45 protein-coding genes are annotated in these 46262 nt (G+C 61.5%); 32 read left to right on the top strand and 13 right to left on the bottom strand.

The window, feature by feature from the left end; genetic code table 11:
• Positions 1-559: 559 nt before the first annotated feature.
• From ACQRBT_RS24770 to ACQRBT_RS24760, 3 genes are all read right to left on the bottom strand, one after another.
• The gene (locus tag ACQRBT_RS24770; RefSeq protein WP_412046783.1) at positions 560-1060 is read right to left on the bottom strand and encodes a signal peptidase II; all 501 of its coding nucleotides are present in this window, start codon (positions 1058-1060) and stop codon (positions 560-562) included.
• 464 nt (positions 1061-1524) lie between these two features.
• Positions 1525-2769, bottom strand: a complete 1245-nt coding sequence (locus tag ACQRBT_RS24765; protein ID WP_060757203.1) for a saccharopine dehydrogenase family protein — start codon at positions 2767-2769, stop codon at positions 1525-1527.
• A gap of 28 nt (positions 2770-2797) precedes the next feature.
• Positions 2798-3895 (bottom strand): carboxynorspermidine decarboxylase, encoded by a 1098-nt coding sequence (locus tag ACQRBT_RS24760; RefSeq protein ID WP_060757202.1) that lies wholly within the window; start codon positions 3893-3895, stop codon positions 2798-2800.
• A 186-nt stretch (positions 3896-4081) separates the two neighbouring features.
• Between ACQRBT_RS24760 and ACQRBT_RS24755 the strand changes: the two genes are divergently transcribed.
• The 11 genes from ACQRBT_RS24755 to ACQRBT_RS24705 all read left to right on the top strand — a co-directional run bounded on the left by ACQRBT_RS24755 (position 4082) and on the right by ACQRBT_RS24705 (position 14437).
• Complete coding sequence (locus tag ACQRBT_RS24755; RefSeq protein WP_411985569.1) at positions 4082-4756, top strand: DUF2268 domain-containing putative Zn-dependent protease; 675 nt, start codon at positions 4082-4084, stop codon at positions 4754-4756.
• A 100-nt stretch (positions 4757-4856) separates the two neighbouring features.
• Positions 4857-5693 (top strand): LysR family transcriptional regulator, encoded by an 837-nt coding sequence (locus tag ACQRBT_RS24750; RefSeq protein WP_411985568.1) that lies wholly within the window; start codon positions 4857-4859, stop codon positions 5691-5693.
• 318 nt (positions 5694-6011) lie between these two features.
• Positions 6012-7034, top strand: coding sequence for a LacI family DNA-binding transcriptional regulator (locus ACQRBT_RS24745; protein WP_244698514.1), 1023 nt, complete (start codon positions 6012-6014; stop codon positions 7032-7034).
• Entirely contained in the window at positions 7018-8022 is a 1005-nt protein-coding gene (locus tag ACQRBT_RS24740) for an ABC transporter substrate-binding protein (protein ID WP_060757198.1), read from the top strand. Before ACQRBT_RS24745 ends, ACQRBT_RS24740 begins: the two co-directional genes overlap by 17 nt.
• Before the next feature lie 15 nt (positions 8023-8037).
• The gene (locus ACQRBT_RS24735; RefSeq protein ID WP_161549519.1) at positions 8038-8835 is read left to right on the top strand and encodes an ABC transporter permease; all 798 of its coding nucleotides are present in this window, start codon (positions 8038-8040) and stop codon (positions 8833-8835) included.
• On the top strand, positions 8832-9626 hold the full coding sequence (locus ACQRBT_RS24730; protein WP_412046784.1) for an ABC transporter permease: 795 nt from the start codon (positions 8832-8834) through the stop codon (positions 9624-9626). Before ACQRBT_RS24735 ends, ACQRBT_RS24730 begins: the two co-directional genes overlap by 4 nt.
• Positions 9623-10654 (top strand): ABC transporter ATP-binding protein, encoded by a 1032-nt coding sequence (locus tag ACQRBT_RS24725; RefSeq protein ID WP_412046785.1) that lies wholly within the window; start codon positions 9623-9625, stop codon positions 10652-10654. Before ACQRBT_RS24730 ends, ACQRBT_RS24725 begins: the two co-directional genes overlap by 4 nt.
• Before the next feature lie 9 nt (positions 10655-10663).
• Entirely contained in the window at positions 10664-11497 is an 834-nt protein-coding gene (locus ACQRBT_RS24720) for a phosphodiesterase (protein ID WP_090372435.1), read from the top strand.
• Positions 11498-11634: 137 nt separating this feature from the next.
• Entirely contained in the window at positions 11635-12954 is a 1320-nt protein-coding gene (locus ACQRBT_RS24715; protein ID WP_090371606.1) for an OprD family porin, read from the top strand.
• 216 nt (positions 12955-13170) lie between these two features.
• The gene (locus tag ACQRBT_RS24710) at positions 13171-13779 is read left to right on the top strand and encodes a LysE family translocator (RefSeq protein ID WP_244698519.1); all 609 of its coding nucleotides are present in this window, start codon (positions 13171-13173) and stop codon (positions 13777-13779) included.
• Between the two features lie 115 nt (positions 13780-13894).
• Positions 13895-14437 carry a DUF924 family protein gene (locus tag ACQRBT_RS24705; protein ID WP_412046860.1) on the top strand — a complete coding sequence of 181 codons (543 nt, stop codon included), beginning with the start codon at positions 13895-13897 and terminating at the stop codon, positions 14435-14437.
• On the opposite strand, the gene ACQRBT_RS24700 is transcribed toward ACQRBT_RS24705, so the two are convergent.
• The gene (locus ACQRBT_RS24700; RefSeq protein WP_412046786.1) at positions 14434-15873 is read right to left on the bottom strand and encodes a hypothetical protein; all 1440 of its coding nucleotides are present in this window, start codon (positions 15871-15873) and stop codon (positions 14434-14436) included. The two genes, ACQRBT_RS24705 and ACQRBT_RS24700, sit on opposite strands and share 4 nt — an antisense overlap.
• A 173-nt stretch (positions 15874-16046) precedes the next feature.
• On the opposite strand from ACQRBT_RS24700, the gene yfcF reads away from it, so the two are divergent.
• A complete protein-coding gene (gene yfcF, locus ACQRBT_RS24695; RefSeq protein ID WP_411985563.1) occupies positions 16047-16673 on the top strand; it encodes a glutathione transferase in 627 nt (208 codons plus the stop codon).
• Here yfcF and ACQRBT_RS24690 read toward each other — a convergent pair.
• Positions 16648-16923 (bottom strand): hypothetical protein, encoded by a 276-nt coding sequence (locus ACQRBT_RS24690; RefSeq protein ID WP_411985562.1) that lies wholly within the window; start codon positions 16921-16923, stop codon positions 16648-16650. The two genes, yfcF and ACQRBT_RS24690, sit on opposite strands and share 26 nt — an antisense overlap.
• A 144-nt stretch (positions 16924-17067) precedes the next feature.
• On the opposite strand from ACQRBT_RS24690, the gene ACQRBT_RS24685 reads away from it, so the two are divergent.
• Both ACQRBT_RS24685 and ACQRBT_RS24680 read left to right on the top strand, forming a co-directional pair.
• Positions 17068-17712 (top strand): hypothetical protein, encoded by a 645-nt coding sequence (locus tag ACQRBT_RS24685; RefSeq protein ID WP_060757188.1) that lies wholly within the window; start codon positions 17068-17070, stop codon positions 17710-17712.
• A 34-nt stretch (positions 17713-17746) separates the two neighbouring features.
• Positions 17747-18088 (top strand): hypothetical protein, encoded by a 342-nt coding sequence (locus ACQRBT_RS24680; protein ID WP_090371598.1) that lies wholly within the window; start codon positions 17747-17749, stop codon positions 18086-18088.
• 156 nt (positions 18089-18244) lie between these two features.
• On the opposite strand, the gene ACQRBT_RS24675 is transcribed toward ACQRBT_RS24680, so the two are convergent.
• Positions 18245-18991 carry a creatininase family protein gene (locus ACQRBT_RS24675; RefSeq protein WP_060757186.1) on the bottom strand — a complete coding sequence of 249 codons (747 nt, stop codon included), beginning with the start codon at positions 18989-18991 and terminating at the stop codon, positions 18245-18247.
• A 30-nt stretch (positions 18992-19021) separates the two neighbouring features.
• The gene (locus tag ACQRBT_RS24670) at positions 19022-19735 is read right to left on the bottom strand and encodes a murein L,D-transpeptidase catalytic domain family protein (protein WP_060757185.1); all 714 of its coding nucleotides are present in this window, start codon (positions 19733-19735) and stop codon (positions 19022-19024) included.
• Positions 19736-19774: 39 nt separating this feature from the next.
• Between ACQRBT_RS24670 and ACQRBT_RS24665 the strand changes: the two genes are divergently transcribed.
• Positions 19775-21361: a L,D-transpeptidase family protein gene (locus ACQRBT_RS24665; protein ID WP_161549458.1), complete on the top strand. Its 1587-nt coding sequence runs from the start codon at positions 19775-19777 to the stop codon at positions 21359-21361.
• 27 nt (positions 21362-21388) lie between these two features.
• Here ACQRBT_RS24665 and ACQRBT_RS24660 read toward each other — a convergent pair whose 3' ends face one another.
• Both ACQRBT_RS24660 and ACQRBT_RS24655 read right to left on the bottom strand, forming a co-directional pair.
• Entirely contained in the window at positions 21389-22780 is a 1392-nt protein-coding gene (locus ACQRBT_RS24660; protein ID WP_060757183.1) for a sensor histidine kinase, read from the bottom strand.
• Positions 22758-23441, bottom strand: a complete 684-nt coding sequence (locus tag ACQRBT_RS24655) for a response regulator transcription factor (protein WP_060757182.1) — start codon at positions 23439-23441, stop codon at positions 22758-22760. The genes ACQRBT_RS24660 and ACQRBT_RS24655 overlap by 23 nt, the downstream gene beginning before the upstream one ends.
• A 289-nt stretch (positions 23442-23730) precedes the next feature.
• On the opposite strand from ACQRBT_RS24655, the gene ACQRBT_RS24650 reads away from it, so the two are divergent.
• Positions 23731-24636, top strand: a complete 906-nt coding sequence (locus ACQRBT_RS24650; protein WP_060757181.1) for a hypothetical protein — start codon at positions 23731-23733, stop codon at positions 24634-24636.
• A 157-nt stretch (positions 24637-24793) separates the two neighbouring features.
• Here the strand turns inward: ACQRBT_RS24650 and ACQRBT_RS24645 are convergent, their stop codons facing one another.
• Entirely contained in the window at positions 24794-26020 is a 1227-nt protein-coding gene (locus ACQRBT_RS24645; RefSeq protein WP_412046787.1) for a multidrug effflux MFS transporter, read from the bottom strand.
• 94 nt (positions 26021-26114) lie between these two features.
• On the opposite strand from ACQRBT_RS24645, the gene ACQRBT_RS24640 reads away from it, so the two are divergent.
• On the top strand, positions 26115-27536 hold the full coding sequence (locus tag ACQRBT_RS24640; RefSeq protein WP_412046788.1) for a PLP-dependent aminotransferase family protein: 1422 nt from the start codon (positions 26115-26117) through the stop codon (positions 27534-27536).
• Positions 27537-27551: 15 nt separating this feature from the next.
• Here the strand turns inward: ACQRBT_RS24640 and ACQRBT_RS24635 are convergent, their stop codons facing one another.
• Complete coding sequence (locus ACQRBT_RS24635) at positions 27552-28460, bottom strand: MurR/RpiR family transcriptional regulator (protein ID WP_060757178.1); 909 nt, start codon at positions 28458-28460, stop codon at positions 27552-27554.
• 284 nt (positions 28461-28744) lie between these two features.
• Here ACQRBT_RS24635 and ACQRBT_RS24630 point away from each other — a divergent pair, with 284 nt between their 5' ends.
• The 13 genes from ACQRBT_RS24630 (at position 28745) to ACQRBT_RS24570 (ending at position 43461) form a co-directional block, all read left to right on the top strand.
• Positions 28745-30682 (top strand): bifunctional 5-dehydro-2-deoxygluconokinase/5-dehydro-2-deoxyphosphogluconate aldolase, encoded by a 1938-nt coding sequence (locus tag ACQRBT_RS24630; protein WP_412046789.1) that lies wholly within the window; start codon positions 28745-28747, stop codon positions 30680-30682.
• A gap of 164 nt (positions 30683-30846) precedes the next feature.
• Positions 30847-31734, top strand: a complete 888-nt coding sequence (gene iolE / locus ACQRBT_RS24625) for a myo-inosose-2 dehydratase (RefSeq protein WP_060757176.1) — start codon at positions 30847-30849, stop codon at positions 31732-31734.
• A 3-nt stretch (positions 31735-31737) separates the two neighbouring features.
• Positions 31738-32526 carry a 5-deoxy-glucuronate isomerase gene (gene iolB / locus ACQRBT_RS24620; protein WP_060757175.1) on the top strand — a complete coding sequence of 263 codons (789 nt, stop codon included), beginning with the start codon at positions 31738-31740 and terminating at the stop codon, positions 32524-32526.
• A gap of 10 nt (positions 32527-32536) precedes the next feature.
• Entirely contained in the window at positions 32537-34468 is a 1932-nt protein-coding gene (iolD, locus tag ACQRBT_RS24615; RefSeq protein ID WP_412046790.1) for a 3D-(3,5/4)-trihydroxycyclohexane-1,2-dione acylhydrolase (decyclizing), read from the top strand.
• A 19-nt stretch (positions 34469-34487) separates the two neighbouring features.
• Positions 34488-35498: a Gfo/Idh/MocA family protein gene (locus ACQRBT_RS24610; protein WP_412046791.1), complete on the top strand. Its 1011-nt coding sequence runs from the start codon at positions 34488-34490 to the stop codon at positions 35496-35498.
• A gap of 134 nt (positions 35499-35632) precedes the next feature.
• Entirely contained in the window at positions 35633-36661 is a 1029-nt protein-coding gene (locus tag ACQRBT_RS24605; protein WP_412046792.1) for a Gfo/Idh/MocA family protein, read from the top strand.
• 128 nt (positions 36662-36789) lie between these two features.
• Positions 36790-36966, top strand: coding sequence for a hypothetical protein (locus tag ACQRBT_RS24600; RefSeq protein WP_162843538.1), 177 nt, complete (start codon positions 36790-36792; stop codon positions 36964-36966).
• Positions 36967-37016: 50 nt separating this feature from the next.
• Positions 37017-37952, top strand: coding sequence for a sugar ABC transporter substrate-binding protein (locus tag ACQRBT_RS24595; RefSeq protein ID WP_412046793.1), 936 nt, complete (start codon positions 37017-37019; stop codon positions 37950-37952).
• A gap of 65 nt (positions 37953-38017) precedes the next feature.
• Positions 38018-39571, top strand: a complete 1554-nt coding sequence (locus tag ACQRBT_RS24590) for a sugar ABC transporter ATP-binding protein (protein WP_412046794.1) — start codon at positions 38018-38020, stop codon at positions 39569-39571.
• Positions 39572-39596: 25 nt separating this feature from the next.
• Positions 39597-40619 carry an ABC transporter permease gene (locus ACQRBT_RS24585; RefSeq protein WP_412046795.1) on the top strand — a complete coding sequence of 341 codons (1023 nt, stop codon included), beginning with the start codon at positions 39597-39599 and terminating at the stop codon, positions 40617-40619.
• Between the two features lie 341 nt (positions 40620-40960).
• On the top strand, positions 40961-41365 hold the full coding sequence (locus ACQRBT_RS24580; RefSeq protein ID WP_060757168.1) for a TraR/DksA family transcriptional regulator: 405 nt from the start codon (positions 40961-40963) through the stop codon (positions 41363-41365).
• Between the two features lie 94 nt (positions 41366-41459).
• A complete protein-coding gene (locus tag ACQRBT_RS24575) occupies positions 41460-43145 on the top strand; it encodes a methyl-accepting chemotaxis protein (protein ID WP_427851687.1) in 1686 nt (561 codons plus the stop codon).
• 112 nt (positions 43146-43257) lie between these two features.
• Positions 43258-43461 (top strand): hypothetical protein, encoded by a 204-nt coding sequence (locus tag ACQRBT_RS24570; RefSeq protein ID WP_060757166.1) that lies wholly within the window; start codon positions 43258-43260, stop codon positions 43459-43461.
• Positions 43462-43469: 8 nt separating this feature from the next.
• Here ACQRBT_RS24570 and ACQRBT_RS24565 read toward each other — a convergent pair whose 3' ends face one another.
• Both ACQRBT_RS24565 and ACQRBT_RS24560 read right to left on the bottom strand, forming a co-directional pair.
• Positions 43470-43706: a DUF2789 domain-containing protein gene (locus tag ACQRBT_RS24565; RefSeq protein WP_060757165.1), complete on the bottom strand. Its 237-nt coding sequence runs from the start codon at positions 43704-43706 to the stop codon at positions 43470-43472.
• A gap of 136 nt (positions 43707-43842) precedes the next feature.
• Positions 43843-44118, bottom strand: a complete 276-nt coding sequence (locus tag ACQRBT_RS24560) for a hypothetical protein (protein ID WP_244383731.1) — start codon at positions 44116-44118, stop codon at positions 43843-43845.
• 409 nt (positions 44119-44527) lie between these two features.
• On the opposite strand from ACQRBT_RS24560, the gene ACQRBT_RS24555 reads away from it, so the two are divergent.
• Both ACQRBT_RS24555 and ACQRBT_RS24550 read left to right on the top strand, forming a co-directional pair.
• Positions 44528-44977 (top strand): hypothetical protein, encoded by a 450-nt coding sequence (locus ACQRBT_RS24555; protein WP_060757163.1) that lies wholly within the window; start codon positions 44528-44530, stop codon positions 44975-44977.
• Positions 44978-45105: 128 nt separating this feature from the next.
• Positions 45106-46122 carry an ABC transporter substrate-binding protein gene (locus ACQRBT_RS24550; RefSeq protein WP_412046796.1) on the top strand — a complete coding sequence of 339 codons (1017 nt, stop codon included), beginning with the start codon at positions 45106-45108 and terminating at the stop codon, positions 46120-46122.
• Positions 46123-46262: the final 140 nt, after the last annotated feature.

Below are 46262 nucleotides of genomic sequence, written 5' to 3'. Positions count from 1 at the left end.
CCCGTGACGCTCCGCGTCACCACTGCGTGTGATTCGAACCTCGCACTAACCGACGGGACGCGGAGCGTCCCAGGCGGCATTCCCACGCAGAGCGTGGGACCGATCATGTCGGTGTCGAGCTCGTTCCCACGCTCCGCGTGGGACCGCATCCCGTGACGCTCCGCGTCACCATTGCGCGTGATTCAAGCCTCGCACTAACCGACGGGACGCGGAGCGTCCCAGGCGGCATTCCCACGCAGAGCGTGGGAACGATCATGTCGGTGTCGCGCTCGTTCCCACGCTCCGCGTGGGAACGCATCCCGTGACGCTCCGCGTCACCATTGCGCGTGATTCAAGCCTCGTACTAACCGACGGGACGCGGAGCGTCCCAGGCGGTATTCCCACGCAGAGCGTGGGAACGATCATGTCGGTGTCGAGCTCGTTCCCACGCTCCGCGTGGGAACGCATCCCGTGACGCTCCGCGTCACCATTGCGCGTGATTCAAGCCTCGTACTAACCGACGGGACGCGGAGCGTCCCAGGCGGCATTCCCACGCAGAGCGTGGGAACGAGCTGTTACCTCAGGCCTTACGTTTTACAAACAGATCCACCATCAAGAACAGCGCCCCGGCGGTAATCGCAATATCTGCGATATTGAACACCCCGGTATGCGTCGGCCCCACGTTCAACGCCATGTAGTCAACGACATGACCGTCGCGAAAGACACGGTCGATCAAGTTGGCGATACCACCGAGGGCAATGGCATAAAGCGGCAAGACTTTACGCAGGGGTTGATTCCAGTTGGACAGCGACCACCCCATCGCCCAGGCCACCACGACGGCAACCCCCACGATAAAAACCAGTTGTTTGACCTGAGGGGGGAGGGCAGCGCCCAGACTCAGGAATGCGCCGGGATTCAGGCTCAGCTCCAACGCAAGGTTGAACGGGGTGGAGCCGATTTTGAAACTGTTGGCTTGTAGTGAAACCAAAGCCAGAAGTTTCACCAACTGGTCCACGGCAATAAAGGTGATGCCGGCGAGGAGGGCGAAGGTGCGGCCTCGCAGTAGGGACGATGTGCTCAAGCGGTAACTTCCTGTTCCGGGTCTGTCGGGAGGGCGCCCGAAGATAGCTCAGGCGCCTGGTGCCGTCCACGCTCACGCCGCTAGGTGAGTGAGATAGTTCCCACGCTCTGCGTGGGAACGCATCCCGTGACGCTCCGCGTCACCACTGCGCGTGATTCGAACCTCGTACTAAGCGACGGGACGCGGAGCGTCCCAGGCGGCATTCCCACGCGGAGCGTGGGAACGATCATGGTAGGTGTTTTGAGTTGTTGAGCTCGTTCCCACGCTCTGCGTGGGAATGCATCCCGTGACGCTCCGCGTCACCACTGCGCGTGATTCAACCTCGCACTAACTGATGGGACGCGGAGCGTCCCAGGCGGCATTCCCACGCAGAGCGTGGGAACGATCATCTCAGCGTGATGGGGGCTCCACCCAAAAAAAATGCGCCCCTGAGGGCGCATTTTTTGTTCAGTCAGCAATCGCTATCAAGCAATCGCATCCCACGCACGATCACCGTGCTCATCCTTGATACGGGTCGGCAACCCCATCACGTCCAGCGCCTTCAAGAACGGCTCAGCCGGCAGTTCCTCGACGTTGACCATGTGTTTCACATCCCACTCGCCACGGGCAACCAGCAGCGCGGCGGCTACCGGTGGCACGCCTGCGGTGTAGGAGATGCCCTGGCTGTCCGTCTCGGCAAAGGCTTCTTCATGGCACGCCACGTTGTAGATGAACATCTCGTGGGGCTGGCCATCCTTGGTGCCTTTGACCAGGTCACCGATGCAGGTCTTGCCGGTGTAGCCCGGAGCGAGCGACGACGGGTCGGGCAGCACGGCCTTGACCACTTTCAATGGCACCACTTCCACGCCTTCGGCGGTGGTGACCGGCTTTTCCGAAAGCAGGCCGAGGTTTTTCAGTACGGTGAACACGTTGATGTAGTGCTCGCCGAAGCTCATCCAGAAACGCACATTGGGCACGTCGAGGTTTTTCGACAGCGAGTGCACTTCATCGTGGCCGGTCAGGTACAGGTTCTGCGAGCCGACGACGGGCAGGTCGTCAGTGCGCTTGACTTCGAACATGGTGTTGCTGGTCCACTGGCTGTTCTGCCAGCTCCACACCTGTCCGGTGAACTCACGGAAGTTGATTTCCGGGTCGAAATTGGTGGCGAAGTATTTGCCATGGGAGCCGGCATTGACGTCGAGAATGTCGATCGAATCAATGCGGTCAAAATGCTGTTGCTGCGCCAGCGCGGCATACGCGTTGACGACACCCGGGTCGAAGCCCACGCCAAGGATGGCCGTGATGTTCTTCTGTTTGCACTCTTCCAGGTGGTTCCATTCGTAGTTGCCGTACCACGGCGGGGTCTCGCAGACCTTGCCCGGCTCTTCGTGGATGGCGGTGTCGAGGTAGGCAACGCCCGTATCGATGCAAGCGCGCAGCACCGACATGTTGAGGAACGCGGAACCTACGTTGATGACGATCTGCGATTGGGTCTCGCGGATCAGGGCCTTGGTCGCTTCCACGTCCAGGGCGTTCAGCGCGAAGGCCTGGATGTCGGCGGGAACCTTGAGGCTACCCTTGGCCTTGACGCTGTCGATGATGGCCTGGCATTTGGAGATGTTGCGCGACGCGATAGCAATACGACCGAGTTCGTCGTTGTGCTGCGCGCACTTGTGGGCCACCACCTTGGCGACACCTCCTGCACCAATGATAAGAACGTTCTTTTTCAATTGCTTTATCTCTCCTTTATCCGCCAGCTTACGAAAGGCTGGACAGGTAGTCGTCGTAACCAAATTCACGAACCACCTCGACAGTACCGTCGAGTTGTTTCACTACGATGGACGGCATTTTCAGGCCGTTGAACCAGTTTTTCTTGACCATGGTGTAGCCTGCGGTGTCGATGAACGACAGCCGATCGCCGATGGCCAGCGGACGATCAAATTGATACTCGCCGAAGATGTCACCGGCCAGGCAGGATTTGCCGCACACCATGTAGGTGTGGTCACCCTCGCTCGGCGCCAGCTTGGCGTTGAGGCGGTAGATCAGCAGGTCCAGCAGGTGGGCTTCGATGGAGCTGTCTACCACGGCGAGGTGCTTGCCGTTGTAGAGGGTGTCGAGCACGGTCACTTCCAGGGAGGCGCTGTTGGTGATCGCCGCTTCGCCGGGTTCCAGGTACACCTGCACGCCGTATTTTTCGGAGAAGGCTTTCAAGCGCGAGCAGAATGCGTCCAGCGCATAGCCTTCACCGGTAAAGTGGATGCCGCCGCCGAGGCTGACCCACTGGACCTTGTGCAGCAGCTCACCGAAGCGTTCTTCGATGGTGCCCAGCATCTTGTCGAACAGGCTGAAGTCGCCGTTCTCGCAGTTGTTGTGGAACATGAAGCCGCTGATCTGCTCGATCACGCCTTCGATCTTCACCGGGTCCCACTCGCCGAGGCGGCTGAACGGACGCGCCGGGTCGGCCAGCAGGTAGTCGGAGCTGCTCACTTGCGGGTTGACGCGCAGGCCGCGGGTCTTGCCTTCGCTGCGCTCGGCAAAACGCTGCAGTTGGCTGATGGAGTTGAAGATGATCTTGTCGCAGTTATCCAGCATCTCTTCGATTTCATCGTCGGCCCAGGCCACGCTGTAGGCGTGCGCCTCGCCTTCGAACTTCTGGCGACCGAGCTTCAACTCATACAGCGACGACGAGGTGGTGCCGTCCATGTATTGCTGCATCAGGTCGAACACCGACCAGGTGGCGAAGCACTTGAGGGCCAGCAACGCCTTGGCGCCGGACTGCTCGCGCACGTAAGCAATCTTCTGCATGTTGACCAGAAGTTTCTGTTTATCGATGAGGTAGTACGGCGTTTTGATCATTTTTGAGAGCCTGCGGCGGTGCCTGCCAAAAAAGGACACGCATTGTGCCCGCACTTGGATCAGATCGAAAGGTTAGCGAGCGGAATTCACCGCGCGCGTTTGCAAGTTACGCAGCTTGTGTGACTTTCTATCGCTATGATGGTCCGCCTGGGCACGTGGTCCTGGAGTTGTCGACGGGAGGTCATGATGGATGCATGGACGTTGCACTGGCTGGAGGCGTCTGGCTCCCTGGCAGAGTTTCATCAGGTGTTGAAGGAGGAGTTCGAGCTGGCCTACCGTGCGATTGCCCGCCGTATGCCGCCGCCGCGACTGGATGTGCTGGTCCAGCGATTGCCCGGCGAAACCATCGCTGAACTCGGTCTGGTCGGGCGAGCCTACCGCAGCACGATGTTCTCCATGACCCTGGATCCCGACAATCCGAATTTTGCCGCCAGCCTCAAAGGCGGGGCCGTGCGTCGGCATATCGTTCACGAGGTGCATCATTGCCTGCGCATGGCGGGGCCGGGTTACGGCTGGACGCTGGGTGAAGCACTGGTCAGCGAAGGGCTGGCCGGGCAGTTTGTGCAGCATGTACTGGGTAGCGAGCCGGAGCCTTGGGAGTGCGCGCATGGCCTCGAAGCACTGCAAGCTGCGCCGGTGAGCCTGAGTGAGCTTGAAGCGACTTACTATGATCACAACGCGTGGTTTTTCGGCACGGGAGACAAGCCCAGATGGCTGGGGTACGCGTTGGGTCATCAGATGGTCGGGCGATGGTTGGCGACAACGGGAGCGCCTGACGCGGCCGCCTGGGTCGAGGTGCCCGCAAAAGACATTATCGCCATAGCGATTGATGAAGGACTGCTGCACAACGCCTCAACCTGAATACCTGCGTTCGCCGAACAAACCGAAGGGCTCAACCCAAGCTCCCCGGCGTGCTAACGTCTGCTCCTCTGAATCAGCCTGCGCCCACGTCTTTATGAAAATGCCCGACATAGAAGCTATCCAGGCGTTTGTCCTGGTTGCCGAACTCCAGAGCTTTACCCGTGCCGCCGATGTGATTGGCGGCACCCAGGCGGCCATCAGCCTGAAGATCAAGCGCCTGGAAGAAACCCTCGGCCATAAGTTGCTGGAGCGCACGCCGCGCAAGGTTACGTTGTCTGCCCATGGCCAGATGTTTGTGGCCAATGCCCGACAATTGCTCGATCACTACCAGAACACATTGAAGTGCTTTGGGCGGCAGAAGCGCACCTTGCGCGTGGGGGTCAGCCATCACATCGTGGGCGCCGACCTCAGTGTCTGGTTGCGCCGCCTGGCCAGCGTCGATCCTGAGGTGGTGGTTGCATTCAGCCTGGGCACCTCGCGTGACATGCTGGTGAACTATGAGCAGGGCAAATTGGATGTGGCAATGATCCTGCGCCATGACAATCGGCGCCAGGACGGAGAAGTGGTGGGGGTCGAGCATTTCGGTTGGATGGCCGCCGAGGGCTTCACGCTGCGCCGGGGTGATGCGTTGCCATTGGCTATCCAGCCCGAGCCCTGCGGGATGCGCAGTATGGCCCTGAGCGCGCTGCAACTGTGCAACCGCGCCTGGGAGGAGGCATTCGTCGGCAGCGGAATTCTTGCCATCGGTGCTGCGGTGGTCGCTGGAATCGGGGTAGGGGTGATGGTGGAGCGTATGGCGCCGAAGGGATGCGTGGATGCGCAGCAGCGCTTTGATCTGCCACCGCTGCCCGCACGTGAGGTGGTGCTGTATACCGCGCAGCGCGATGCTCAGGCGCAGGCGCTGATCCAGGCGTTGAGTGCCGACATTCCGGCTTAAAGCCACAGGCGCCCGAGCGAGGCGATCAGCCAGGTAAGGCTGCCGATGCCAAGCAGGGTGGCAGCGAGTGCGGCGAAGTGGGCCAGTAGCATGCTCATCGGTGACATCACGTATTTCCTTACGGGGGAGGAAGTACGAGTATGAAAATCGCCGAGTAGCTGAAACAGCCGCATCGCGCTATTTCAATGATAAGTAAAACGATGGGTTGCAGGGCGCGCTGCACCCCCATCGCCATAAAAGCTTCATCTTCCTGGCACCGTCCTGCCACATTGCGCCGCTACTGTCCTCGCCAATGAGATCGATCTCAAGCGAGCGACAATGACTGACCTGAAAGACGTAGCAAGGCTGGCTGGCGTATCACGCGCCACCGCCGCGCGCACTTTTGCTTCCCCCGACCAGGTGCGACCGGCCACCCGTGAACAGGTGTTCGCCGCGGCCCGTGAGCTGGGGTTCCGTCCCAATCTGCTGGGCCGCCAACTGCGCCTGCAAACCACCCGGTTGATCGGCGTGGTGGTGCCCAACTTGCTCAACCCGGTGTTCGCCGAACAGTTCCAGGCCATGGAGCGTGCGGCACGGCTGCGCGGTTACAGCCTGCTGTTGGCGACCACCGACTACAGCAGCGAGCGCGAAAGCAGTGTGGTGGAAGAGCTGCTGCGCCAACGGGTCGACGGCTTGGTGCTGACCGTCACCGATGCCGAAAGCAATGCGGTGCTCAGTAGCCTGAATACCGAGAAAACCCCGTTTGTGCTGGCGTATCACCAACCGGGCAATCCCGATTACAGCGCTGTGTCGGTGGACAACCGCGCGGGCATGGCGCTGGCCACCCGCTATTTGCTCGAGGCGGGCCACCGACGCATCAGCATGGTCGCCGGTCCCGCGTTGCAGTCGGACCGTGCGCGCTTGCGTTACGCCGGTTATTGCGACGCGATGCAGGAATACGGCCTGCGCATCCGTCCGGTCATCGAAATGCCCGCCCACACCCAGGCCGAATACGCGGTCATCGCGCCGTTTCTGCAAGGCGCTCAGGCGCCCAGCGCACTGGTGTGTTCCAACGACTTCCTGGCCATCAGCCTGATCGCCGAGCTGCGCCGCAACGCCTGGAACGTGCCCGAACAGTTGTCGGTGATGGGCTTTGACGGGATTGCCCTCGGTACCCAGATGCACCCGACCCTGTGCAGCGTGGTGCAGCCCATCGCGCTGCTCGCCAGCACCGTGATTGACCAATTGTTGGCGCAGATCGCAGGTCTTGCCCCGACGTCCCATTGCCTGCCTTGCCATATCCGGCCGGGCGAAAGTACTCAACCCCATCAGGAGACTCTTAAAAATGCGCACACTGCGTAAAACCCTGGCCGCCGTGCTGCTGTTCGGCACCGCCAGCCTGGCCCAGGCCGCCGAGACCGCGATTTGCTACAACTGCCCGCCGGACTGGGCCGATTGGGGCACGCAGCTGCAGGCCATCGCCGACAGCACGGGGGTGCACGTGCCGCTGGACAACAAAAATTCCGGGCAGTCGCTGGCGCAACTGGTGGCTGAAAAAGCCGCACCGGTAGCGGACGTCGTCTACTACGGAGTGACGTTCGGCCTGCAGGCGCAGAAGGCCGACGTAGTCGATGCCTACAAGCCCAAGGCCTGGGAACAAATCCCAGCCGGTCTGAAGGACCCGGCCGGTCACTGGTTCGCGATCCACTCCGGCACCTTGGGCATCATGGTCAATGTTGATGCGCTCGGTGGCCTGCCGGTGCCGCAAAGCTGGGCCGACCTGCTCAAGCCGCAATACAAAGGCATGGTCGGTTACCTTGACCCGTCCAGCGCTTTCGTCGGCTACGTGTCGGCGGTCGCGATCAACCGCGCCATGGGCGGCGACCTGGACAACTTCGCCCCGGCCATCGACTACTTCCAGAAACTGGCAAAAAACGCCCCCATCGTGCCCAAGCAAACTGCGTACGCACGGGTGCTGTCCGGCGAGTTGCCGATCCTGGTGGACTACGACTTCAACGCCTACCGTGCGCGCTACAAGGACAAGGCCAATGTCGCCTTCGTGATCCCCCAGGAAGGCAGCATCAGCGTGCCGTATGTCATGAGCCTGGTCGCCAACGCGCCGCACCGCGGCAATGCCGAGAAGGTCCTCGATTTCGTGCTGTCGGACCAAGGCCAGGCACTCTGGGCCAAGGCTTACCTGCGCCCGGTACGGGCGATGAAAATGCCCGCCGATGTTGCCGCGCAGTTCCTGCCCGACAGCGACTACGCCCGCGCCGGGGTGGTGGACTACGCAAAAATGGCCGCCGTGCAGGAAGCTTTTGCCGCCCGTTATTTGAACGAGGTCAAGTAAGTGGCAGCAAAACGCATGATCTGGCCGCTCGCGCCGGCCCTCGCGCTACTGCTCGCGTTCTGGTTATTACCGCTGGCGCACCTGATGCTGCTCGGCGCCGAGAGCCGTGACGGCCAGGGCAGTGGTTACTGGCAGGTGCTCAGCAGCGCGCAGTATCTGGGCAGCCTCGGGCAAACCCTGGTCCTGGCCGTGGTGGTGACAGCGGTCGCGCTGGTGATCGGTGGCATCAGCGGCGTATTCCTCGCTCGCCAGCAATTCTTCGGGCGTTCGGCGCTGGTCGCGTTGCTCACCTTTCCGTTGGCGTTTCCCGGCGTGGTCGTGGGGTTCCTGGTGATCCTGTTGGCCGGGCGCCAAGGACTGTTCGCCGCACTGGGCCTGCAACTGGCCGGTGAGCGTTGGATCTTTGCCTACTCGCTGGCGGGGCTGTTCGTGGGTTACCTGTACTTCTCGATCCCACGGGTGATCCTCACGGTGATGGCGGCGTGCGAGAGCCTCGACCGCAGCCTGGAAGAAGCGGCCCACTCGCTGGGCGCCGGGCACTGGCGCGTGGTGTGCGATGTGATCGTGCCGGGCCTGGCGCCCGCGTTGGCGTCCTGCGGGGCGATCTGTTTTGCCACGTCCATGGGGGCCTTCGGTACGGCCTTTACCTTGGGCACACGACTGAATGTCACCCCGGTGGCGATCTACAACGTATTCACCAACTACGCCAACTTTGCCGTCGCCGCTGCGCTGTCGGTGGTGCTCGGCGCGGTGACCTGGGCGGTGTTGTTGCTCACGCGACGCCTGGTGAAGAACTCGGGGACTGTGCTGTGAAGCGTTCATCGCTGTTTGTCATTCAATTGCTGTTCACCCTACTGGTATGCGCCTTCATGTTGGTGCCGGTGCTGATGTCGTTGCTGGCCGGGCTGACGCGCAACTTCTTCGTGGGCTTGTCCAGCGGCTTGACCTTCGATTGGTTGCTCCAGGTGTGGCAGGCCTATTCGCCCACGGTGTGGTTGTCGCTGCAACTGGCCCTGGCCTGCGCGGTCGTTGTCTGCGTGATTGGCGTACCTGCGGCCTATGCCCTGGTGCGCATGAACAACCGCTTCAGCCGCGGCTTCGAAGAATTGATGGTGCTGCCGGTGGCGATGCCGGGGTTGGCCAGTGCGTTGGCGTTGCTGCTGACCTATGGCCAGTTCGGCAGCTTTCGCAGCAGTTGGTTGTTCATCCTGGTCGGCCACGTGCTGTTCACCTTGCCGTTCCTGGTCCGCCCGGTGATGGCGGTGATGCAGCGCCAGCAACTGCCGGTGCTGGAGGAGGCCGCCGCAAGCCTTGGCGCGGGGCCGCTCAAGCGTTTCTTCAGCGTGGTGGTGCCCAATTGCCGGGCAGGGATCCTCGCGGGTGTGCTGATGGTGGTCACCCTGTCCCTGGGTGAGTTCAACCTGACCTGGATGCTCCACACACCGATGACCAAGACCTTGCCCGTTGGCCTGGCCGACAGCTACGCCTCGGCGCGTCTGGAAATAGCCAGTGCCTACACCCTTATCTTTTTGCTGATGATCGTGCCGCTGTTGATTGCGTTGCAGGCCATCAGTGCTCGTTTGTCCCGTGGAGAGCGTCGATGACCGCTATCACCCTTGATCTGAAAGGCTGTCGCAAGGCGTTCGCCGACGGCACCGTGGCCGTGCATGACTTGAACCTGACCGTCGAAGGCGGTGAAACCCTGGCGATTCTCGGGCCTTCCGGATGCGGCAAAACCACCACGCTGCGCCTGATCGCGGGGCTTGAGCGCCCGGATGTGGGCCAGGTGTTTTTCGGCGATCAGGATGTTACCCGCCTGCCCATCGAGCGGCGCGACGTGGGCATGGTGTTCCAGAACTATGCGTTGTTTCCCAACCTGAATGTGGCCGGGAACATTGTCTATGGCCTGAAGATTCGCGGCCTGTCGGCGCCCGAGCGCAATAAACGCTGCGAAGAGTTGCTGGAACTGGTGGGCTTGCAGCACCACGGCAAACGCAGCATTCACGAACTCTCCGGCGGCCAGCGTCAGCGGGTGGCACTGGCCCGTGCCTTGGCGCCACGCCCGAAGGTGTTGCTGCTGGATGAGCCGTTGGCAGCCCTCGACGCGCAACTGCGTGAACGCCTGCGCAGTGAGCTGAATGAACTGCTGCGTGGCCTCGGTATCACCAGCGTGTTTGTCACCCACGACCAGGGCGAAGCCATGGCTCTGGGCGATCGCATCCTGGTGATGGAACACGGCCGTGTCGCCCAGCTGGCCAGCCCCCGCGACATCTACCAGAAGCCGGCCAACGCCTTCGTCGCCGGGTTTGTCGGCAACCTCAATGCCTTCTCGGTGCTCGGGCAAACGCCGCACGGCCTGAAAGTGTGTGGCGGTGAACTGCCGTGGCAGGCGCCCGACCAGCCCGGCACGGTGTATTGCCGCCCCGAACACCTGCGGGTGATGGAAGGCGAAGGGCACTTGTACGGCCACGTGGTGGCGCAGTTTTTCCTGGGCGCGCAAAGCCGCCTGATCGTCGAAGTGGGCGGCCCGCAACCGCTGCTGGTCGACAGCCAGGATAACCAGTTGCATGCCGTTGGCGCGCCGATTGCCCTGGCGATCGCGCCGCACATGTTGTTCACCCTGAATGCTTGAGAATTTATGTTGAATCGTCCGTTTCTAGTCGCGCAGATCAGTGACCTGCACCTCAAAGCCGGCCAGCGCCTCACCTATGGCGTAGTCGATACCCTGGGCGCGCTGCGCCGTGCCGTCGACCATTTGAACGCCAGCCACCCACGGCCCGACATCGTGGTGGTCAGCGGCGACTTGGTGGACTTTGGTCGCGCCGATGAATACGCCGTGCTGCGCCCCGAACTCGCACGCCTGCTCATGCCGTGCTACCTGGTGCCCGGCAATCATGACAACCGCGGGGCGCTGTTGGATGCATTCCCCGAGCATGCCTACCTGCCGGTGTCGGCGGATGGCCCATTGGATTGGGTGGTGGATGAATATCCGCTGCGTTTGATCGGGCTTGACTCCACGATTCCCGGCGGCCATGGCGGCCAGTTGCTGGACAGCCAGTTGCAATGGCTCGACGAGCAATTGTCGTTACGCCCGCACGCGCCGACTTTGCTGATCCTGCACCACCCGCCGTTTATCAGCGGCATCGGCCATATGGACCGTGAGCCCTTCATCAATGCCGCAGCCCTGGAACAACTCGTCTCGCGCCATCCGCAAGTCGAGCGCCTGTTATGCGGGCATTTGCACCGTCCCATGCAGCGGCGTTTCGGTGGCAGCCTCAGTTGTGTATGTCCCGGCACGTCCCACCAGATCGTGCTGGATTTGCAAGACGCCGCGCCCGCGCATTTCAACCTGGAGCCGGCGGGTTATCTGTTGCATCGCTGGGATGCGCAACACGGCTTGATCAGCCACAACGGCGTGTTCGGGGAATACCCGGGACCGTATCCGTTTTATGACGCCCATGGATTGATTGACTGAGGTCTTACGGAGGTTCACTCGCTCAACTAAGTCTCTGACCGTTCGTTAGCGCACCGGCCCATTCAAGTGCGGTCGCGTGCATCCTGCTGCTTATTTTTTGCGCCCGGAACCTGGATTCCGCGCCGGAGTTCGTCCTGATGAAAGCTACTTTGAATGTATTAAGCGTATTGACCGGCGGCCTCGGCCTGGCCCTGAGCCCCTTGGCCTCGGCTGATTTCCTGGGGGACAGCAAAGCCAACCTGGGCCTGCGCAACTTCTACTTCAACAACGACAACCGTGACGGCGCCGCCGCACCGTCGAAGACCGAAGAGTGGGGCCAGGCGTTTATCCTCAACTATCAATCGGGCTTTACCGACGGCACCGTCGGCTTCGGCCTGGATGCGGTCGGCATGCTCGGGGTGACCCTCGACAGTGGCGCCGGGCGCCACGTCGGCAGCTCGATGATCCCCAGCGATGACGGCAAGGCCACCGACAACTGGGCCCGTGGCGGTGCGACGGCCAAGGCGCGTTTTGCCAAGACCGAAGCGCGTTACGGCTACCTGCGCCCAAACCTGCCGATCCTGGTCAGTAACGATGGCCGCCTGTTGCCGCAGTCCTTCGAGGGCGGGCAAATCACCAGCAAGGACATCGACAACCTGACCCTCATCGGCGGCCAACTGCAACACACCACCGGCCGTGGCTCCAGCGACAGCAGCGGCCTGGCGGCGGCGGGCGGTACCCGGGAAAGCAATAAATTCAACTACGCCGGTGCCGACTACCAAGTGAACAAGGACCTGATGGTCCAGTATTACTACGCCAACCTCGAAGACTATTACCAACAGCACTTCGCCGGCTTGATCCATGTGTTGCCGCTGGGTGACTACGGCTCGCTGAAGACGGATCTGCGCTACTTCAAGACCACCTCCGACGGCAAGAACAGCAGCGCCGCCGGCCGTGCCGAGGGCTACAAGTTCGGCGGCTATACCAAAAACGGCAGCGGTGAAATCGACAACAACACCTGGAGCGCGGCGTTCATCTACTCCCTGGGCCCGCACGCGATCACCGCGGGTTACCAGCAGGTGTCAGACGACAGCAACTTCGCCCAACTCAACCAGGGTGGCCTGGTGAACAAAGGCGAGGGTGGTTCCAGTCTGTACCTCTACACCGACCGCACCGTGCAGACCTTCATCCAGGCGGGCGAGCGCACCGCGTTTGCGCAATACGCCTATGACTTTGCTGCCTTGGGTGTACCTGGCTTGAAGGCTTCGGTGATGTACTTGAAGGGTGACCATATCCAGACCGCCAGCGGCCAGGATGCCAGCGAATGGGAACGTGATATTTCCCTGGATTATGTGGTGCAGAGCGGCACCTTCAAGAACGTCGGGTTCGGCTGGCGTAACGGTATGTCACGCAGTGAAGTGGCCAGGGACCAGGATCAGAATCGCTTGTTCGTGAGCTATTCGATTCCCCTGATGTAAACCCATTGTTGTGAGCGGGCTTGCACCGCGCTGGGTGGCGTAGCCGCCCTAAACCCTATCGCCGCGGTGTTTCAGGAAGCCCCAGGTGCCTGGGGTTGGGGCGGCTGCGCCGCCCAGCGCGGGGCAAGCCCGCTCACTACAACGACCACAAACGTACAAGAGTGTTGCCAATCGCCCTCAGTAGACTCAAGGCATTCTTTTTACCGCAGGTTCCCCATGGATATCTTCCTCTACGCCTTCAGCGTCATGTACAGCCCTGGCCCGGTGAATTTCATGGGCCTCAACGCCGGGCTCACCGGTCAGTTTCGTCGCTCTACCGGGTTCTTCGCCGGCGTGGGGTGCGCGATGTTGGTGTTGTTCGTGCTGTTTGGCTACACCGGCGAAGCGATTATTTCCCACGCGGCATTGCCGTACATTTCCCTGGTGGGCGGGGTGTACACCTTGTACCTCGCCTATCAGGTGTTCACCGCCCGTACGGTAGTGGATGAAGACACTTCAACGGCACCGGCCAAAACCCTCACGTTCTGGAATGGCCTGGTGATCCAGTTGCTCAACCCCAAGGGCATCATGGCGGTGTTGCCGATCACCAGCGTGATGTTGCCGGCGGCGCATATCACCGGGCTGGCCATTGCCAGTGTTTCTGCCGCGTTGGCCTTCGCAGCGTTCGGCGCGCCGTGGATGTATGCGTTGCTCGGGGCTTTGTTGGGGCGGCGGATCAATGGCGCGTCGGCGTTCACGCTGTTCAATCGCTGCATGGGTGTGACCCTGGCGGTCTGTGCCTATTTCATGTTTCTCGCGTTTTACAGGCATCTGAGTGCAACGTGAGGAGAACTTGTGTTTGTCTCAAATAGTATGAGTTTGTCTCACTATCGCGCCGCTCCTTTGCTGTTAGGGTCAAGCGATGGAATCCGTGGTTTGACCCAGGGGGAGAGTGATGAGCATGCCTGCACAACCGGCCGAGGCGGTCGTTGAATTTTGGAAACGGGCCGGACCCAAGCGTTGGTTCGCCAAGGACGCTGCGTTTGACGCGGCCTTTCGCGACACCTTCTACGAAACCCATATGCAGGCCGCCCGTCGCGAACTGGAAGACTGGCTGGCGTCGGCAGAGGGCGCGTTGGCCTTGCTGATTCTGCTGGATCAATACCCACGCAATGCCTTTCGCGGCACCGCGCATATGTTCGCCACCGACCCCCTGGCGCGGCTGTATGCCCGGCGCATGGTGGACGCGGGGCTGGATACCCTGATCGAACCTGAGCTACGTGCGTTCTGTTATTTGCCGTTCGAGCATTCCGAGGACCCGGCGGATCAGCAGCGCTCGGTGGCGCTGAATCAGCAACTGGATGCCCGCACCTTTCATTGGGCCAAGGAGCACGCGAACATCATCGAACGGTTCGGGCGTTTTCCCCATCGCAACGCGGTGCTGGCCAGGGCTACCACCGAACCAGAGCAGGCGTTCCTCAAGGCGGGTGGTTTTGCGGGTTAAGCCTTGGCGGGGGCCGCCGTTTCCAGGGGCTCGGTCGAGCGAAATCGCCGCAGACCCTTGAGGTCGATCGCCCAGCGCAGGGCCTCGGTGGCCGAAGGACGGGGGCCTTGGCTGATCGCGTGTTCATCCTGGGTCAATGCGCCGAGGTAGCCCTGGGCGCCGCTGCGCTCGCTCCAATAGTGGGTGTGGCTGAGCCAGGAGCGTGCGAGCCAGCCTTTGCAGCGACCCACAGTGACCGGCAAATCCAGCACGCCATTGCCCATCACCGGCTTGACCGGGCCGCCGACGATGTCGCCAAACAGGCCGTAAGGTGCGGGGAAGTAGAGGTTGGTCCAGCGCGTCACCGCAAACGCGGCGGCATGGTGCAGGTAGAGCGGGGTGAAAGCCTGCCCACCGAGCGTGACCGGTTGGCGGGCGCTGTAACCGTAGCCTTGGTCATCCTTGGTGGGCGGGCAGGCCGGGGCTTCACGACGCTCCATGCGTTGCTGGAAGTCGCTGACGCTGCGGCCCAGCAACAGGCTGGCATGCGCCATCGGGCTGCCCACGGTGACCAGGTCGGTGATACGCCAGGGGTTGCCCAGGTTGCGTTGTTCGATAAAGGCCGCGGCCTGTTGTTCGCGAAATCTCAGGGTGCTGCCCAGGCCGCCATCAAGGGCCGCGCCGGCATCGGGCAGCGCTTGCTTGAGCACCGGTTGCAGCGGTTCGTGGTTGGCGTAGCGTCTGGCCAATTCGTGATTGCTGGGGATGACCTTGTTCAGTTGATCGTGATGCTCGTGCCACAGGTAACCGACGATGTCGTAGGCAATCACGCTGCCCAGGCTGTGGCCGACCACGATGATCCGGTCGTAGTCACCCTGGTTATGCAGGGCGCGCAACAGCGCTACGCCATCGGCGCGGATCTGTTCGCGCACCACGACATTCTGCGGGTTGGGGCTCAGGTATCGCGCCGCATCACCCAGGTAGGACAGGGCGGAATAGCGTAATCCGAGGCCGATGGCGCCTAGTAGCAACGGCACCAGCGCGAAGGGGTTGTCGGTGTGATCGAAGCGGCCCCAGGTCGTGGCCAGGGTGCCGCTGGCGATCAGCAGCAAAAGTATTAGTAGTGTCCAGCGCGTGGTGCGCCAGATCGGCACGATCGCGTCGGGAATATCCCGGCGCGGGCGCTTGAAGAGGTCCCACAACCAGCTCAGCAGGTGGCCAAGCTTGGTGCCCTGCATCTTGTGGGCCCAATAATATTCGTAGAAGTCGGTGGACGTGCGGCCTGGCGACTTCAATACGCGCAGGTCGAAATTGCGCGACAACCGATCCGGCTTGCTCCAGTAGAAGGGTTTTGCGTCGGGCGTGTTCGCCGGGATCATGGCGTCCACAAAGCCATGCAGGGTGTCCATCGGGCGCTGTTCGCCGATGCCGTGGATGACCACAACCGCTTGTTTCATGTGCTATTCATTCCTTGAAGGCCACGAAGGGGGAGCAATGTCGAGAAATCGCGAATAGCCATAATATTGCCACTACCCGTGCTATTCCTGCCAGGAATGCCCCCATAAAAAACCTGCATTTTCTTTACCAACGCATATCTCGTAGCGTGGCACTTCACCCAAGGAGACTCGCCATGCAGCCGTTACGCCTTTACGTTGACGCTCAATTCACCAGCCCCTATGCGATGTCGGTATTCGTCAGCCTGCACGAGAAGGGGTTGGCGTTCGACACCCGTACCCTGGACCTGGACGCCGCACAACAACAGGCGAAGGACTACACCGAGCTGTCGGTGACGCAGCGCGTGCCGACGTTGCTGGACGGTGACTTTGCCCTGTCGGAGTCCTCGGCGATCACTGAATACCTCGAACAGGTCTACCCCGGGACGCCGGTGTACCCGGCTGACCCCAGGCAGCGGGCGAGGGCGCGGCAAGTCCAGGCGTGGTTGCGCAGCGACTTGCTGCCGATTCGTCAGGAACGCTCGACGCTGGTGGTGTTTTACGGCGCGAAAATGCCGCCCCTGTCGCCCGTGGCGCAAGCCGCTGCGCACAAGTTGCTCAGTGCGGCGCAGACGTTGTTGGCGGGCAACGCGGCGTACTTGTTCGGCGAGTGGTCGATTGCCGATGTGGACCTGGCGGTGATGCTCAACCGGCTGATCCTCAATGGTGACCAGGTGCCGGCCGAGCTGGTGGCGTATGCCGAGCGTCAGTGGCAGCGCCCGTCAGTGCAGGCCTGGGTCAACCTGCAACGCCCGGCGCTGTAAGCGGCGCCAGCCATTCGTGGGCGACACGCCGGTCGAGGTCTTCCCAATCAGCCATGCCCAGCACGCGGGTGGTGTTCAAGCCACGCAGGTAACCGCGCAGTTGCTGGGCGCTGGCGTAGCGCTCGTCGGCGTCGGCCGTTTCGTCCTGCAGCACGGCTTCATAATCGACCAGGTAATCGGCGACCCGCTCGCGAAACTCCGGCAGTACGGCTTCGCGAATGCGGTCGAAGGTTTTCTGGTGCGGCTTCATGGCGTGGTCCTTATAAGTTTTATTGAAAGCGGGCGGTGTAACACTATCGGTTCAAATGATAGTCACCATCAAGGATCGCAAGTTCTGTTTTTGCTGGAAAAGGGGAGAATTGCACCATCGAGACGCTGCTCAAGGAAATGCGCGATGAGGACGATAATCCAACTGGGTTTGATGATGTTGATGCTGGGTTCGGTGGTCATGACCACCCCGGTTAGTGCCGATGAACTGCGTACGGGCCATTTGCTGCCACTCGTGGGTAGCGTAGACTCCCTGGCGCACGCGCAGTCGGTGGGGGTGTTGTACAGCGAAAACACCCGCGACAACCTCCGCTACCTTGAGCGCTACCACGCCATGGCCATGAACGGCGCCAAGGATGCCCTTGACGGACGTATCCGCGAGGCATTCGTCAACAGCTCCGATCCGGAGTTGGCCATCGATTGGCTATTGGGTTCGCTGCAGGGCACTTTTTTGTCCGTCACGGTCTATAGCAGCCTGGATGAGCTGGTGCAGGCGCACCCGGACGTAGTGGTGATGCTCGATACCCATAACCAACTGCTGACCCCGCGCAACGACTGGGTGGAAGCAAGCTTTACCGCACGGTTCTATGACGCGGACTTGCAATACATCGCCAAGGCCGAAGGTTCGGTGCACAAGCAGGTGTCATCGGTGTGGGTGCATGACAAGGCGGCGCCCGAGATCGCCGCGCAGATCGAGCAGCAGCGCGATGTGCAGCAAGATGCCTTGAGGCAGTTTGATGTGTCGCTCAAGGCGTTGGTCCGAGCGGGTTGATGTGAACTTTTTTCAGTTATTTTCAGGAATTTCTATGCGCTCTTTTTTCGCCCCGGCCCTGGCCTTTGCTTCTTTGGGACTGACCGGTTGTGTTTCCGCACCCAATGCTCCGACCTTGACCCTGCAAACCAGCAAGACGCCTGAAGGCTATGTGCAGTGCGTATTGCCCACGCTTGAAAAGCACGGCATCACCTCCACCGTGACGCAGAACTCGCGCCACGCCAAGGTGCTGCTGACCAGCAAGTTCGCTGCTGATGATGTGCTGGAAGCCTACAAGTCCCAGGACGGCACCAAAGTGTTCCTGTATGAGCGCAAGCCGCTGGCATCGGCGATCACGCCCTCCCGGCTGGAACAGGCAGCCAAAGACTGCCAGTAACCTGTAGTGAGCGGGCTTGCCCCGCGCTGGGTGGCGAAGCCGCCCTAAACCCTGCCGCTGCGGTGTTTCAGAAAGACCGAGGCGCCTGGTTTTGGGGCTGCTACGCAACCCAGCGCGGGATAAGCCCGCTCACTACAAGGGTCGCAGGGGGAGGGCTCAGGGTTTCGCTTCGCTGCTGAAACTGTCGACCGCCCTGACCAGGCCCTTGGCCGCTAGCGCCACCAACTCACCGCCTTTTTCCACGGTCGCCAGGGCCGGGTCCGAGCCCATGCGTCCGTCGGGGAAGCGTGCGCGGAAGTCCAGCGCCTCGCGGATCGGACCGGTGTTGGCAATCTGCGGCGAATAATCGGCTGACTTGATCGACTCCGGATACGCCCACTGCGTGACCGCGATCTCCGACGGCGTGGCATGGCTGCCATGGCCCACCGGGAACTGGCGGTGCGCCAGATCGCCGACACCTTCAAGGTCCCACCAGTTCACCAGCTTCAGCGCAAACCCGGCTTCGCGACGGGCGTAGCTGGCCTCGGCATACAGTTCGGAAAACGCGGCCTCGATGGTGGCGATATTGCCGCCATGGCCGTTCAGAAACAGGATCTTCTCGAAACCGTGCCCGGCCAGTGAGCGCACCCAATCGCCAATCGCGGCGATAAAGGTGGAAGGGCGCAGCGAGATGGTGCCGGGAAAGCCCAGGTGATGCTGGGCCATGCCGATATTGAAGGTGGGGCCGATCAGGATGTCGGCGTTCTTCTGTGCCTCATGGGCGATGATCTCCGGGCACATCCAGTCGGTGCCCAGGAGGCCGGTCGGGCCATGTTGTTCATTGGAACCAATGGGGATCACGACCGTGCGGCTGCGCTCCAGAAACTGCCCGATTTCGATCCAGGTGGACTTGTGTAGAAGCATGCGGCGCTCTCTTTTATCGGTGGGGACAGGCTATCCACCACGGATTGTACGACTACTGGCCACCTGTTGGGGTTTGCAATTGAGGTAGGTCGAGGACTTCAGCCAATGCCGGTCCGGGTACCAGGAAAACATGAATTGCCCATCCTTGAGCTTGTCCACCACCTGACGCGCCACTTGCGGGCGTACGGCCGGGCAACCCTGGCTGCGACCGATGCGGCCTTCGCGTTTGCTCCAGGCCGGGTTGACGTAGTCGGCGGCGTGAATCACCAGCGCACGGTCGCGGGCCTGGTCATTGAAACCGGGCTCCAGGCCGTCCATGCGCAATGAATAACCGTGGGTGCCCAGGTAACTTTCCTGGGTGCGGAACAGCCCCAGGCTGGACTGGTGGCTGCCCTCGCGGTTGGAAAACTGCGTGGCGAAGTTTTCCCCGGATTTTGCGCCATGGGCCACCAGGTCACGCAGCACCAGGGTTTTCTTGCGCAAATCGAAGATCCACAGGCGACGAGCGGTCGAGGGTTGCGAGTAGTCGATAACCGCCAGGCGATCGGAGCGTTCTTCACCATTATTGACCGCACACTGCACGGCGCTCAGGGCGCTTTTCAATACGGTGGGATTGAGTTCTGGAGCCGAGCGCGCCAGGCTGTTATACAGGGAGGGAGGATTGCCATTGGCGGCGATCGCAGCCTGGCTCAATACAGCCAGGCTCATGGCAGCCAGGCCGAGGCGACGGATAAAAGTCAGCATCTACAGTACATCCCCCCACTGTGGATTGGAGCAAAGTCATTGTTCAAAAAACACGCATGTTACTTGAGCATTTGCTTGCTCGTTGCACCACTGGTCGCGACAGCCGAACTGTTGCCGACAGACGCAGTCCCCGTTGCACCATCCAGCCCGATCCAGCTGGCCCTGGCGCAATTGCCCAGCGTCTGTCCCGACCTGGCGCCACGCATCGACGCTGCCGCACTGCTGCGGTTGCAGGCGTTCTACCAGCAGCAGGGCGACGCTCCGTTGTGGGCAAGCGGTGAACGCCGTTCAGCGTTGCAGGCCCAGCTGCAGTTGCTGGCCGACGATGGCCTGGACCCCACCCACTATAGCCTGCCTGCCGTAGACGCCACGGCCAACGTGCTGTGCAGTGATATCGACAGTAGCCGCCAGTACCTGCAAGCCCTGCAGGACCTGCATTACGGTCGCCTGCAGCAATCGCGGTTCGAGCCGCTATGGCATGCGCTGCCGCCGGCCCGTGACCCGGACACCGTGGTGCTGGCGTTTGCCGCCACGGGGTTGCAAGACATGGCGCAAGCGTTCGATCAGGCCCGCCCCAGCGCGGATTTGTATCGCAGCCTGCGCAATGCTTACGCGACCGTGCGCCTGCAACCCTTGCCGCATTGGGACCCGGTCGCCAACGGCCCCTTGCTGCGCCCCGGCATGGAAGACCCGCGTGTGCCGGAACTGGCGCGCCGCTTGTTCAGCGGCGGCTACCTGGCCAAGGCGAGCCCCGGAAACGGCAAGCAGTACCGGGACGAGTTGGTCAAGGCGGTGAAGGCGTTCCAGGCCAGCCACTCATTGCAAGCGGATGGCGTGATCGGCGCGGGGACCGTCGCCGAACTCAATATCAGCCCGGCCATGCGTCGCGAACAACTGCGCATCAACCTCGAGCGTTTCCGCTGGCTGGCCCAGGACCTGGAACCCGAAGGGGTGGTGGTGAACGTCGCGGCGGCGCAACTGAGCGTCTACCAAAGCGGTATCCCGGTGTGGCAGACGCGCCTGCAGGTGGGCCGCGCCGAACGCCAGACGCCGCTGCTCAAGTCGCGCATCACCCGGTTGACCCTCAACCCCACCTGGACCATCCCGCCGACCATCATGCGCGAGGACAAACTCCCGGCCATTCGTTTGAACCCCGAATATTTGCGCCAGCAAAACTTGCAGGTGCTCGATGCCCAAGGTCATCCGTTGACGGCAGACCAGGTGGACTGGTCGCGCCCGGGCAACATTCTTCTGCGCCAGGACGCCGGCCCGCGTAACCCGTTGGGCCGGATCGTGATGCGCTTTCCCAACCCGTATTCGGTGTACCTGCACGACACGCCCAGCCAGCCGTTGTTTACCAAAGGGCCGCGAGCGTTCAGTTCAGGCTGTGTGCGGGTGGAGCAACCGTTGCTGTTGCGCGACCTGCTGGTGAGCCCGGCCGAACGGACGCGCACCGACGAATTGCTGGCCACCGGCGTGACCCATGAGTTCAGGCTGGCCACACCTGTGCCGGTGCTGCTGGGGTATTGGACGGTTGAGGTGGATCGTCAGGGTGGCTTGGTGTACGCGCCCGATATCTATGGGCGCGACCCGGTGTTGATCAAGGCGATGGGGGCGGTACTCTAGGGGCTGCTCAGCGCCCGTTGGGCGGCGTTACTCGGGGATCAATTGCTGGCGGCATTCCAGCACCAGCCGGGCGCCGCCCAGTTCACTGGTGCCGACCTCCAGCTTGAAGCCATGCAGGTTGATGATCGCCGCGACGATCGAGAGACCCAAGCCGAAGCCGCCCTGCTGATCGCTTTCATCCACCCGATAGAAGCGTTGGAACACCGATTTGCGTTCGGCCACCGGAATGCCGGGGCCGGAGTCGAGTACTTCGATCCGCGTGCTGCCCATGTCCGTGGCGGCGCGCAGGATGACTTTGCCCCCGGAGGGGGTGAACTTGATCGAGTTGCTCAACAGGTTGCTCAAGGCTTCGAACAGCAACGCGCGGTCGCCGGTGATCCACGGCAGGGATTCGGGGATCTGCAGCACCAATTCCACTTCGCCTTCTTCCGCCAGGGGCAGGTAGAAATCATGCAGTTCGCGCAGCAGCGGCAACGGGTCCATCACCAGAAAACCCGAGCGCCGCTGGTGGTCTTCCAGCTCGGAGATGCGCAGCAGCCCGCGAAAGCGCGCCATCAGGGTGTCGGTCTCGGCGATGGCGTCATCCAGTTTCACCGCGTGGGCGGAGTCTTCTTCGGCTTGTTGCTTGATGCGGTAGAGCTGGGCGCGCAAGCGTGTCAGCGGGGTGCGCAGGTCATGGGCAATGTTGTCGCAGACGCCCTTGACCTCATTCATCAGTTTTTCGATGCGGTCGAGCATGGCGTTGACGATGGCCGCCAGCATATCCAGTTCGTCACGCCGATTGGACAGCGGCAGGCGGTGCGTCAGGTCGCCGGCGACGATGGCCTCGGCGCTGGCCTGAATCCCGCGAATGCGTCGTAGCGGCTGGCGCCGCAATAGATGCCAACCGGCCGCGCCGGGGATGATCGTCAGGGACAGGGCCCACAACAGGGCATGCCAGATGATCCGGGTGACACCGAACAATGAACCGTTGGCGCGCACCAGTACCAGCCAGCGGCCGTCTTCGGTGTGGGTGGCGACGGCGTCGCAGCTGTCCTTGGGCAGCTTGGGGTCGTTGGAGTCGACGCAATTGGCCAGGGCGTGGATCTTGCCGTCCAGGGGCAGGTCGGGCGGCACCGCACGGATCGGCCCGCTCAATGGGCGGAACTGTTCATCGAACAGGCCGTAGGCGTCCACGCCCTTCATGTCGAAGGTCATGCTGGTGGTCAGTGCCTCGACCAGTTCCTCGCCGTCAAAGCGCTGGAACAGGTGTTGACGCTGCATCAGGGAGTGACGCGACAAGTCGCCCAGGTAGCCCGAGACCTCGTAGTACAGCACCCCCATGAGGATGCAGCTCCACGCCACGAACAACGAACTGTACAGCGCCAGCAAGCGGCTGCTGGAGGAGCGCCAGCCCTTAGAGGGGTTCAGCAATGACATACCCGGAACCTCGTACCGTGCGGATCAACGGCGTGAGGCCCGGTGGATCGATTTTTTTGCGCAGGCGACCGATGTGCACGTCGATCAGGTTGGTGCCGGGATCGAAGTGGTAACCCCAGACTTCCTCGAAGATCATCATCCGCGACAGGATCTGCCCGGTGTTGCGCATCAGGAATTCCAGCAGTTTGTATTCGGTGGGCAACAGGCTCAGCGGCTGTTCGGCACGGCTGGCTTCGCGGGTGATCAGGTTCAGTTCCAGGTCGGCCACGCGCAGGGCGGTTTCGAGTTCCTTGACCGTGCTTTTGCGCCGCAGCAGTACTTCGACCCGGGCGGCCATTTCATCGGAAGCGAACGGTTTGGTCAGGTAATCATCGCCACCGGCGCGCAGGCCGCGCACACGCTCGTCGACGTCGGAGAGGGCGCTGATCATCAGGATCGGCGTCGACACCCCGATGGTCCGCAGCGTGGTGACGATGGCCAGGCCATCGAGTTCCGGCAGCATGCGGTCGAGGGTGATCAGGTCGTAATCTCCGCTTACGGCACGGACCAGGCCTTCACGGCCGTTGTCCACCCAGTCGACATCCAGTCCATGGCTACTCAGCTCGGCGACGATCTCGCGGGCCGTTACGGCGTCATCCTCGATGGTCAAAATGCGTGTCATAGGATTACCTGGTGAGCGTTCACACTAGAAGTGGGGGCATTTTGCCAAGAAATGATAGCGGGCTTACTAAAAAAATATTCATGTTAGGCAAATCGAGCATTCGCTGGGTGGAAGTGCATAACGCCCACCTCTCACGGCTCATTCTTGCAAGTTGCATGATTTCGAGAAGTTCAAGTTATTTAACTGTTTGAAATATATAGGATTTATTTTTGTCGGCGACTGGCATGGTGCCTGCACTGTCCTTTTTGGGACTTGTAACACTATTTTTCATGCCTGGAGCTAAACAACAATGATCACATCCTCATCCACGCTGCAAGAATCAAGCACGCTCTCCGGGGTTTCCTGGGGGGCTATCTTTGCCGGGGCCGCAGCTGCCGCTGCACTTTCCCTGATTCTGGTACTGCTGGGCTTCGGCCTGGGGTTCTCGGCGGTTTCGCCGTGGGCCGACAGCGGGATCAGTGCCAAGGGGCTTGGCATTTCTACCATCGTCTGGCTGGCCTTCACCCAGATCGTCGCGTCCGGGCTCGGTGGTTACATCGCCGGTCGGTTGCGGGTGAAGTGGGCCAATATGCACACGGATGAGGTGTACTTTCGCGACACCGCCCATGGTTTCCTGGCCTGGGCCGTCGCGACGCTGATCACCGCAGTGCTGGTGGTCGGCTCGGTCAGCAGCGTCGTCAGCGGCGGTGTCAAAGCCGGTGCGGCGGTTGCCTCGGGTGCCGCCAGCGGCCTGACTCAAGCAGCCGGCGGTGCTGCCAAAGGCGCCAACAGTGGCGACTTCGATTATTACGTCGACAGCCTGTTCCGCGATGACCGCCCAGCCGCCGTCAGCGATGATGCCGCCCATGGCGTGGTTGCACGTATCTTCACCCGCACCCTGAGCAACGACGGCCAGCTCGCTCCTGAAGACCGGACCTACCTGGCCCAGTTGATCAGCCAGCGCACCAACCTCAGCCAGGCTGACGCCGAAGCGCGTATCGACAAGGTCTACGGCGATGCCCGCAAAGCCATCGAAGACGCCAAGCTCAAAGCCAAGCAAGCCGCCGACACCGCTGCCAAAGTCGCTGCCTACACGTCGCTGTGGACCTTCATCACGCTGTTGATCGGTGCCTTCTTCGCCAGCTTCGCCGCCACGTTCGGCGGTCGCCGTCGGGATGCCGTGGTGTATGTCGAAACCGAAACCTACGTTCGTTAATTCAAGGAGAACACTCTCATGCGCTCATTACTCTTGTGGTTTCTCGGCGTGCCTATCCCGGTCATCATCCTGATCGCGATCTTCATGCACTAACCTGAGCCTGGCTCGGTCCCTTGTGGGGGCGTGCTTGCTTGCGAAGGCTGTCTTTCAGCGATTATCAGCTGACTGACACACCGCTTTCGCGAGCAAGTCCGCTCCCACATTTTGTTTTGCGCAGCGTCAGCCAACCGCTGAGCAGCAACACACTCGCCGCTGACGTCATGATCACCAGCGGGGTTGAAGTGCCATCCGACAGCAACCCGGTGAGCCAGCTGCCCACGGCCGTCAGGAACATCTGGATAAAGAAGAACAGCCCCGAAGCCGTCCCGGCCACCGCGCCATACGGCTGCAACACCGACAGTTGGCAAGCTGGAATCGCCATGCCCACCGACACCATGATCACCACCATCGGCAGCACAATCGCCAACCATTCTCCCGGCAAAACAGAAGTCGCGGTGGCAAGTGTCGCACTGCCGACGATGTTCAAGCCGATTGCGGCGCTGATCAAACGGTCGGGTTCGAAACGTTGTACCAGCCGCCGAAACAGGTTCGCGCCGAGCATGTAGCCGCTGATCGTGGCGGCAAACACCAGCGCGTAAGCCGTGGCAGACAAGTGAAAGCCGCGTTGCAGCAAAGCTGACGACTCACTGATGAACGGAAAGTAGGTGCTGTAGACGCAGCCGATGGCGAGCGAATAGCGCAGGAAATAGCGGTCACGCAGCAGTTGGCCGTAGAGCTGCAACAGATTGCGCGGCGGCGCGGCAGCCACCTCTGCCGGACGGGTTTCCGGCAAGCGCTGATACACCACCACAGACAGCGCGGCCCCGATCAACCCGAGCAGCACGAACAGCCCGCGCCAGTTGATCAACGGCAGCAGCAGGCTACCCAGCACGGGGGCGGCCATCGGCGACACGGCCATGGCCATGGAGATCAAGCCCAGCAGACGTGCCTGCTCCTGGCGGTCGAAGTAGTCGCGCACGATCACCCGGCCGATCACCGTGGTGCAGCATCCGCCCAGGGCCTGGAACAAGCGGGCGATGATCAGCACGCCGAGGTTGTCGGACCCGGCGCAGGCGGCGGTGGCCGCCACATACAGGAACAGGCCGCTCAGCAGCACCGGTCGACGACCGAAGCGGTCGGTCAGCGGGCCGCTGACCAGCAGGGAAATCGCCGAACCCAGGGTGTACAGCGTGAGGGTCAATTGCAATTGGGCGTCGCGGGCCTGGAAATAGTCGGCCATGGCGGGCAGGGCCGGCAGGTGCAGGTCCAGGGTGATGCGCGGCAAGGCGATCAGGAGGGTCAGCAGCACCAGCCAGAATCCCGTGGAGAGGGTGCGTTGTGTCATGGAAAGCCTCGATACCGTTCGTGGAGCCTCGAACTCTACTGGCTTTGTGGTTTAATCCTTTGGGCCACTTATGTCTGGAGTGAATGGACCACTTATGAGTCGAGGAAAAGCCGCATCCGCCTTGGACCTGCCGCGTCCCACCGCCTTGGACGCAGGCAAGCAGCAGGGCGCTTACGATGCGTTGCGTACCGCCATCCTGAACCGGCAACTGCCGGCGGGCAGTCGCTTGCCGTCTACGCGCAGTCTGGCTGAGCGCTGGTTGGTATCGCGTGGCACACTTGAGGCGGCCTATGAGCGCTTGCAGGGCGAAGGCTATGTGCAGCGGGTGGCCGGCTCGGGCACGCGGGTATGTGCGGTGATCCCCGAACAGTTCATTGCGGCTGCGGCGCCCAGCGCAAGCGCACGCCGTGCGGCGTTGCCTGATCAGCCTGACGCGGTGGTGCAGAGCCACGTGCCTTTCGTGGCACGGCGCCCGGATGCCGGCCTGTTCGACTTGAAAACCTGGGCGCGTTGCATCTCCCGTGGCTTGCTCCGCGTGGGCCCTGGTGTGCTGGAAGCCGCCCACCTGGCCGGGCTGCCGGCCTTGCGAGAACAGATCGCCGATTACCTGCGCAGCTATCGCGGCCTGCAATGCGAGGCCGATGAAGTGATCGTCACCACCGGCATTCGCCACGCCCTCGACCTGATCGCCCGCACGCTGCTCAAGCCCGGTGACACGGCCTGCGTTGAAGACCCCGGTTACACACCCGCACGTCGCCTGTTCGGCTTGGCGGGTGCACAGGTCAAGGCCGTGCCGGTGACGGCCGAGGGCCTGGATTGCGCGCAACTGCCTTCCACCGCACGCCTGGCCTATGTGACCCCGGCGCACCAGGCGCCGCTGGGCATGACCCTCTCGGTGTCGCGGCGCCTGGCGTTGCTGGACTGGGCCGCCCGCGCCGACGCCTGGGTGATCGAAGACGACTACGACAGCGAGTACAACTACAACAGCGCCCCCCTGGCGGCGCTCAAATCCCTGGATTGCGGCGACCGGGTGCTCTACTGCGGCAGCTTCAACAAGAACCTGTTTCCCGGTTTGCGCGTGGGGTTCATGGTGGTGCCCAAGGCGTTGCGCCCAGCGCTATTGCGCACCCTGCAACTGACCGGGCATTCAGTGGGCGCCACGGATCAGCTGGGGTTGGTGGAGTTGCTTGGCAGCGGTGCCTTTGTGCGGCACCTGCGCGCTTCGCGCCAGGCTTATCAGGCGCGGCGCGATGCATTGCTCGCGTGCCTGCCGGATGGCTGCTCAGTGAGTGGCCAGCAGGCCGGGTTGCACTTTGTCCTGTGGTTGCCGCCGGGTGTGGAAGAGCAGGACTTCTGTGAGCGGGCCGCTGCCGTCGGGTTGGCGCTGCAGGCCTTGGGCAAGTTCTGCGTAGAGGCCAGCCTGCCGCCGGCGGTGATCATCGGCTACACCGCGCTGACCCTGGCGCAGATCCGTTTTCACGGGCGGGTGCTGACAAAGTTGCTGATCGCAATGTGAGTCGGTGTCTGTCGCTCAGTCTTCGAACCCGACCTGTTCATGAATCTCGTCCACCTTCAATTCCAGGCGATACGCCACTGCAATGAACAGCGCCTGGCACAGGCACAAGGTGGCGCTCAACGAGCGGAAGGCGAACGAGGAACCTTCGTTCACCAACAGCACCGTGTTCGCCCGCTTGGCCAGGGGCGAGAGGTTGCTGTCAGTGATGATCAGGGTCTTGGCCTGCTGGTGCTGGGCGATGCGCAGGCAGTGCTGGGTCTCTTTGCCGTAGGGCGTGAAGCTGATGGCGATCACCAGGTCGTTGGCCCGTACGCTGCGCATCTGCTCGCGGTAGCTGCCGCCCAAGCCTGAGATCAGGTGAATGCGCTTGTTGGTGTGCTGCAGGTTGTAGACCAGGTAATCGGCGACGGCGAAGGAACGGCGCACGCCGACCACATAGATATTGTCGGCATTGACCACTAGGTCCACGGCTTTTTCGAACGCCGCGTCATCGAGTTCCAGCCCCAGGCGCTCTATGCCGGACAGCGTGGCGTTGACGCATTCACGTGCCAGGTCGCCGCCGCTGGCTTTCTGCGACTTGTTGGCGATCATGCTGCGGATGCGCTGCTGGTAGTTCTGTACCGGCGTGGTCTTGTGGGTATACGCCTCGCGAAACAACGCCTGCATCTCACTGAACCCACTGAAGCCGAACCGTTGCGAAAAACGCACGATGGCGGAGGGGTGCACTTCGCATTCGCGGGCGATATCGCTGATGCGGTCGACCATGATCCGGTCGCGCTGCTGGCTCATGTAGCTGGCAATGCGCTTGAGCTGACGCGGCAGGCTTTCGTATTCGTCGGTGATCAGTTGCAACAGGCGCTCGGCATTGATCGGAGGGCTGGCGAGCGTGGCTTCCAGGGTAGTCTCGGGATCGGTGCGGGACATGGGCAATCCTTCTGGCGTTTTCGTCTGTTGCGCGGGTGGGTGGCGCAAGTCTACAGGGTAGGCGCAAAAAAATACCCCGGCATCACGGCCCGCGCGGCGTGCTGAAACGATGCACGGCGAATGGCGAGCCATTATGTCAGTGTATTGGAAAAAATATTCCACAAAAAATAAATATGGAATAAATATTGATTGCGCTCCCCGGACGTTCTAGTCTGCTCCCACCAAGAGCGTTTGCTGTCGCCACGGCAGTACAACGCAGGCTGATAAAAATAACAGGAGCCAGCATGGGCCAGACTCGTTTTGCCAGTGGGCGTCAATTGGATCTGATTTGCCTCGGGCGACTGGGCGTCGACCTCTACGCACAGCAAGTGGGCGCGCGGCTTGAGGACGTGTCCAGCTTCGCCAAGTACCTCGGCGGGTCCTCCGCCAATATCGCTTTCGGCACCGCACGCCTGGGGCTCAAGTCGGCGATGCTGAGCCGGGTAGGGGACGACCATATGGGGCGTTTCCTGGTGGAATCCCTGGCCCGTGAGGGCTGCGATGTCAGCGGCATCAAAGTCGATCCTGAACGCCTCACCGCCCTGGTGCTGCTTGGCCTCAAGGACCGGGAAACCTTCCCCCTGGTGTTCTACCGCGAAAACTGCGCAGACATGGCCCTGCGCGCCGAAGACATCAGCGAAGCCTTTATTGCCTCCAGCAAAGCCCTGCTGATCACCGGTACGCATTTCTCCACCGATGGCGTGTACAAGGCCAGCATCCAGGCACTGGACTATGCCGCCAGGCACAACGTCAAGCGCGTGTTGGACATTGACTACCGCCCGGTGCTGTGGGGCCTGGCCGGCAAGGCGGACGGTGAAACCCGTTTTGTCGCCGACCAGAATGTCAGCCAGCACGTGCAGAAAATCCTGCCGCGTTTTGACCTGATCGTGGGCACCGAAGAAGAGTTCCTGATCGCCGGTGGCAGTGAGGACTTGCTGAGCGCCCTGCGCAATGTGCGCGAACTGACCCCGGCCACCCTGGTGGTCAAGCTCGGCCCGCAGGGCTGCACGGTGATCCACGGCGCCATCCCGGCGCGACTGGAAGACGGGGCGATCTACCCCGGTGTGCGCGTGGAAGTGCTCAATGTGCTGGGCGCCGGCGATGCGTTTATGTCGGGCTTCCTCAGCGGTTGGCTGAACGATGCCAGCGATGAGCGTTGCAGCCAGTTGGCCAATGCCTGCGGCGGCCTGGTGGTGTCGCGCCATGCCTGTGCCCCGGCGATGCCCACACCTGCTGAACTGGATTACCTGTTCAACAGCCCGGTGCCTATCACGCGGCCGGATCAGGACGTTACCCTGCAACGCCTGCATCGCGTCACGGTGCCGCGCAAGGTCTGGAAGCCGTTGTTCGTGTTTGCGTTCGACCATCGCTGGCAATTGGTCGACCTGGCGCAAAAGGGCGGCCAGGGCCCGGCGCGCATCAGCGACATCAAGCAACTGTTTATCCAGGCCATCGAACGGGTGGAGAAAAAACTTGGCGAGCAGGGCGTCGAGGCCGATGTGGGCCTGCTGGCCGACCAGCGTTTTGGCCAGGATGCGCTCAACGCCGCCAGCGGTCGCGGCTGGTGGATCGCGCGCCCGGTGGAAGTGCAAAACTCGCGGCCCCTGGCGTTCGAGCATGGGCGTTCGGTCGGCAGCAACTTGATCGCCTGGCCTCAGGAGCAAATCATCAAGTGCCTGGTGCAATTTCATCCGGACGACGAGCCGCTGCTGCGCCTGGAACAGGAAGCGCAACTCAAGGCGCTGTACGAGGCCTCGCTGGTCAGCGGCCATGAACTGCTGCTGGAGGTCATCCCGCCCAAGGATCATCCATCCCCTTACCCGGAGGTGCTGTATCGCAGCCTCAAGCGCCTGTACAACCTGGGCATCTACCCGGCGTGGTGGAAGATCGAGGCGCAGTCGGCCGAGGACTGGAAAAAGCTCGACGAACTGATTCAAGAGCGCGACCCGTACTGCCGTGGCGTGGTGCTGCTGGGCCTGAACGCGTCGGCGCAATGCCTGGCCGATGGCTTCCAGCAGGCCAGCCACAGCACCACCTGCCGTGGTTTCGCCGTGGGCCGTACGATCTTCCAGGAGCCGAGCCAGGCGTGGATGGCGGGGGAGATCGATGACGAGACCCTGATCCAGCGCGTGCAGGCGACGTTCGAGCAACTGATCAATGCCTGGCGCAGTTCCCGAACCTGATCACAATTCCAAATATGCAATGCAATCAAATGTGGGAGGGGGCTTGCTCCCGATGGCGGTGGTTCAGCTATAGAAGTTTTGTCTGATTCACCGCTATCGGGAGCAAGCCCCCTCCCACATAAAGCAGATCTCAGCGATACCTGAAAAATAAAAAAGGTGCAGCCATGCCCGCAATCCGAATTGGCATCAACCCGATCTCCTGGAGCAACGACGACCTGCCGGCCCTGGGCGGTGAGACTCCCTTGAGCACCGCCCTCAGCGAAGGCAAGGACATCGGCTACGAAGGTTTTGAACTCAACGGTAAATTTCCCAAGGACGCCAAGGGCGTCGGCGATGTGTTGCGCCCCTATGACCTGGCGCTGGTCTCCGGCTGGTACTCCAGCCGTCTGGCGCGACGTTCGGTGGCCGAAGAAATCGAAGCCATCGCCGGCCATGTCGAGCTGCTCAAACAGAACGGCGCCCAGGTGCTGGTGTATGGCGAAGTCGCCGACTCCATCCAGGGTTCGCGTGTGCGCCTGATCGAGCGCCCGCGGCTGCACAGCGAGCAAGCCTGGCAGGCATACGCCGACAAACTCACTGAATTGGCGCGTTTCACCCTGTCCCAAGGGGTGCGGTTGGCCTACCACCACCATATGGGCGCCTACGTCGAGTCTCCCGAAGACATCGACCAGCTGATGCGCCGCACAGGCCCTGAAGTCGGCCTGCTGTTCGACTCCGGCCATTGCTACATGGGCGGTGGCGAACCCATCGAGGTGCTGCGCAAACACATCGACCGCATCTGCCACGTGCATTTCAAGGACGTACGCAAAGCGGTGGTGCAACTGGCCCGCAACCAGATGTGGAGCTTTCCCGATTGCATCGTCAACGGCACCTTCACGGTGCCGGGTGACGGCGATATCGATTTTGCCGAATTGCTCGATGTGCTGCTGGCCGCGAACTACCAGGGTTGGCTGGTGGTGGAGGCCGAGCAGGACCCGGCCGTTGCGCCTAGCTATATCTACGCCAAAAAGGGTTATGACACCTTGCGTGCACTTCTCGACGAGAGGGTTTGAGTGATGAGCTTGCTGGTCAAAAGCAGCAAACGCGGACAAACCATGGTGGCCCTGGAAGCCGGGCGCCTGGAGTACGTGGGTTTTTCCGCTTACCGCCTGAGCCTGGGCGAAACCCTGCCGGTCAGTGCCGGGGATAACGAGCTGTGCCTGGTGCTGCTCAGTGGCCGGGTCGATATCCAGGGCGAGGGCTTCAACTGGCAGAACCTCGGTGATCGCCAGTCGGTGTTCGAGGAGAAGTCTCCGTTCGCCGCCTACCTGCCGCCCGGCACCGAGGCCCAGGTGACGGCGTTGAGCGATGTGCAGATCGCCGTTTGCGCCGCGCCCGGTGCACCGGGTTTCGAACCGCGACTGATCCGCCCCGAACAATGCAGGCGCAGCGTGCGCGGCAAGGGCGCCAACACCCGCTATGTCTGCGACATCCTGCCCGACAGCGAGCCGGCGCATTCGCTGCTGGTGGTGGAAGTGCGCACGCCGTCCGGGCATTCGTCGAGCTACCCGCCGCACAAGCACGACACCGACGACCTGCCGCGCCAGAGCTTTCTCGAAGAAACCTACTACCACCAGATCAACCCGCCCCAGGGCTTCGTGTTCCAGCGCGTCTACACCGATGACCGCAGTATCGACCAGGCCATGGCCGTGGAAAACAGTGACCTGGTGGTGGTGCCCAAGGGCTATCACCCGGTCAGCGTACCGTATGGCTATGAGTCCTATTACCTGAACGTGATGGCCGGCCCCAAGCGTGCCTGGCATTTCCATAACGACCCGCAGCACAGCTGGCTGCTGGACCTTTAAGGGGCGCTTCATGACCACAACCCGACTGACCATGGCCCAGGCCCTGGTGAAGTTCCTGGATAACCAATACATCGAAGTCGATGGCGTGCAGAGCAAGTTTGTCGCCGGGGTGTTCACGATTTTCGGCCACGGCAATGTGCTCGGCCTGGGCCAGGCCCTGGAGCAGGACAGCGGCGACCTGGTGGTGCATCAGGGGCGCAACGAGCAAGGCATGGCCCACGCGGCCATCGGTTTCGCCAAGCAGCACCTGCGTCGCAAGATCTACGCGTGCACGGCGTCCGTTGGCCCGGGTGCGGCGAATATGCTGACCGCCGCCGCGACGGCCACCGCCAACCGCATCCCGTTGTTGCTGTTGCCCGGCGATGTGTATGCCAGCCGCCAGCCCGATCCGGTGCTGCAACAGATCGAGCAGTTCCATGATCTGAGCATCAGCACCAACGACGCCTTCCGTTCCGTGAGCAAGTACTGGGACCGTATCAACCGCCCCGAGCAATTGATGACGGCGGCCATTCACGCCATGCGTGTGCTCACCGACCCGGCCGAAACCGGCGCGGTCACCCTGGCACTGCCCCAGGACGTGCAGGGCGAAGCCTGGGACTATCCCGATTATTTCCTGCAAAAGCGCGTGCATCGCCTAGAGCGTCGCCCGGCCACCACGGCGATGATCGAGGATGCCGTGGCGGCGTTCCGGGGCAAGCGCAAGCCGCTGATCATCTGCGGTGGCGGGGTGCGTTACTCCGGCGCGAATGCTGCGCTGCAAGCCTTTGCCGAACGTTTTGATATTCCCTTCGCCGAAACCCAGGCCGGCAAGAGCGCCGTGATCTCCAGCCATCCGCTGAACGTCGGTGGCCTGGGGGAAACCGGTTGCCTGGCGGCCAACCTGCTGGCGCCGCAAGCGGACCTGATCATTGGCGTCGGCACCCGTTATACCGACTTCACCACCTCGTCAAAGTCGCTGTTCAAACATGCCGAGGTGACGTTCCTCAACCTCAATATCAGCCCCTGCGACGCGTTGAAACTCGATGGCGTGCAAGTGCTGGCGGATGCGCAAGTCGCCCTTGATGCGCTGGCCGATGCGCTGGGGGATTATCGCGCCGGTTGGGGCGAGCAGATCCAAGAGGCCAAGGCACTGTTCGACGCCGAGGTAGACCGTGTGCACCAGGTGGAATATCAGGGCGACGACTTCGTGCCTGAGGTCGATGACCGCCTGGACCGTGCGGTGCTGCGTGAATTTATCGAGCTGACCGGCTCCTGCCTGACCCAGAGCCGCGTGCTCGGCGTGTTGAACCGGACCCTGGCCGACGACGCGATCATCGTCGCCGCCGCCGGCAGCCTGCCCGGCGACTTGCAGCGCGCCTGGCGCAGCAAGGGCGTCAACACTTACCACGTTGAGTACGGCTATTCGTGCATGGGCTACGAGATCAATGCGGCCCTGGGCGCGAAGCTGGCCGAGCCGAGCCGGGAAGTCTATGCATTGGTGGGCGATGGCTCCTACCTGATGCTGCATTCGGAACTCGCCACCTCGATTCAGGAGCGGCGCAAAATCAACGTGGTGCTGTTCGACAACATGGCCTTCGGTTGCATCAACAACCTGCAGCTCGGCAATGGCATGGACAGCTTCGGCACGGAATTTCGCTTTCGCAACCCCGACAGCGGCAAGCTCGATGGTGGGTTGGTGCCGGTGGACTTCGCCATGAGTGCGGCGGCGTACGGTTGCAAGACTTACAAGGTGAGCACGCTGGAGCAACTGGAAGCGGCCTTGGCCGATGCGCGCACGCAGACCGTCTCGACGCTGATCGACATCAAGGTACTGCCCAAGACCATGGTGCATGGCTACCTGTCGTGGTGGCGGGTGGGCGTGGCGCAGGTCTCCACCAGCGAGCGCACGAATGCGGCGGCGAAAAAACTCAATGAACAGCTGGCCAAGGCCCGGCAGTACTAATAACAAGAGGAATGAATCTATGTCGTTGAAGCTTGGAGTGATCGGTACGGGTGCCATCGGCCGGGACCATATCCGGCGTTGCAGCCAGACCCTGCTCAACAGCCAGGTGGTGGCAGTGACCGATATCAACCTTGCGCAAGCCGCCCAGGTGGTGGCGGACTTGAAGCTGGACGCCGAGGTGTACCCGGACGGCCATGCGCTGATCGCCTCACCGCAGGTCGAGGCGGTGCTGGTGACGTCCTGGGGGCCGAGCCACGAAGCGTTCGTGCTGGCGGCCATCGCCGCCGGCAAGCCGGTGTTCTGCGAGAAACCCCTGGCAGTGACGGCCGCGGGCTGCCGCAGGATCGTCGACGCCGAAGTGGCATACGGCAAGCGCCTGGTGCAGGTCGGTTTCATGCGCCCGTATGACGAAGGCTATCGCGCCCTCAAGGCCGTGATCGACAGCGGCCGGATCGGCGAGCCCCTGATGTTGCACTGCGCGCACCGCAACCCGAAGGTCGGCGAGAACTACAAGACCGACATGGCGATCACCGACACGTTGATCCACGAGCTGGATGTACTGCGCTGGTTGCTCAACGACGATTACGTCTCGGTGCAAGTGGTGTTCCCACGCAAGTCGAGCAGGGCGTTGGCCCACCTGCGCGACCCGCAGATCGTGCTGCTGGAAACCGCCAAGGGCACCCGTATCGATGTGGAAGTGTTCGTGAACTGCCAATACGGCTATGACATCCAGTGCGAAGTGGTGGGGGAGACCGGCATCGCCAAACTGCCGGAGCCGTCCCAGGTGCAATTACGCAGTGAGGCGAAACTGTCGAATGCGATTCTGATGGATTGGAAAGACCGGTTTATCGCGGCCTACGACGTGGAGCTGCAAGCCTTCATCGATGGCGTGCGCGCAGGCCAGGTGGGCGGGCCTTCCGCGTGGGATGGGTTTGCGGCGGCGGTGGCGGCGGACGCCTGTATCGAGGCGCAGGGCAGTGAGCAGATTGTGAAAGTCAGTCTCCCTGAGCGCCCGCACTTCTACGGCTGAGCGAACCTGTGGGAGGGGGCTTGCTCCCGATAGGCCGCGCAGCGGCCTCAAAAATGAGCCTGCTACGCAGTCCATCGGGAGCAAGCCCCCTCCCACATATGGATTGGGTTTGCCGTTCAAGAAGGAGTTGAAGCATGCGAATTGGACTAGTCGGCTACGGCCACGGCGGGCGATTCTTCCATGCGCCGCTGATTGCCACACTGCCAGGGGCCACCTTTGTCGGGGTGGTGACACGCTCAGCGGAACGTCGGCAGCAATTGAACAGCGACCATCCCGGGGTGAAGGCGTTTGACAACATCGGCCAGATCGTCGAGGCGGGTGTCGACGCGCTGGTCATTTCGACCACGCTCAAGGGCCGCCCGGCGCTGGTACTGGAGGCCATCGAACACGGTGTCGCGGTGGTCAGCGACAAACCCTTCGCCGCCACTGCCGAGCAGGCCCAGGCGCTGATTACCGCCGCCGAACGCCAGGGCTCGCTGTTAAGCGTCTATCAGAACCGGCGGTGGGATTCGGACTACCTGACCCTGCGCAAGCTCATCGATGCCGGTGCCCTGGGCGAGATCACCCGGTTTGAATCCCGGGTCGAACGCTACAGCCCGCAAGCGGTGGGCAATGCCAGCGGCGGCGGCTGGCTGCGGGACCTGGGCAGCCACTTGGTGGACCAGGCGCTGCAACTGTTCGGCCCGGTGGACCGGGTGTTTGCACAGCTGCAGTTCAGCCGCGACTACCCCAGCCTCGACCACGGGTTTTTTGTCAGCCTGACCCACGCCAATGGCGTGATTTCCCATTTGTGGGGCAGTGCGCTGCAAAACAGCCAGGCGCCGCGCTTTCGGGTGAGTGGCACCGGGGGGTGTTACACCGTGGACGGGCTGGACGGCCAGGAAGAAGCCTTGATGGCCGGCAAGTCACCGAAAACCGAAGGTGAGCATTGGGGCGCTGAAGAGCACCGGCGCTGGGGTTGGTTCGAGCAGGGGCCGGAACGCGAGCGCGTGCCGTCGGAGAAAGGCTGCTGGACCGAGTTCTATCGTCAGTTGCAGCGTGCCGTGCAAGGCCAGGGCCCGCTGCCGGTGGAGGCCTGTGACGCGCTGGAAACCACCCGTATATTGGACGCCGCACGCCTGAGCGCCGAGCGCCAGCAGGTGGTTTCAACAAAAATGGAATAAAATTCCAAAACATATTGATATAGAAATTATTTTCCAATAAAGTCTTTTCCAGGTTGCAAAAAAGTACGTTCGAACCCGATTCGCACGACTCAACAAAAACAAGATCAAAAACAACCAGGTACCGTCAGATGAAAATCTTCAACGCTGTACTGCGAGTTTTACGCCCCGCCTTTGCGTCACGCGGTCTGCCCCGCCCCCGTCCGTTTTACTTCTCTTTCCTGAATGTGCTGTGCGTCGAAAACCAGGGCGCGCTGGTGTGCTGCATTCCCGGCGCACCGGTGGTCCGACTGCCCGCCGAGCTCTGATCAACGCAACGTCCAGAAAACCAACAAAAAAATGTGGAGACAGACCGTTCATGAAGACCCCGATCCGTTTTACCGCGCTGGCCCTGTCCATCCTGCTGACCAGCGGCTTTGCCGCGGCCGCCGATCTCAAGATCGGCGTAAGCATGTCGCAGTTCGATGACACCTACCTGACCAGTGTGCGCGAGTACATGCTTGAGCAGGCCAAGTCCTATCCCAAGGGCGATGGTGTGCAGCTGCAGTTCGAAGACGCCCGCGCCGACGTGGTCAAGCAACTGAGCCAGGTCGAGAACTTCATCAGCCAGAAAGTCGACGCCATTATCGTCAACCCGGTCGACACCGCCTCCACGGCAAGAATCAGCAAGGAGGCAACCGAAGCCGGCATCCCGTTGGTCTACGTCAACCGTCGGCCGGATCAGAAGGATCTGCCCAAAGGGGTCGCGGCCGTGACGTCGAATGATGAAGAGGCCGGCCGCATGCAGATGCAGTACATCGCCGAAAAATTGGGCGGAAAGGGCGCGATTGTGATCCTGCTCGGCGACCTGGCGAACAACTCCACCACCAACCGCACCAAGGGCGTCAAGGAAGTTTTGGCCAAGTATCCGGGTATCAAGATCGAGCAGGAACAGACCGGCGCCTGGCTGCGTGACAGGGGCATGACGCTGGTCAGCGACTGGCTGACCCAGGGCCGTGCGTTCAACGCGGTGATTTCCAACAACGATGAAATGGCGATTGGCGCCGCCATGGCCTTGAAATCGGTGGGGACCAAGCCGGGGAGCGTATTGATCGCGGGTGTCGATGGTACGCAGGACGGTTTGAACGCGGTGGCCAAGGGTGACCTGGCCATGTCGGTGTTCCAGGACGCCAAAGGCCAAGGGGACGGCGCGGTAGAAGCGGCACGCAAGATGGCCAAAGGCGAAACGATCGAACAGAACATTGTCATCCCGTTCAAGCCGATCACCGCCGACAACGTCAAAGACTTCAAGTAGCCCTGGTATAACAACAATAAGCCGGCAGGGCGGTCTCGGCCGTCCTGCAGATGGAGTACTTTTCTATGCTCGCTCAAGCGACTGCTTCGCAGCCTCCGGGTATCCACCCTGTCGAACCGCAAGAACCCTACCTGTTGGAGATCGTCAACGTCAGCAAAGGCTTTCCCGGTGTCGTGGCCCTGGCCGATGTGCAACTGCGGGTGCGCCCAGGTACGGTGCTGGCGCTGATGGGGGAGAACGGTGCGGGCAAGTCGACGCTGATGAAAATCATCGCCGGGATCTACCAGCCGGACGCCGGCCAGATTCGCCTGCGGGGCAAGCCGGTCAAGTTCGAAACGCCCCTGGCGGCGCAGAAGGCCGGGATCGCGATGATCCACCAGGAGCTCAACCTGATGCCGCACATGAGCATCGCCGAGAATATCTGGATCGGGCGCGAGCAGCTCAACAGCCTGCACATGGTCAACCACCGCGAGATGCACCGCTGCACGGCGCAGTTGCTGGCGCGCTTGCGCATCAACCTGGACCCCGAGGAACAGGTGGGCAACCTGAGCATCGCCGAACGGCAGATGGTCGAGATCGCCAAGGCGGTGTCCTACGACTCTGACATCCTGATCATGGACGAACCAACCTCGGCGATTACCGACAAGGAAGTCGCGCACCTGTTTTCGATCATTGCCGACCTCAAGTCCCAGGGCAAAGGCATTGTCTATATCACGCACAAAATGAACGAAGTGTTCGCCATCGCCGATGAAGTGGCGGTGTTCCGTGACGGCCAGTACATCGGTTTGCAACGTGCCGACAGCATGAACAGCGACAGCCTGATCTCGATGATGGTCGGCCGCGAACTGAGCCAGTTGTTCCCGGTGCGCGAGACGCCGATCGGCGAGTTGTTGCTCTCGGTACGCGACCTGAGGCTGGACGGCGTATTCAAGAATGTCTCGTTCGACCTGCACGCCGGTGAAATCCTCGGTATTGCCGGGCTGATGGGCTCGGGGCGCACCAACGTCGCAGAGACCCTTTTCGGTATTACCCCAAGCGACGGCGGGCAGATCACCCTTGATGGCAAGGCGGTCCGCATCACGGACCCGCACATGGCAATTGAAAAAGGCTTCGCGCTGCTGACCGAAGACCGCAAGCTCAGCGGTCTGTTTCCGTGCCTGTCGGTGCTGGAAAACATGGAAATGGCGGTGCTGCCGCATTATTCGGGTAATGGCTTTATCCAGCAGAAGGCCCTGCGCGCGCTGTGCGAAGACATGTGCAAGAAGCTGCGGGTGAAAACCCCCTCCCTTGAGCAGTGCATCGACACCTTGTCCGGCGGCAACCAGCAGAAGGCCCTGTTGGCGCGCTGGCTGATGACCCACCCAAGGCTGCTGATTCTCGATGAGCCCACTCGCGGCATCGACGTAGGCGCCAAGGCCGAGATCTATCGCTTGATTGCCTTCCTCGCCAGCGAAGGCATGGCGGTGATCATGATTTCCTCGGAGCTGCCCGAAGTGCTGGGCATGAGCGACCGGGTGATGGTGATGCACGAAGGCGAACTGATGGGCACCCTGGACCGTGCGGATGCGACCCAGGAAAAAGTCATGCAGCTGGCTTCCGGTATGACGGCAGTCCACTGACGCAAGCATAAGAAGGTGATTGGCTATGAATGCGATAACAGAAAAGAAACCGGCCACGGCCCCGGCCAAGAACCGTCGACGCCTGCCCACCGAGCTGAGCATTTTGCTGGTGCTGATCGGCATCGGGTTGGTGTTCGAACTGTTTGGCTGGATCGTGCGCGACCAGAGTTTCCTGATGAACTCCCAGCGCCTGGTGCTGATGATCCTGCAGGTGTCGATCATCGGTCTGCTGGCGATTGGCGTGACCCAGGTGATCATCACCACCGGTATTGATTTGTCCTCGGGCTCGGTGTTGGCACTGTCGGCGATGATCGCCGCCAGCCTGGCGCAGACGTCCGATTTTTCCCGGGCAGTGTTTCCCAGCCTGACGGATCTGCCGGTCTGGATTCCGGTGGCGATGGGGCTGGGCGTGGGGCTGCTGGCGGGGGCGATCAACGGCAGTATCATCGCCGTCACCGGTATCCCGCCGTTCATTGCCACCCTGGGCATGATGGTTTCGGCCCGTGGCCTGGCGCGTTACTACACGGAAGGCCAGCCGGTGAGCATGCTGTCGGATTCGTACACCGCAATCGGCCATGGCGCCATGCCGGTGATCATCTTCCTGGTGGTCGCGGTGATCTTCCATATTGCCCTGCGCTATACCAAATATGGCAAGTACACCTATGCCATCGGCGGCAACATGCAGGCGGCGCGTACCTCGGGTATCAACGTCAAGCGTCATCTGATCATTGTCTACAGCATTGCCGGTCTGCTTGCCGGGCTGGCCGGTGTGGTGGCCTCGGCACGCGCCGCCTCCGGCCAGGCCGGCATGGGTATGTCCTACGAGCTGGATGCGATTGCCGCCGCTGTGATCGGCGGCACCAGCCTGACGGGCGGGGTAGGGCGCATTACCGGTACGGTGATCGGCGCACTGATCCTCGGCGTGATGGCCAGCGGGTTTACCTTTGTGGGCGTGGATGCGTATATCCAGGACATCATCAAGGGCCTGATCATCGTGGTGGCGGTCGTCATCGACCAATACCGCAACAAGCGCAAGCTCAAGCGCTGACGCGCAGCCGCAAGTCAGCAGCCATGAGCCACAAGCGGCAAGCCGAGCTTTACAGCTTGTCGCTTGCAGCTTGCGGCTTATAGCTGTTTCACGAACTTTCCTGCTATAAACGCACTCCGATGACCATTCTCCGAGCCCGTCCTGATGCTTCTGGGGGTTATCTCGGAAAAATTGCCTGTCTTTTCAGTTGCTGCGCTCTCAAGTCGGCCTTAGACTGCCGCCCCTCGTAAATTGAGTGCCGGGTGGCGCTTGGAATGGATGGCGCCCTTCCGAGACCTGCAGAGGTCGACCGGAACGCTCCCTTATTCGCCTTAATGCACGTATTTTTTATAGAGAAATCAATGACAAAGGAAAAGTTGCTGGCCATGCCGGCAGATGACTACATGAATGCCGAACAGCACGCTTTTTTCGAGCAGATGCTGCAAGACATGAAAGTGGAACACCACGCGCGCATTGAACAGAACCGCATCGCCATTGAAAGCCTGGACACCCCGGCCGACCCGGCTGACGCCGCTTCCGTTGAAGAAGAGCGCACCTGGCTGGTAAACGCCATCGACCGCGACCAGCGCATGCTGCCGCAACTTGAGCGCGCCCTTGAGCGTATCAAGGAAGACTCCTTCGGCTGGTGTGATGACAGCGGCGAGCCTATCGGCCTCAAGCGCCTGCTGATCAGCCCGACCACCAAGTACTGCATCGAAGCGCAAGAGCGCCACGAACAGATCGACAAGCACCAGCGTCAAGCCTGATGCGGTGAGCGGGGGGCCGTCCCGTCGGCTCCCCCGAGAAATATCCGTTACACCCTGGTTATTGATCTACTGCAGGTTCTCCCACTAAAGGCCCATGGATAATGGCTCGATAGTGGCGTTTAATGCAGAAACAATAACGACAAGCAGCGGGGTAACGACGATGGCTGGAGACGGATCTCTGATGGGCGCATCAGTGCCGCCGCACACGGTGACGCGCGCGCTCCCCCGCTGGCTGACGCCATTTTTGCAGAGCACTGCCCTGGTGCTGGTACTGCTGGGCCTGGCGTTCGCCGGTTTGCCGATATACCTCTGCCTGCCGCTGGCCTTGCTGGTCATCTGGCTGCCTTCCCTCAAAGCTCGTACACCACGAGTGGCACCGGCCCAGGCCGTCGATGCGATAGGCGAGCTGACCCGCGATCTGTCCTATACCACCAGTCATAACGCGCTTTCCGCTGCGGGCGTGGCCTATTCGGTCAAGCAACTGGCGGCGCGGGTGCAGTCGCAGCTGGGTGCCGCCAGGCAGATCGTCAGCAGTGCCGAAGTGATGATCGGCACCGAGCAGGTGACCGCACAACTCAGCCGTCAGGCCCTGGAGGCGGCCAGCCAGGCCCACCAACGCAGCACCGAAGGTCGTGAAGTGCTGGCTGAGTCGATCACCCGCATGCGCCAACTCAGCCAGCGCGCCAATGCCAGCCGCGAGCTGATCGAGGCGTTGAGCCAGCGCAGTGAAGAGATCCAGCGCGTGACCCTGGTGATCCAATCCATCGCCAGCCAGACCAACCTGTTGGCGTTGAATGCGGCGATTGAAGCCGCGCGTGCCGGTGAGCATGGGCGTGGATTTGCCGTGGTGGCCGATGAAGTGCGCGGCCTGGCCGGGCGTACGGCCTCCGCCACCGATGAAGTCGGCGTGATGGTCGCCGATATCCAGCAGCGCACCGCCCAGGTGGTGGAGCAGATTCGCCAGTTGTCGGCGGACCTGCATATCGGCGTCGAGCGGGTGGAGCAGGCCGGCGATCAGTTGGAAAGCATCGCCAGCCTGGCCGCAGGTGTGGAAGGGCAGGTCAATGAAATTGCCCAAGGCACCGATACCAACCAGGCGCAACTCGACAGCCTGTTCCATGCCGTGGAACAGATGCGCAGCGATTTGTCGGAAAGCGATCAGCAAACCCGCCAGTTGGCCGAGGTCGCCGTGCAAATGGAAGGCCAGGCTGAAACGATCAGCGAGCGCCTGGCGCAAGTCGGGCTGGATGACTATCACCAGCGTATCTATGACCTGGCCCGAGAAGGTGCCGCGCGCATTGCCGAACAGTTCGAGGCCGATATCCAGCAGAATCGCATCAGCCTTGAGGACTTGTTCGACCGCAGCTATACCCCGATCCCGAATACCAGCCCGAGCAAGTACCACACGCGTTTTGACGGTTACACCGATCAGGTGCTGCCGGCGATCCAGGAAGCCCTGCTACCGCGCCATGAAGGGCTGGTGTTTGCCATCGCCTGTACGCCTCAAGGTTACGTGCCGACCCACAACAGGGCGTTTTCCCACGCCCTGACCGGCGATGCCCAGGTCGACGCGGTGCAGAATCGCACCAAGCGCAAGTTTGATGACCGTACGGGGATTCGTTGTGGCAGCCATCAACAAGCCGTGTTGTTGCAAACCTACACGCGTGACACCGGCGAACTGATGCACGATTTGTCGGTGCCGATCATGGTCATGGGCCGACACTGGGGCGGCTTGCGCCTGGGCTACAAACCCGAAGCCGCGAAGCCCCATCGCCAGTGATTGTTGCGGTTTATGCAACGCAGCTATTCCGGGGATAGCTTTTTCCTACTGGCAGAAAACCGTAGCATGCTGAACATTGTTAGCCAGCTAACTAATGCGACGGAGAAGCTCCATGCAAAACAAAGTCGATGTGGCGGTGATGATCGGCAGCGGTGTGCCTGCCACCCTGCGTGAGCTGGGCCAGAAGGCTTGTTGGGTGGTATTGCTCAATGGCGAACAACGCGGCACGGCGTTCGCCAGCCGCGATGAAGCAGAGGAGTGCAGGGCTGCCTGGCAAGCGTTGATGAACTTGGAAAAGTCAGACAGCCTGCACTGAGGCGTGCGTTATTGCGGTTGATGCAGGCGCTGGTTCAGTTCATCCACCGGGATCGCCCAATCGGCGTCCTCGCGCAGTTCTTCCTTGAGAAATTGTGCTTGTTGCGGCGTCCAGAACGGGGCGTCGATCAACTTCACGTCGTCAGGCAGCGGATGGGCGGCGATAAATGCGTCGATGGCTTGCGGCGTCGAGTCCAGGCCCAGTTGTTCGAACAGGGTTTCAAGAGTGGGGATAGGCGCGTCCATGGTGGGGTCTCCATGCAGGATGAGGGTTGTTGTGCATGTGAGGCTTTGGCCCCGGCAGAGTTCTATCGGATTATCCTCAATGGAGCGTGCGCGAATCCAAGGCAGCCCTGAGGGCTGTGTACGCCGTGCCGGTCGGTCATTCCTGCGTCGCAACAATCCCGGCCTGAAAGGCTTGCAGCCCGGCCTCAAGCTGTTTGGCCAACTCACAGGCCTGGATATGGTCGCTGCGAAAGCCTTTGACCCTGCCGCTGGTGACTTCAAGAATATGAAAAAAGTTCTTTCCGGCCGGAACCACCTGATAAAGGACCGAATTCAAGTACCCATCGGGGTTGTGCAGGCAGTAGTATTGGCGCCCATCATGACATGTTGAACGAATGCGCGAAGACGTAGCGTCGTGTTGAGGTCGGTTCATCGTCAGCTCCTGTCGCTCGATCATGTTGACCCATCAGCAGCGTTTCGGGTGGTTTTGTTCGGTGTTGCTGTTTTAGTATTGTCGTCGGCAGTCCACGCCTGGTTCCATGCTCTAGTCTTTTCTTTTGTGTCAGGTGTCAGAAACTGCGTTTTTAATAAGGTTATTCTCTGAAGTTGGTCGACCCGTATTCTCGGGTTGTTGAACCTGTGATCTGCTGTGGTACCGGATGGCCCTTGCACAAGGTCTGTCGCGCCCGTCTGTACGAGTCTTATGGCGCCCCAGCGGGGTCTCTTCAGTTTTTTGACGAATGTGCGATCGCGCCGTAATGGCCGTTTTTTTGTGCTGCCCGCTTCAGCGGACAGCACCTTTTTGATGTGGGGGCGTTTCCTTGGCAGTCAGTAATCTGGATATGCACGCGTTATTCGTGCTGGGTGATTTGCGCGCAAAGTTGGTCAAGCAGTTTCAATCCCGTTTTGTTTATGTCACTGAACAGACGCCGGAAGGTATTTATATCGCCGAGATCGATACCGAAACGGCAATGGTCGTGGACGATAAACCACGCCTGGAACTCAAGGTCGGCGACCATTTTCGCGCAGCCGTATTGCCCAGCCGTGAAGGTGGCAAGTTCGAACTCAAGTTTCGCGATATCAAGTTGACGGTGTACGGCTTGGGCGATTATGCGTTTGTCTCCTCGGCCGAAGGCCAGGGCATCCTGTTCAAGGAAGGCCACAGCGTGATGCTGGTGTTTGCCGCCAATGAACAACTGCAGGAAGGCCTGACCAAGACCCTCAAGGCCGTGACCGGCAAGGCCGCCAAGTGGCGCAAGGGTGAACTGGTGACCTTCAAGGCCAGTGAGTAACCCTGAACACGCTGTGTATCTTGCTCTTTTGGAACCTCTACTACAGTTGAGTTGACTTAACTATTCAGAGGCTTCGCGCATTGGCAGCAAAGCCGCCCGCTATGGCTGCGAAAATGCGAGGTGAAGGCATGAAAGGATTGAAATCGCTGTTGGCAGCGTCCCTGACGACCTTGAGTCTGTCGCTGGCCTCGGTGCCGGTATCCGCCGCTCAGGCACCGGTGCATTTTGCCGACCTGAATTGGGAAAGCGGCAGCCTGATCACCGAGGTGCTGCGTTTTATCGTCGAGAAGGGCTACGACCTGCCCACCGACACCTTGCCCGGTACCACCATCACCCTGGAAACCGCCCTGGCGAAAAACGATATCCAGGTGATCGGCGAAGAGTGGGCCGGCCGCAGTCCCGTATGGATCAAGGCTGAGGCTGAAGGCAAGGTGCTGGGCCTGGGCGATACGGTCAGGGGCGCCACGGAAGGTTGGTGGGTGCCGGAATACGTGATCAAGGGCGATCCCGCCAAAGGTCTCAAGCCCCTGGCGCCGGACCTCAAGACCGTGCAGGACCTGGCGCGCTACAAAGAGGTGTTCAAGGACCCTGAGTCACCCGGCAAAGGGCGCTTTCTCAACAGCCCTATCGGCTGGACCTCGGAAGTGGTCAACGCACAAAAGCTCAAGGCGTATGGCCTGGACGATAGCTATGTGAATTTTCGCAGCGGTTCGGGGGCGGCACTGGACGCCGAGATCGCCTCGTCGATTCGTCGCGGCAAGCCGGTGCTGTTCTACTACTGGTCGCCAACGCCCTTGATGGGGCGTTACAAGCTGCTCCAGCTGGAGGAACCGGCGTTTGATGCCGAGGCCTGGAAGACCCTGACCGACGCGGACAACCCCAACCCACGGCCAACGCGTTCGCTGGCGTCCAAGTTGAGCATTGGCGTGTCGACGCCGTTCCAGAAAGAACATCCGCAGATCGCGGAGTTTTTTACCAAGGTACAGTTCCCCATCGACCCGCTGAACAAAGCCTTGGCGACCATGAGCGAAAATCATACGCCACCCCGGGAAGTGGCCCAGGCGTTTCTCAAGGCGCATCCCGAAGTGTGGAAGGCGTGGGTGACGGATGATGTGGCGAGCAAAGTCGAGGCAAGCCTGAAATAACGACACGCGCTGCAGCCAAGTCGCCCTAATGCTGGTCAGTTAAGAGAGCCTGCCGCACCAAACTCTGTAGTGAGCGGGCTTGCCCCGCGCTGGGTGGCGCAGCCGCCCCAAACCCAGGCACCTCGGTCCTTCTGAAATAC

This window comes from Pseudomonas sp. R19M (genome assembly GCF_050312585.1).
Classification (GTDB): domain Bacteria; phylum Pseudomonadota; class Gammaproteobacteria; order Pseudomonadales; family Pseudomonadaceae; genus Aquipseudomonas; species Aquipseudomonas palleroniana.
The sequence above is the reverse complement of the archived record's forward strand: the minus strand, read 5'-3'. Positions and strand labels throughout refer to the sequence as shown.

What these genes read in the sequence shown, in the direction of transcription:
- ACQRBT_RS24605 (WP_412046792.1), top strand. Translation starts at nt 35,633, where the DNA reads ATGCGAATTGGACTAGTCGGCTACGGCCACGGCGGGCGATTCTTCCAT.
- ACQRBT_RS24670 (WP_060757185.1), bottom strand. Translation starts at nt 19,735, where the DNA reads ATGCTGACTTTTATCCGTCGCCTCGGCCTGGCTGCCATGAGCCTGGCT.
- ACQRBT_RS24570 (WP_060757166.1), top strand. Translation starts at nt 43,258, where the DNA reads ATGCAAAACAAAGTCGATGTGGCGGTGATGATCGGCAGCGGTGTGCCT.
- ACQRBT_RS24645 (WP_412046787.1), bottom strand. Translation starts at nt 26,020, where the DNA reads ATGACACAACGCACCCTCTCCACGGGATTCTGGCTGGTGCTGCTGACC.
- ACQRBT_RS24585 (WP_412046795.1), top strand. Translation starts at nt 39,597, where the DNA reads ATGAATGCGATAACAGAAAAGAAACCGGCCACGGCCCCGGCCAAGAAC.
- ACQRBT_RS24555 (WP_060757163.1), top strand. Translation starts at nt 44,528, where the DNA reads ATGCACGCGTTATTCGTGCTGGGTGATTTGCGCGCAAAGTTGGTCAAG.
- iolD (WP_412046790.1), top strand. Translation starts at nt 32,537, where the DNA reads ATGACCACAACCCGACTGACCATGGCCCAGGCCCTGGTGAAGTTCCTG.
- ACQRBT_RS24630 (WP_412046789.1), top strand. Translation starts at nt 28,745, where the DNA reads ATGGGCCAGACTCGTTTTGCCAGTGGGCGTCAATTGGATCTGATTTGC.
- ACQRBT_RS24705 (WP_412046860.1), top strand. Translation starts at nt 13,895, where the DNA reads ATGCCTGCACAACCGGCCGAGGCGGTCGTTGAATTTTGGAAACGGGCC.
- ACQRBT_RS24595 (WP_412046793.1), top strand. Translation starts at nt 37,017, where the DNA reads ATGAAGACCCCGATCCGTTTTACCGCGCTGGCCCTGTCCATCCTGCTG.
- ACQRBT_RS24755 (WP_411985569.1), top strand. Translation starts at nt 4,082, where the DNA reads ATGGATGCATGGACGTTGCACTGGCTGGAGGCGTCTGGCTCCCTGGCA.
- ACQRBT_RS24580 (WP_060757168.1), top strand. Translation starts at nt 40,961, where the DNA reads ATGACAAAGGAAAAGTTGCTGGCCATGCCGGCAGATGACTACATGAAT.
- ACQRBT_RS24640 (WP_412046788.1), top strand. Translation starts at nt 26,115, where the DNA reads ATGAGTCGAGGAAAAGCCGCATCCGCCTTGGACCTGCCGCGTCCCACC.
- ACQRBT_RS24660 (WP_060757183.1), bottom strand. Translation starts at nt 22,780, where the DNA reads ATGTCATTGCTGAACCCCTCTAAGGGCTGGCGCTCCTCCAGCAGCCGC.
- ACQRBT_RS24575 (WP_427851687.1), top strand. Translation starts at nt 41,460, where the DNA reads ATGGATAATGGCTCGATAGTGGCGTTTAATGCAGAAACAATAACGACA.
- ACQRBT_RS24750 (WP_411985568.1), top strand. Translation starts at nt 4,857, where the DNA reads ATGCCCGACATAGAAGCTATCCAGGCGTTTGTCCTGGTTGCCGAACTC.
- ACQRBT_RS24725 (WP_412046785.1), top strand. Translation starts at nt 9,623, where the DNA reads ATGACCGCTATCACCCTTGATCTGAAAGGCTGTCGCAAGGCGTTCGCC.
- ACQRBT_RS24550 (WP_412046796.1), top strand. Translation starts at nt 45,106, where the DNA reads ATGAAAGGATTGAAATCGCTGTTGGCAGCGTCCCTGACGACCTTGAGT.
- iolB (WP_060757175.1), top strand. Translation starts at nt 31,738, where the DNA reads ATGAGCTTGCTGGTCAAAAGCAGCAAACGCGGACAAACCATGGTGGCC.
- ACQRBT_RS24685 (WP_060757188.1), top strand. Translation starts at nt 17,068, where the DNA reads ATGAGGACGATAATCCAACTGGGTTTGATGATGTTGATGCTGGGTTCG.
- ACQRBT_RS24610 (WP_412046791.1), top strand. Translation starts at nt 34,488, where the DNA reads ATGTCGTTGAAGCTTGGAGTGATCGGTACGGGTGCCATCGGCCGGGAC.
- ACQRBT_RS24690 (WP_411985562.1), bottom strand. Translation starts at nt 16,923, where the DNA reads ATGAAGCCGCACCAGAAAACCTTCGACCGCATTCGCGAAGCCGTACTG.
- ACQRBT_RS24735 (WP_161549519.1), top strand. Translation starts at nt 8,038, where the DNA reads ATGATCTGGCCGCTCGCGCCGGCCCTCGCGCTACTGCTCGCGTTCTGG.
- ACQRBT_RS24675 (WP_060757186.1), bottom strand. Translation starts at nt 18,991, where the DNA reads ATGCTTCTACACAAGTCCACCTGGATCGAAATCGGGCAGTTTCTGGAG.
- ACQRBT_RS24680 (WP_090371598.1), top strand. Translation starts at nt 17,747, where the DNA reads ATGCGCTCTTTTTTCGCCCCGGCCCTGGCCTTTGCTTCTTTGGGACTG.
- ACQRBT_RS24650 (WP_060757181.1), top strand. Translation starts at nt 23,731, where the DNA reads ATGATCACATCCTCATCCACGCTGCAAGAATCAAGCACGCTCTCCGGG.
- yfcF (WP_411985563.1), top strand. Translation starts at nt 16,047, where the DNA reads ATGCAGCCGTTACGCCTTTACGTTGACGCTCAATTCACCAGCCCCTAT.
- ACQRBT_RS24740 (WP_060757198.1), top strand. Translation starts at nt 7,018, where the DNA reads ATGCGCACACTGCGTAAAACCCTGGCCGCCGTGCTGCTGTTCGGCACC.
- ACQRBT_RS24635 (WP_060757178.1), bottom strand. Translation starts at nt 28,460, where the DNA reads ATGTCCCGCACCGATCCCGAGACTACCCTGGAAGCCACGCTCGCCAGC.
- ACQRBT_RS24560 (WP_244383731.1), bottom strand. Translation starts at nt 44,118, where the DNA reads ATGAACCGACCTCAACACGACGCTACGTCTTCGCGCATTCGTTCAACA.
- ACQRBT_RS24590 (WP_412046794.1), top strand. Translation starts at nt 38,018, where the DNA reads ATGCTCGCTCAAGCGACTGCTTCGCAGCCTCCGGGTATCCACCCTGTC.
- ACQRBT_RS24715 (WP_090371606.1), top strand. Translation starts at nt 11,635, where the DNA reads ATGAAAGCTACTTTGAATGTATTAAGCGTATTGACCGGCGGCCTCGGC.
- ACQRBT_RS24745 (WP_244698514.1), top strand. Translation starts at nt 6,012, where the DNA reads ATGACTGACCTGAAAGACGTAGCAAGGCTGGCTGGCGTATCACGCGCC.
- iolE (WP_060757176.1), top strand. Translation starts at nt 30,847, where the DNA reads ATGCCCGCAATCCGAATTGGCATCAACCCGATCTCCTGGAGCAACGAC.
- ACQRBT_RS24710 (WP_244698519.1), top strand. Translation starts at nt 13,171, where the DNA reads ATGGATATCTTCCTCTACGCCTTCAGCGTCATGTACAGCCCTGGCCCG.
- ACQRBT_RS24565 (WP_060757165.1), bottom strand. Translation starts at nt 43,706, where the DNA reads ATGGACGCGCCTATCCCCACTCTTGAAACCCTGTTCGAACAACTGGGC.
- ACQRBT_RS24655 (WP_060757182.1), bottom strand. Translation starts at nt 23,441, where the DNA reads ATGACACGCATTTTGACCATCGAGGATGACGCCGTAACGGCCCGCGAG.
- ACQRBT_RS24700 (WP_412046786.1), bottom strand. Translation starts at nt 15,873, where the DNA reads ATGAAACAAGCGGTTGTGGTCATCCACGGCATCGGCGAACAGCGCCCG.
- ACQRBT_RS24600 (WP_162843538.1), top strand. Translation starts at nt 36,790, where the DNA reads ATGAAAATCTTCAACGCTGTACTGCGAGTTTTACGCCCCGCCTTTGCG.
- ACQRBT_RS24760 (WP_060757202.1), bottom strand. Translation starts at nt 3,895, where the DNA reads ATGATCAAAACGCCGTACTACCTCATCGATAAACAGAAACTTCTGGTC.